General features: G+C 62.1%; 40 protein-coding genes. 14 read left to right on the plus strand and 26 right to left on the minus strand.

Features of this window, described 5'->3' with window-relative positions; all coding sequences use genetic code 11:
* Window positions 1-3: 3 nt before the first annotated feature.
* Window positions 4-855, minus strand: coding sequence for a glycine betaine ABC transporter substrate-binding protein (locus JV201_RS20810; RefSeq protein WP_008433997.1), 852 nt, complete (start codon window positions 853-855; stop codon window positions 4-6).
* Between the two features lie 330 nt (window positions 856-1,185).
* Here JV201_RS20810 and JV201_RS20815 point away from each other — a divergent pair, with 330 nt between their 5' ends.
* Window positions 1,186-2,739, plus strand: a complete 1,554-nt coding sequence (locus JV201_RS20815) for a glycosyl hydrolase family 17 protein (protein ID WP_219405996.1) — start codon at window positions 1,186-1,188, stop codon at window positions 2,737-2,739.
* 98 nt (window positions 2,740-2,837) lie between these two features.
* On the opposite strand, the gene JV201_RS20820 is transcribed toward JV201_RS20815, so the two are convergent.
* The gene (locus JV201_RS20820) at window positions 2,838-3,206 is read right to left on the minus strand and encodes a hypothetical protein (RefSeq protein WP_134327089.1); all 369 of its coding nucleotides are present in this window, start codon (window positions 3,204-3,206) and stop codon (window positions 2,838-2,840) included.
* Window positions 3,207-3,442: 236 nt separating this feature from the next.
* On the opposite strand from JV201_RS20820, the gene JV201_RS20825 reads away from it, so the two are divergent.
* Both JV201_RS20825 and JV201_RS20830 read left to right on the plus strand, forming a co-directional pair.
* Window positions 3,443-4,741 carry a hypothetical protein gene (locus JV201_RS20825; RefSeq protein WP_003210581.1) on the plus strand — a complete coding sequence of 433 codons (1,299 nt, stop codon included), beginning with the start codon at window positions 3,443-3,445 and terminating at the stop codon, window positions 4,739-4,741.
* Window positions 4,734-5,522, plus strand: coding sequence for a VacJ family lipoprotein (locus JV201_RS20830; RefSeq protein ID WP_003210582.1), 789 nt, complete (start codon window positions 4,734-4,736; stop codon window positions 5,520-5,522). Before JV201_RS20825 ends, JV201_RS20830 begins: the two co-directional genes overlap by 8 nt.
* A gap of 30 nt (window positions 5,523-5,552) precedes the next feature.
* Here the strand turns inward: JV201_RS20830 and JV201_RS20835 are convergent, their stop codons facing one another.
* The 7 genes from JV201_RS20835 to JV201_RS20865 form a co-directional block, all read right to left on the minus strand.
* Window positions 5,553-7,544 carry an FUSC family protein gene (locus tag JV201_RS20835; protein ID WP_219405997.1) on the minus strand — a complete coding sequence of 664 codons (1,992 nt, stop codon included), beginning with the start codon at window positions 7,542-7,544 and terminating at the stop codon, window positions 5,553-5,555.
* 71 nt (window positions 7,545-7,615) lie between these two features.
* Window positions 7,616-8,599, minus strand: a complete 984-nt coding sequence (locus JV201_RS20840; protein WP_134327091.1) for a GlxA family transcriptional regulator — start codon at window positions 8,597-8,599, stop codon at window positions 7,616-7,618.
* A gap of 34 nt (window positions 8,600-8,633) precedes the next feature.
* Complete coding sequence (locus tag JV201_RS20845) at window positions 8,634-9,539, minus strand: DUF808 domain-containing protein (RefSeq protein ID WP_177008362.1); 906 nt, start codon at window positions 9,537-9,539, stop codon at window positions 8,634-8,636.
* A 67-nt stretch (window positions 9,540-9,606) separates the two neighbouring features.
* On the minus strand, window positions 9,607-11,028 hold the full coding sequence (locus JV201_RS20850) for an efflux transporter outer membrane subunit (protein WP_134327093.1): 1,422 nt from the start codon (window positions 11,026-11,028) through the stop codon (window positions 9,607-9,609).
* Window positions 11,025-14,150 (minus strand): efflux RND transporter permease subunit, encoded by a 3,126-nt coding sequence (locus JV201_RS20855; protein WP_219407207.1) that lies wholly within the window; start codon window positions 14,148-14,150, stop codon window positions 11,025-11,027. Before JV201_RS20855 ends, JV201_RS20850 begins: the two co-directional genes overlap by 4 nt.
* Window positions 14,151-14,155: 5 nt before the next feature.
* Entirely contained in the window at window positions 14,156-17,218 is a 3,063-nt protein-coding gene (locus JV201_RS20860) for an efflux RND transporter permease subunit (RefSeq protein WP_134327094.1), read from the minus strand.
* A gap of 13 nt (window positions 17,219-17,231) precedes the next feature.
* Window positions 17,232-18,359 (minus strand): efflux RND transporter periplasmic adaptor subunit, encoded by a 1,128-nt coding sequence (locus tag JV201_RS20865; RefSeq protein ID WP_219405998.1) that lies wholly within the window; start codon window positions 18,357-18,359, stop codon window positions 17,232-17,234.
* Between the two features lie 241 nt (window positions 18,360-18,600).
* Here JV201_RS20865 and JV201_RS20870 point away from each other — a divergent pair, with 241 nt between their 5' ends.
* Window positions 18,601-19,206, plus strand: a complete 606-nt coding sequence (locus tag JV201_RS20870) for a TetR/AcrR family transcriptional regulator (RefSeq protein WP_003210590.1) — start codon at window positions 18,601-18,603, stop codon at window positions 19,204-19,206.
* A gap of 211 nt (window positions 19,207-19,417) precedes the next feature.
* A complete protein-coding gene (locus JV201_RS20875; RefSeq protein ID WP_177008365.1) occupies window positions 19,418-19,876 on the plus strand; it encodes a transposase in 459 nt (152 codons plus the stop codon).
* A 64-nt stretch (window positions 19,877-19,940) separates the two neighbouring features.
* Here JV201_RS20875 and JV201_RS20880 read toward each other — a convergent pair whose 3' ends face one another.
* A complete protein-coding gene (locus JV201_RS20880) occupies window positions 19,941-20,381 on the minus strand; it encodes a heme-binding protein (protein ID WP_003210592.1) in 441 nt (146 codons plus the stop codon).
* Between the two features lie 267 nt (window positions 20,382-20,648).
* Between JV201_RS20880 and gcl the strand changes: the two genes are divergently transcribed.
* The 8 genes from gcl to JV201_RS20920 all read left to right on the plus strand — a co-directional run bounded on the left by gcl (window position 20,649) and on the right by JV201_RS20920 (window position 30,136).
* Window positions 20,649-22,424: a glyoxylate carboligase gene (gene gcl, locus JV201_RS20885; protein WP_003210593.1), complete on the plus strand. Its 1,776-nt coding sequence runs from the start codon at window positions 20,649-20,651 to the stop codon at window positions 22,422-22,424.
* Between the two features lie 10 nt (window positions 22,425-22,434).
* Window positions 22,435-23,217: a hydroxypyruvate isomerase gene (hyi, locus tag JV201_RS20890; protein ID WP_003210594.1), complete on the plus strand. Its 783-nt coding sequence runs from the start codon at window positions 22,435-22,437 to the stop codon at window positions 23,215-23,217.
* 176 nt (window positions 23,218-23,393) lie between these two features.
* A complete protein-coding gene (locus JV201_RS20895) occupies window positions 23,394-24,284 on the plus strand; it encodes a 2-hydroxy-3-oxopropionate reductase (protein ID WP_003210595.1) in 891 nt (296 codons plus the stop codon).
* A 178-nt stretch (window positions 24,285-24,462) separates the two neighbouring features.
* Window positions 24,463-25,758, plus strand: a complete 1,296-nt coding sequence (locus tag JV201_RS20900) for a glycerate kinase (RefSeq protein WP_003210596.1) — start codon at window positions 24,463-24,465, stop codon at window positions 25,756-25,758.
* On the plus strand, window positions 25,748-27,163 hold the full coding sequence (pyk, locus tag JV201_RS20905; RefSeq protein WP_003210597.1) for a pyruvate kinase: 1,416 nt from the start codon (window positions 25,748-25,750) through the stop codon (window positions 27,161-27,163). The genes JV201_RS20900 and pyk overlap by 11 nt, the downstream gene beginning before the upstream one ends.
* 129 nt (window positions 27,164-27,292) lie before the next feature.
* Entirely contained in the window at window positions 27,293-28,168 is an 876-nt protein-coding gene (locus JV201_RS20910) for an urea transporter (protein ID WP_219405999.1), read from the plus strand.
* 31 nt (window positions 28,169-28,199) lie between these two features.
* Complete coding sequence (locus tag JV201_RS20915; RefSeq protein ID WP_008434745.1) at window positions 28,200-29,024, plus strand: ion transporter; 825 nt, start codon at window positions 28,200-28,202, stop codon at window positions 29,022-29,024.
* Between the two features lie 107 nt (window positions 29,025-29,131).
* A complete protein-coding gene (locus JV201_RS20920; RefSeq protein ID WP_003210600.1) occupies window positions 29,132-30,136 on the plus strand; it encodes a sulfate ABC transporter substrate-binding protein in 1,005 nt (334 codons plus the stop codon).
* Window positions 30,137-30,300: 164 nt separating this feature from the next.
* On the opposite strand, the gene JV201_RS20925 is transcribed toward JV201_RS20920, so the two are convergent.
* Entirely contained in the window at window positions 30,301-30,915 is a 615-nt protein-coding gene (locus JV201_RS20925; protein ID WP_008434747.1) for a DUF5666 domain-containing protein, read from the minus strand.
* A gap of 178 nt (window positions 30,916-31,093) precedes the next feature.
* On the opposite strand from JV201_RS20925, the gene JV201_RS20930 reads away from it, so the two are divergent.
* Window positions 31,094-32,290 (plus strand): MFS transporter, encoded by a 1,197-nt coding sequence (locus JV201_RS20930; protein WP_032899318.1) that lies wholly within the window; start codon window positions 31,094-31,096, stop codon window positions 32,288-32,290.
* A 157-nt stretch (window positions 32,291-32,447) separates the two neighbouring features.
* Here JV201_RS20930 and JV201_RS20935 read toward each other — a convergent pair whose 3' ends face one another.
* The 15 genes from JV201_RS20935 to phnC all read right to left on the minus strand — a co-directional run bounded on the left by JV201_RS20935 (window position 32,448) and on the right by phnC (window position 47,150).
* A complete protein-coding gene (locus JV201_RS20935) occupies window positions 32,448-34,475 on the minus strand; it encodes a M10 family metallopeptidase C-terminal domain-containing protein (RefSeq protein ID WP_219406000.1) in 2,028 nt (675 codons plus the stop codon).
* A gap of 389 nt (window positions 34,476-34,864) precedes the next feature.
* Entirely contained in the window at window positions 34,865-36,361 is a 1,497-nt protein-coding gene (locus JV201_RS20940) for a M10 family metallopeptidase C-terminal domain-containing protein (RefSeq protein WP_134327100.1), read from the minus strand.
* A 348-nt stretch (window positions 36,362-36,709) separates the two neighbouring features.
* A complete protein-coding gene (phnP, locus tag JV201_RS20945; RefSeq protein WP_003210610.1) occupies window positions 36,710-37,459 on the minus strand; it encodes a phosphonate metabolism protein PhnP in 750 nt (249 codons plus the stop codon).
* Entirely contained in the window at window positions 37,450-38,013 is a 564-nt protein-coding gene (gene phnN, locus JV201_RS20950; RefSeq protein WP_219406001.1) for a phosphonate metabolism protein/1,5-bisphosphokinase (PRPP-forming) PhnN, read from the minus strand. Before phnN ends, phnP begins: the two co-directional genes overlap by 10 nt.
* The gene (locus tag JV201_RS20955; protein WP_219406002.1) at window positions 38,013-39,158 is read right to left on the minus strand and encodes an alpha-D-ribose 1-methylphosphonate 5-triphosphate diphosphatase; all 1,146 of its coding nucleotides are present in this window, start codon (window positions 39,156-39,158) and stop codon (window positions 38,013-38,015) included. The genes phnN and JV201_RS20955 overlap by 1 nt, the downstream gene beginning before the upstream one ends.
* The gene (gene phnL / locus JV201_RS20960; protein WP_008434762.1) at window positions 39,148-39,867 is read right to left on the minus strand and encodes a phosphonate C-P lyase system protein PhnL; all 720 of its coding nucleotides are present in this window, start codon (window positions 39,865-39,867) and stop codon (window positions 39,148-39,150) included. Before phnL ends, JV201_RS20955 begins: the two co-directional genes overlap by 11 nt.
* On the minus strand, window positions 39,867-40,676 hold the full coding sequence (phnK, locus tag JV201_RS20965; protein ID WP_085984643.1) for a phosphonate C-P lyase system protein PhnK: 810 nt from the start codon (window positions 40,674-40,676) through the stop codon (window positions 39,867-39,869). Before phnK ends, phnL begins: the two co-directional genes overlap by 1 nt.
* Window positions 40,637-41,503: an alpha-D-ribose 1-methylphosphonate 5-phosphate C-P-lyase PhnJ gene (locus JV201_RS20970; protein WP_219406003.1), complete on the minus strand. Its 867-nt coding sequence runs from the start codon at window positions 41,501-41,503 to the stop codon at window positions 40,637-40,639. The genes phnK and JV201_RS20970 overlap by 40 nt, the downstream gene beginning before the upstream one ends.
* Window positions 41,496-42,572 (minus strand): carbon-phosphorus lyase complex subunit PhnI, encoded by a 1,077-nt coding sequence (locus JV201_RS20975; protein WP_003210616.1) that lies wholly within the window; start codon window positions 42,570-42,572, stop codon window positions 41,496-41,498. Before JV201_RS20975 ends, JV201_RS20970 begins: the two co-directional genes overlap by 8 nt.
* A complete protein-coding gene (gene phnH, locus JV201_RS20980) occupies window positions 42,572-43,162 on the minus strand; it encodes a phosphonate C-P lyase system protein PhnH (protein ID WP_063028147.1) in 591 nt (196 codons plus the stop codon). The genes JV201_RS20975 and phnH overlap by 1 nt, the downstream gene beginning before the upstream one ends.
* Entirely contained in the window at window positions 43,162-43,599 is a 438-nt protein-coding gene (phnG, locus tag JV201_RS20985; RefSeq protein ID WP_219406004.1) for a phosphonate C-P lyase system protein PhnG, read from the minus strand. The genes phnH and phnG overlap by 1 nt, the downstream gene beginning before the upstream one ends.
* 11 nt (window positions 43,600-43,610) lie before the next feature.
* Entirely contained in the window at window positions 43,611-44,315 is a 705-nt protein-coding gene (gene phnF, locus JV201_RS20990) for a phosphonate metabolism transcriptional regulator PhnF (protein WP_023659262.1), read from the minus strand.
* 36 nt (window positions 44,316-44,351) lie between these two features.
* On the minus strand, window positions 44,352-45,134 hold the full coding sequence (phnE, locus tag JV201_RS20995; protein ID WP_219406005.1) for a phosphonate ABC transporter, permease protein PhnE: 783 nt from the start codon (window positions 45,132-45,134) through the stop codon (window positions 44,352-44,354).
* A gap of 148 nt (window positions 45,135-45,282) precedes the next feature.
* Entirely contained in the window at window positions 45,283-46,284 is a 1,002-nt protein-coding gene (gene phnD / locus JV201_RS21000) for a phosphonate ABC transporter substrate-binding protein (RefSeq protein ID WP_003210622.1), read from the minus strand.
* Between the two features lie 32 nt (window positions 46,285-46,316).
* Window positions 46,317-47,150, minus strand: coding sequence for a phosphonate ABC transporter ATP-binding protein (gene phnC / locus JV201_RS21005; protein WP_003210623.1), 834 nt, complete (start codon window positions 47,148-47,150; stop codon window positions 46,317-46,319).
* Window positions 47,151-47,571: the final 421 nt, after the last annotated feature.

The raw sequence follows: 47,571 nt of genomic DNA on the forward strand, positions 1-47,571 counted from the left end.
GCCTTACTTAGCAGTCCACTCGGCGACGCGCTCAGGGTGCTTGGCCACCCAGTCCTTGGCCGCCGCTTCAGGCTTGGCGCCCTCCTGGATCGCCAGCATGACTTCGCCGATTTCATCCTTGGAGGCCCACTGGAATTTCTTCAGGAACGCCACGACTTCCGGGGCTTTCTTTTCCAGGCCTTTGCTGCCGATGCTGTTGACGGTCTCAGCAGCACCATAAATTCCTTTTGGGTCGTCCAGGAAACGCAGTTTCCACTTGGCGAACATCCAGTGTGGCACCCAGCCGGTGACCGCAATGGATTCCTGTTTGTCTTCGGCACGGGTCAACTCGGCGATCATCGCCGCGCCCGAGCTGGCTTGCAGCTTGTAGTCCAGGCCATAGGCCTTGATTGCTTCGTCGGTCTTGAGCATCACACCTGAACCGGCGTCGATACCCACGATCTTGTTCTTGAAGGTGGTGTCGGTCTTGAGGTCTTCGATGGATTTGGCTTTCACGTACTCAGGCACGATCAGGCCGATCTTGGCGTCCTTGAAGTTGGGGCCGTAGTCGACCACCTTGTCCTTGTTCTTGGCCCAGTATTCACCGTGGGTCACCGGCAACCAGGCGGAGAGCATGGCGTCGAGTTTGCCGGTGGCCACGCCTTGCCACATGATCCCGGTTGCGACCGCTTGCAGTTTCACGTCATAACCGAGCTTTTGCTTGATCACTTCTGCCGCCACGTGGGTGGTGGCGACACTGTCCGACCAGCCATCCACATAGCCGATGCTCAGGGTTTTGCTGTCGGCGCTGGCCAGTGTGGAGCTCATCGCAACTACCAGAGTGGCGGCTGCGCCCAAGAGTCGTCGCATCTTCATAGTGCTTCCCCGAAAGTGCTGCGCCCGGCGGATGCCGAGCGACGTCAACCTGTTGTTATGTGGTGCACCGCGCCCCCTTCACGCGCATCGATCACGTGGGTGCCTCATCAGTGGAGGGCTGACACTTCGATCATCAACCTGCTGCCACAAGCGACCTGCTCTGACTGCGACCTCAGGTAAGCAAGAAACGACATCACATCGCCAGCAGGATGATTTGTAGGACATTCACCGACGATCCCGCCCGAACTTTGCATGTCAAAATTATGCGGCCCCACTGGGACGGCTCAAATCCGGGTAAGATGCGCGCCTTTGCCCCCAGACGGCCTGATCATGCCCGCGACTGCACGTTTCCCGCTCCTGCCCTATTTATTTGCCCTGATCCTTGGTGTGCTGGCCCTCGGCGGCTATTGGTACGGCCTTGGCCAACCGGTGGTGCTGCCGGACGTGGCCAGCGCCAGCCACAAGCTGCAATGTGCGTCCTACACGCCCTTCGACAAAGACCAGTCGCCGTTCGACCAGCCGTTCAAACTGCGCCCCGAGCGCATGGATGCCGACCTGGCGTTGCTGGCCACCCGTTTCGAATGCATTCGCACCTACTCCCAGACCGGCCTTGAAGACTTGCCGGCACTGGCACGCAAACACGGCCTGAAGCTGATGAGCGGCGCATGGGTCAGCAGTGATCCGGTGGCCACCGCCAAGGAAGTCGAGGCACTGATCGCTTCGGCCAATGCCAACCCCGACGTCGTCACCTCGGTGATCGTCGGCAACGAAACCCTGCTGCGCAAGGAAGTCACTGCCGCGCAGCTGGTCAAGTTGATCCATCACGTCAAGGACCATATCAAGCAACCGGTCACCTATGCCGATGTGTGGGAGTTCTGGCTGCAACACCCGGAAATCGCCCCGGCCGTGGACTTCCTGACCATCCACCTGCTGCCGTACTGGGAAGATGACCCCTCGGGCATCGACCAGGCGCTCAAGCACGTGGGCGATGTGCGCCAGACCTTCGGCAACAAGTTCGCCCCCAAGGACGTGATGATCGGCGAGACCGGCTGGCCGAGCGAAGGCCGCCAGCGGGAAACGGCGGTGCCGAGCCGGGTCAACGAAGCGAAATTCATGCGCGGGTTCGTGGCCATGGCCGAAGCCAATGGCTGGCACTACAACCTGATCGAAGCCTTTGACCAGCCGTGGAAACGTGCCAGTGAAGGGGCGGTGGGGGGTTACTGGGGCCTGTTTGATGCGGACCGCCAGGACAAGGGCGTGCTCGCCGGCCCGGTGACCAATGTGCCGTACTGGCCGCTGTGGCTGGGGGTTGGCGGGATCATCCTGCTGGGCACGCTGCTGCTGGGTGGCCGCGTGCGCACGACCCGGGCTGCGTTGTTGTTGCCATTGCTGGGCGCCGTGGCGGCCTGCTCGATCGGCACCTGGGCCGAGTTGAACCGGGTCACCGCGCGCTTCACGGATGAGTGGGTGTGGGCTGGATTGCTGGTGGCCTTGAACCTTGCGGTACTGGCTCACGCGGCCCTGGCGTTGAGTGCGCGAGAAGGTTGGCGCGAACGCGCCTTCAACTGGCTGGAGCAGCGCGCTGGCTGGCTGGTGGCAATCGCCGGGTTTGCCGGTGCGGTCATGATGCTGGCGCTGGTATTTGACCCGCGTTACCGCAGCTTCCCGAGTGCCGCGCTGGTGCTGCCGGCGCTGGTGTACCTGGTGCGTCCGGTGAGCGGGCTGCGGCGGGAGATTGCGTTGCTGGCGTTCATCATCGGTGCCGGTATTGCGCCGCAGTTGTTCCGTGAAGGGGTGATGAACCAGCAGGCGTGGGGTTGGGCGGTGGTGAGCCTGTTCATGGTCGTAGCCTTGTGGCGTTGCTTGCGGGTGCGCAAGGCTTAAGACCGCTTTCGCGAGCAAGCCCGCTCCCACACTCGACCGCATTCCAAGGGATGTACTCGGTCAAATGTGGGAGCGGGCTTGCTCGCGAAGAGGCCCCATCAGGCGACGCGAGACTTACGGACCAACCGCAACCCCGCAATCACCACCGCAAACACCGCAAAGGTCGTGTTGTACAACGCCAACGCCGGAAACCCGAACACCAGCGCCAACACCGCCAAACCCCACCCGGCCCGGCCCGGCACGAAAAACGCCAGCACCGCCGTGACCAGCGCCGCCCAGCCCAGCACCTTGAAGTGAATCATCAACCCCAGGTTGGAACGCACCTGGCATTCCCAGCGGCTGGCTTCGTCGGCGCAAATGCCCACCCAACGGCCATCCTCCATGAATCCGTAACGCGCGCCATAACTGGCGGCCAGCCAAAGCGGCAGGGCAATAAGCAACAGGATCAGCGGAAAACGGCGGGACATGGGGCACTCCGATAGGCGAAAACGGCGCCCAGCTTAATCCCCCGGTGGCCGTTGGCAAGTTTTGCAAACAGATAAGTGTTCATTAAGGCGTGCCAAAGTGTATCGTCTCGCTACTATTACCCCGATTCCGACGTTTTTTCCGACTTTTAGTGCCGAAGGCTGGCACTTCGGCAGCAACGCGGTGGTCATAGCCTGCGAACTCCACTTCAGCACGTTTTCCTCTTAGGGATTTAGTCATGCTCCGTTCCTTGCGCTGTGCGGCCCTGTTGGGCAGCCTTTTTCTGAGTGCGTCAGCACTGGCGGTCGATATCGACCAGGCCAGCTATGGCTACCCTTTGACCAACCCGTTTGAAGCGACCATCGCCACCACCCCGCCGAACCTGCGGCCGGAACTGCCATCGGACGATCAAATCAATCAGTCCGACTACACCCTGACGATGCGTCCCGAGCGCGAGTTCAGCCTGCCTGACAACTTCTGGGCGGTGAAGAAACTCACCTACCGCATCGCCAAGCAGGACCGTGCCGCACCGCTGATCTTCCTGATCGCCGGCACTGGCGCACGCTTTGACAGCACCATCAACGAATACCTGAAAAAGCTCTACTACAAGGCCGGTTACCACGTCGTCCAGCTGTCGTCCCCCACCAGCTTCGACTTCATCGCCGCCGCCTCGCGCTTCGCCACTCCCGGCATCAGCCAGGAAGACGCCGAAGACATGTACCGCGTGATGCAGGCCGTACGCGCGCAAAACCCGACGCTGCCCGTGACCGACTTCTACCTCACCGGCTACAGCCTCGGCGCCCTCGACGCAGCCTTTGTCAGCAAGCTGGATGAAACCCGTCGCAGCTTCAACTTCAAGAAAGTCCTGCTGCTGAACCCGCCGGTCAACCTCTATACCTCGATCACCAACCTCGACAAGCTGGTGCAGACCGAGGTGAAGGGCATCAACAACAGCACCACCTTCTATGAGCTGGTGTTGAACAAGCTGACCCGCTACTTCCAGCAAAAGGGCTACATCGACCTCAACGATGCCCTGCTCTACGACTTCCAGAACTCCAAGGAACACCTGACCAACGAACAGATGGCGATGCTGATCGGCACTTCGTTCCGCTTCTCGGCGGCCGACATTGCCTTCACCTCGGACCTGATCAACCGTCGCGGCCTGATCATCCCGCCCAAGTACCCGATCAGCGAAGGCACCAGCCTCACGCCGTTCCTCAAGCGTGCGCTGCAGTGCGACTTCGACTGCTACCTCACCGAACAGGTGATCCCGATGTGGCGCGCCCGTTCCGACGGCGGCAGCCTGCTGCAACTGGTTGACCAGGTCAGCCTGTATGCCCTCAAGGACTACCTGCACGACAGCCCGAAAATCGCCGTCATGCACAACGCCGACGACGTGATCCTGGGCCCGGGCGACCTTGGCTTCCTGCGTAAAACCTTCGGCGATCGCTTGACCGTCTACCCCCTGGGCGGCCATTGCGGCAACCTCAACTACCGCGTCAACGCCGACGCCATGCTGGAGTTCTTCCGTGGCTAAATATCTTCTGCTGCTCGCCGCCCTGATGTGCGCGGGCGTGGCCAATGCCGACAACAGCAAGGCCCACACGCCAACCGTAGTGGACTCCGACGGCTTCAAGGAGCCCCTGAGCCACCTCAAGTTCAACCCTGGCCTGGACCAGCGTGAGTTCGAGCGCTCGTCGGTCAACGCCCTGAATGTCTACGACCCGCTGGAGTCGTGGAACCGCCGGGTCTACCACTTCAACTACCGCTTCGACCAGTGGGTGTTCCTGCCCGTGGTGGACGGTTACCGCTATGTCACCCCGAGCTTCCTGCGTACCGGCGTCAGCAACTTCTTCAACAACCTCGGGGATGTACCCAACCTGCTGAACAGCCTGCTGCAGCTCAAGGGCCATCGTTCCCTGGAAACCACCGGGCGCCTGCTGCTCAACACCACCATCGGCATCGCCGGTCTGTGGGACCCGGCCACCGCCATGGGCCTGCCGCGCCAGAGCGAAGACTTCGGCCAGACCCTGGGCTTCTACGGTGTACCGGGCGGCGCCTACCTGGTGCTGCCGCTGTTTGGTCCGTCGAACCTGCGGGATACCACCGGCCTGCTGGTGGACTACGGCGCCGAGACCGAGATCAACTTCCTGAACGTGTCCAAGGTCAGCGAAAACCACCCGGAAATCTGGGCCCTGCGCGCCGTCGACAAGCGCTACCAGACCAGCTTCCGCTACGGCCAGATGAACTCGCCGTTCGAGTATGAAAAGGTGCGCTACGTGTACACCGAGGCGCGCAAGTTGCAGATCGCCGAGTAATGCCCCGTGTAGGCGCTGGCTTGCCAGCGCCTACATCCCCCGCCGACACCACTTACGCCACGTAAACCGCAGTTGCAGCACCGCCGCCCTGGCCATTTCCCGATCCTGCTCCGCCAATCCCGAAGGCTGTTCAAGCGCTTCAAGCATCGCAACGCTGGCCGCATCCATCAGCGACTCATTCGCCACGCTCGGCCCCCCCTCCTCCAACACCGACTCCAATGCCCGCAAATAGCGATCGCGCTCAATCGCCAACGTACCCCGGCTGTCCGCCAGGCAGGCGCGCAACTCCAGCAACTCATCCCCCAGGTCCAGCCCCAGCAATCCGTTATCCCAGTGGACACGGCGATCGGCAGGCAAGGTTTCGCTGTAGCGCGACAGGCGAATCAGCCGGTCCGCCATACGCCCGCCAAACCAGCTTTCAGCCTGCTCCAGGGGACGGGAAGTCAATTGCGCCAGGTCGAACAGCGACGCCTTGAACATCCGCCGATAGTGATGCTCGCCGGGATTGAGCTGGATCAGCCGAAACACCACCACGGCAATCCCGACACCCACCAACGTCGCGATGGCCTTGTTGAGGAAGGCGGCAAAGTCATAGGTCATCACATTGCTGGGCCCGACGTTGTTGACGAAAAAGATGCAGAACGCCGAGGCCGTGGCCGCCAGCTTGAGGCGGCTCATGCACAACGAGGCGAAAAACAGCGGCACTCCCAACGCCAGGCATAACAAGGGAAAGCCATCGAAGCCGGGCAACAGTACGAAGCACACAACACCGGCCACCGGGATCGACAGCGCAATGCCCTTGAGGAAGTTCAGGCTGGAGGCCGAAGGGTTTTCCCGCGCTGCAAACAGGCTCAACACCACGCCACAAATCGATACCGCGCCCAAACCCGAAGGCCACGCCGTAAAGATCCAGAACGCCGCGACCGCCAGAAAGGCCAACGCACTGCGCAGCCCACCTAGCACCCCCTGCTCGATATCCCGGTGCCAGGACATCGCCCCCGGTGCGCCGGGCGGCACCCTGCCCTGCTCGACCGCCGACAGCGTCAATGCACCCCGCTCAATCAAGCGCAACACCTGCGCCAGTTGCACCAGGCAAAAGTGCGCCTCCTGGCCAAGCTGCGGATCCTGCAACGCCAGGCCAAGCCGTTGTGACAACTCGGGCAGTTCATCAAGACGCTCCTGCTGCAACGCCGAAGCCACCGCTTCAATCAGTGGCCCGACCGCCGCCGTTTCATCGAGCATCATCCGCTGGCGCGCCACGCCCCGCGCCGCCCGCAGCAGGCTAAGCAGATCACGGCTGAGCACCCGCAAGGCCTGGGAGCGGCGCCGGCCCTTGGGCCCTTCAAACCAGGCATGGTCGCGCTGACTGTCCACCGCCACGAGGCGGCTCAACGCTTCGAGCAACCCCTTACGCTGATCATTACCCAACAGCTCCGAAGCCGCGGCGCGCACCCCGGCCTGCCACGCGGCCCGCGCTTGAACCGCCAGCACCTGCTCGACCCGGCGCGGCCACAGAATCGTACTGGCGATGGAGGCACAAAGAATCCCCAGGCTGATCTCCTGGCAGCGTGCCACCGCCTCATCGAACACTCCCAGCGGTGCCGCCGTAGCGGGTAGCGCAATAATCGCCGTGGTGTAACCCGCCAGCACAAACCCATAGGACGCATGATTGCGCAGCAAGGATGCCCCCGTGGTGCAGAACGCCAGCCACAGCGCCATGCACAGCAGGAACAGCAGAGGCGCCTGGCCAAACACGCCGATCATCGCAATGGAAACCATGGCCCCGACAAACGTACCCACCAGCCGATAGGCGCCTTTGGCCAGGACCATGCCGCTGGTGGACTGGCCCACGATAAATACGGTGGTCAGGGCCCATTGCGGTTGCTGCAAGTCAAAACAGAAGGCCAGGTACAACGCGACCCCGCCGGCGATCATGTTGCGCAAGGCAAACAGCAGATCGCTACGGGACGGGGTCAACGTCGCCTGCCAGAAATCAGGGAGCTGGAAGGTGGAGGATTTCATTAAACCTACATATAGATAGCAAGCTAATGATTAGCATCGTATCTATATTTGTGGCGAATGCCAATCTCAGGCTATTTGACCAGGCGCTTTTCCTTGGATGGCCTGTAGCCAAAGTAGGCGCTGTAGCACTTGCTGAAATGGCTCGGCGAGACAAACCCGCAAGCCACCAGCACATCCACCTGGGACAGCTCGGTGTGTTGCAGCAGCCGACGGGCCTCGGTGATGCGCAGTTCCAGGTAATAACGCTGGGGCGTGGTGCCAAGCTGCTCCTTGAACAAACGCTCCAACTGGCGTCGGGAACGGCCCGCATAAACGGCCAGTTGCTCAAGCTCCAGAGGCTCTTCGAGGTTGGCGTCCATCAGGTTGACCACCTCGCGCAGAGGCGCGCTCAAGCACACGTTTTCCGTGGGTTTCACCCGCCGGTAGCGCGACTCCTCAAACGCCAGGATGTCCTCGATCCCCTCCACCAACGCTTTGCCGTACAGCCCCTTGATCCAGTCCAGCGCCATATGAAACGCACCGGAAGGGCTCGATGCCGTCAGCCGGTCGCGATCAATCACATAGGGTTCGCTGCTGACCTGCGTCGCCTTGCAGAAATCAGCGAGGGCCGGGCGATGTTCCGGGTGCACGGCGCAGCGGTAGCCGCCCAGCAATCCCGCACGCCCCAGGAACCACGCACCATTCCACAAACCGGCCAGGCTCACACCCTGCTCCGAGGCGCTTTTCAGCAGGTGGATAAACTCCTCCGCAGCCTTCAGTTCAGTGCGATAGCCACCGCATATCACCAACAGGTCCAACTCTTTAAGCACCGAAGACTCAAGCCGCGCATCGGGCCGGATCACCAGCCCCAGGTCACTGATCACCTCGCCTTCCCGCAAGCCGAAGGTCGAGGTAGAAAAAGAAGCGGGCCGCAGCAGGTTGGCGGTGATCAGCGTATCCAGCGCCTGGGTAAACGCCGGCAGCGAGAAATGTTCGAGCAACACAAATCCCGCACGCACCGTCTGACGGGCCTCGCCGGGATTTTCATTCAGATAACGGAGGTTCTTGCCTTTCATGCCTCCGCTGAATTGCCGTCGCTCGATCAAATGCCTATGCCCTCACACGCTTCCAGAGGTTACCCACCACGCTGACCACCGCCAACACCACGGCCCCGGCAATGATCCCCGCCACTGCATTGAGCAACGTCGGCATCAACCACGCCAGGCCGCCAGTACTCTGGCTCACGGTCTCGATCCAGTGATGCACCACCGGCACACCATGGGTCAGGATGCCACCGCCGACCATGAACATCGCCGCCGTACCGATCACCGACAGGCTTTTCATCATGTACGGCGCCGCCCGCAGGATCGCCCCGCCAATGCTGCGCGCCGCCTGGCCGGGCTTCTGGGTGAGCCACAGGCCCAGGTCATCGAGTTTGACGATACCGGCCACCAAGCCGTAGACGCCGATGGTCATGACGATGGCGATACCCGACAACACGATCACTTGCTGCATCAGCGGTGCATCGGCCACGGTACCGAGGGTGATGGCGATGATTTCGGCAGAGAGGATGAAGTCGGTACGGATCGCGCCCTTGATCTTGTCCTTCTCGAAGGCCACCAGGTCCGTGGCCGGATCCGCCACGGCTTCCACCAGGTGCGCCTGCTCTTCGGTGCGTTTGTGGAAGAAGCTATGGGCGAGTTTTTCGAAACCTTCAAAACACAGGTAAGCGCCGCCCAGCATCAACAACGGCGTGACCGCCCACGGCGCAAACGCGCTGATCAGCAGCGCAGCCGGCACCAAAATCAGCTTGTTGACGAACGATCCCTTGGCCACCGCCCACACCACCGGGATTTCCCGCTCGGCGCGCACCCCGGAGACTTGCTGGGCATTCAACGCCAGGTCATCCCCCAACACGCCGGCGGTTTTCTTCGCGGCCATCTTGGTCATCAACGCCACATCATCGAGCACCGCGGCGATGTCGTCGATCAATACCAGCAAACTGCTTCCTGCCATGGCTCAGGCTTCCCGTGATTCAAAGTGCGCCGAGAATAACGCGGCGCACCCCGGGTTAGCGAGCCGTTCAGCGCGCAGGCGTTTGCCAGCCCCCGCCAAGGCTCTGGATCAGCGCCACACTGCCCTGGCTGAGCTGGCCCTGGGTGTCGCGAAGATTCTGCTCGGCTTGCAGCAACACCAGTTGCTGGGTCAGCACGGCCTCCTGGCTCACGGTGCCGGCGCGCAACTGTGCTTCCTGGCTGCCGAACAGTTGCTGATTACGCTGGTACACCTGCTGGAACGCATCGGCCTGGGTTTGCAGGTGGTTGATTGCCGACAGGTTGTCTTCAACGTTCTGCAAGGCGCTGAGCACGGTGCCCTTGTAGGTCGCGGCGATCTGGTCATAGCTGGCCTCGGCCTGCTTGACCGCCGCTTCGCGGGCGCCGCCGTCAAACAGGGTTTCCGCCAGCGCCGGGCCCAACGTCCAGATGCGATTGGGCAGGGAGAACAACCCGCCCAACGCACTGCCGCGGTAACCGGCCTCGGCAGTAAGATCCAGGGTTGGGAAGAATGCGGCTTCAGCCACGCCGATTTTCGCGTTGGCCGCCGCTGCCGAGCGCTCCGCCGCCACCACATCGGGACGCCGTTGCAGCAGGGTAGACGGCAAGGTCAACGGTGGCCGCGGGACCACGAAGCTGTAGTCATTGCGCACCGCCACGCTGAATTCACTCGGCGCCACGCCCACCAGCACGGCCAGCGCGTGTTCGTATTGCTCGCGGTCGCGCAGGGAGGTCTGCAAGTCGGCAATCGAGGTGGTCAACTGGTCCTGAGCCACCAGCAACTGGTCGTTGGTGGCGACGCCCTGGGTGAACTGCACCTGGATCATGTCCAGCAGTTGCTGGTTGATCTTCTGTTGTTGCTGCAACAGGCGCACATCGATGTCCATCTGCCGCAGGGCGAGGTAGTTACTCGCCACGCTGGAACTGATGGACAGCCGCACCCCGGCCAGCAACGCATCCGATTGCTGGGCCGTCGCCTGGCTGGACTCTATCCCGCGCCGCACCAGGCCCCACAGGTCCGGCTCCCAACTGGCGGTCAAGGTTGCGCTGACGCTGTTCGCGACGCCGCCCGTCGTGGTGCCGGTAGTCGACGTACCGCTGCCGCTGCCCGCCGTTCCCCGCGAACCCGACAACCCCACGCCCACCGTCGGCCACAAACCGGCCCGGCTGGACGCCACCTGCGCCTGAGCCAAACGGTACGCGGCCTCCGCCGCGATGATCGATTGGTTGGCCTTGGCCGAGCGCGCCACCAGGTCGTTCAGCACCGGGTCCTGATAGGCCAGCCACCACTGGCTGTCCATCGCCCCTTGGGGGTTAGCCGCCGCGCGCTGCCACTGCGCGCCTTCCTTGAACGACTGCGGCAGCTCCATGGCGGGCTTCTGGTAATCGGGCCCGACCATGCAGCCGCCGAGCAGCAGGCTGATGCAAAGCACGCTGTATTTCACGTTCATAACCTTGCTTCCTTACGCCGACCCAGGCGCTGTGACGCCCGGTCGAGCCACAGGTAGATCACCGGGGTGGTGTACAGCGTCAGCACCTGGCTGAACAGCAGGCCACCAATAATCGAAATCCCCAACGGCCGGCGCAACTCAGAGCCATAACCGGTGCCGAGCACCAGCGGCAGCGCGCCAAGGATCGCCGCCAGGGTGGTCATCATGATCGGCCGGAAACGGATCAGGCACGCCCGGCGAATCGCTTCCTTGGCCGTGAGGCCGAACTCCCGCCGCTCGGTGATCGCGAAGTCGATCATCATGATCGCGTTTTTCTTCACGATACCAATCAACAGAATCACCCCCACCAGCGCAATGATCGACAGCTCGGTGCCGGTCAGCAGCAAGGCGATCAACGCACCGACGCCGGCCGAGGGCAGGGTCGACAGAATGGTCAGCGGGTGCGTCAGGTTTTCGTAGAGGATGCCCAGCACGATATACACGCACAGCAACGCAGCGACGATCAGCAGCGGCTCACTGGCCACCGACGACTGGAACACCTGGGCCGTACCGGCAAACTGGCCGACCACACTGGCGGGCATGCGCAGCTGCTTCACCGCATCGTCCACCATCGCCGTGGCCTGGCCGATGGACGTGCCGGGCGCCAGGTTGAACGAGACTGTCACCGCCGGGAACGTGCCCTGGTGACTGATGGAAATCGCGGTGCGCGCCACCGTGTTATCCGCCAGTGCCGAGAGTGGCACCAGGGTCTGCCCGGTGGTCAGGTTGGGCGCCGCCGTGGTGCCCTTGGTGGTCGTGGCCTGGGTGCCCGTCGGCACATAAATGCCCTTGAGCGCGGAAGGGTCGGTCCAGTATTCCGGAGCGATTTCCATCACCACGTGGTACTGGTTGGCCGCGCGATACAGGGTCGCGACCTGGCGCTGGCCAAAGGCGTCGTACAGCGTCTGGTCGACCGCCGAGACACTCACCCCGAGGCGCGCCGCCGTGTCCCGGTTGATTTGCACATTGGCCAGCAAGCTGTTGTCTTGCTGGTCGGTATTGAGGTCGGTGAGTTGCGGCAATTTGCGCAGCACCGCCACCACCTTGGGCACCCATTCGTCCAGCGACTCCTGGTCATCGGCGGTCAGGGTGTATTGGTATTGCGCGCCACTTTGCCGGCCACCCACGGTGATGTCCTGGGCCGACTGCAAATACAGCTTGGTGCCCGGCAAGTCGCCGAGGCTGCGGCGGATCTGGCCGATGATTTCGGTGGCGTTGTCCTTGCGCTCGCCCAGGGGCTTGAGCAATACAAACATCTGCGCGCTGTTGACCGCCCCGCCGCCCCCTCCGCCACCGCCGACAAACCCGGCGACGGTTTCGATGTTCGAGTTTTTCATCACCTTGCGGTTGATCTCGGTGAAGTCCTTCTGCATCGCACCATAGGAAATGCTCTGGTTCGCCAGGATGCTGCCCTGCAAGCGCCCGGTGTCTTCCTGGGGGAAAAAACCCTTGGGCACCAGCACGTACAACACGCCGGCGAGCACGATCACCAACACCGTCACAAAACCCATCAGCACCGTATGGTCGATCACCCAACCGAGGGTGCGATCGTAGAAGCGGTGAAAGCGCGAGTCCGGGTGTTCATTGCCTTCATGAATCGCTTTCGGCGCGCGCAGCAGCACGCTGGCGAGCATCGGTGTAACCGTCAGCGAGATCAGCATCGAGATCACAATGGCCACCGACAACGACACCGAAAACTCGCGGAACAGGCGCCCGACAATCCCGCCCATCAGCAGCAGCGGAATAAACACCGCCACCAGCGACACGCTGATGGTCAGTACCGTGAAGCCGACTTCCTGGGCACCGGCCAGCGCCGCTTCCACCCGGGTCTTGCCGCGCTCCAGGTGGCGCATGATGTTTTCCACCACCACAATCGCATCGTCCACCACAAAGCCGGTGGAAATCGTCAGCGCCATGAGTGACAGGTTGTTCAGGCTGTAGCCGAGGAAGTACATCGCGCCGAAGGTGCCGAGCAGCGACAGCGGCACCACAATCGCCGGCACCAGGGTGCTGCGCCAGTCGCGGAAGAAGCCGAAGGTCACCAGGGTCACCAGCAGGATCGACACCAGCAACGTGATCTCGACGTCATGCAACGAGGCGCGAATGGTGGTGGTGCGGTCCATCAGCAGGTTGAGCTTGATCGTCGCCGGAATCGAGCTTTGCAGGAACGGCAGCGAGGCTTTCACCGCGTCCACCGTTTCGATCACGTTGGCGCCCGGCTGCTTGAACACCACCAGCAATACTGCCGGCTTGCCGTTGGACAGGCCGAAGTTGCGCAGGTCCTGCACGTCTTCGCGCACGTAGCCCAGGTCGGCGATATGGATCAGGTCGCCGTTGTGGGCCTTGACCACCAGCGGCCCGTAGTCCTTTTCATCGAGCAACTGGTCATTCGCCGCAATGCCGTAGTTACGGTCGCCGATGGCCACGTTGCCCTTGGGCAAGTTGACGTTGGAGGCGTTGATCACCTGGCGCACCTGCTCCAGGCTGACGCCGTACTGGTTGAGCCGATCGGGGTTCAATTCCACCCGCACCGCCGGCAGCGCGCCGCCGCCCACCGTCACGTCACCGACCCCGGTGGTCTGCAACAACTTCTGCTCCAGCAGGGTCGAGGCCACGTCATACATCTGCCCCGGCGTGGCGCTGTCGGAGGTCAGGCTGATGATCAGAATCGGCGAATCCGCCGGGTTGACCTTGCGGTACGTCGGGTTGCCGGACAGGTCGCTGGGCAGGTTGCTGCGGGCGGCATTGATCGCCGCCTGCACATCCCGCGCGGCGCCGTCGATGTCGCGATTCAGGTCGAACTGCAAAATGATCCGCGCCGAGCCCAAGCTGCTGGATGAGGTCATCTGCGTGACCCCGGCGATCTGCCCGAACTGGCGCTCCAGGGGCGTGGCCACTGAACTGGCGACGGTGGTCGGATCGGCGCCGGGCAACGAGGCGCTGACGCTGATGGTCGGGAAATCCACCTCCGGCAACGGCGCCACCGGCAACAGCATGAAGGCCAGCGCGCCAAACAGCGCGAGGCCGGCCGCCATCAAGGTGGTTGCAATCGGGCGGCGAACAAACGGCGCGCTGAGGTTCATTGCCATCAGACCGCTTCAGCCGGGCGGCGGCTGAAGCGCTGCCCCAGGCCGTGCATGGCGAGGAAGATCACCGGCGTGGAAAACAGCGTCAGCAACTGACTGAGCAACAACCCGCCGATAATCGCGATGCCCAGCGGGTGACGCAGCTCCGAACCAATCCCCGTACCGAGCGCCAGCGGCACCGCGCCGAACAGCGACGCCATGCTGGTCATCAGGATCGGCCGGAACCGCAACTCTGCCGCCTGGCGGATCGCGGCCGTGGGGCTCAGGCCGCCCTCGCGTAACAACTCCAGGGCAAAGTCGACCATCATGATGCCGTTTTTCATCACGATACCGATCAGCAACACAATGCCGATCAGGCCGATGATGTCGAACTGCGTGCCCGTCACCAGCAGCGCCAGCAAGGCCCCGAGCGCTGCCGAGAGCAGCGTCGAAAGGATCGTCACCGGGTGCACGAAGCTCTCGTACAGAATCCCCAGCATCAGGTACACCACCACAATCGCCGCCACCACCAGGAACACCTGGTTGGACAGCGACTGTTCGAACGTCGCCGCCGCGCCTTCCAGGTTGGCCTGCACCGACAGCGGCAAGCCGACCTTGGCCTCGATGTCCTTGAGCCGCGTCACAGCCGTGCCAAGGGTCTGGCCCGGAGCAAGGTTGAACGACACGTCGGCATACGGAAACTGACCCAGGCGGTTGATGGTCACGGGCGTACGCACCACCTGCATGGTCGCCATGCTCGACAGCGGCGCCACACCGCCACCGGGAATGTCCACGTACAACCCGGTGAGCAGGTCCGGCAAGTTGCGCGGCGGATGGTCGGTGGCGATCACCACGTGGTACTGGTTGAGCTGGGTGTAGATCGTCGAGACCTGGCGCTGGCCGAAGGCGTCATACAGCACGTCGTCAATCGCCTGGGGCGTGATACCCAGGCGCGAGGCGGTGGCGCGGTCAAAGGTCAGCTGGATCTGATTGCCGAATTGCATCGCCTGGCTTTGCACGTCGGTGAACATCGGGTCTTGCTTGATCGCCGCCAGCAGCTTGTTGGTCCACTGCTCCAACTCGTCCGGGTCGGTGGCTTGCAGGCCCAGCCGGTAGCTGGTGGTGGACACCGTGGCGTCGAGGGTCAGGTCCTGTACCGAGTGCAGGTACAGGCGGATCCCGGCGTCGTCGGCGTTGGCATCGGAGAGCCGGCGGATCACCTCGGTGGCACTGTCGCGCTCGCCGCGGGGCTTGAGGTTGATCAGCAGGTTGCCCTGGTTGATGGTCGGGTTGGTCTGGTCGATCCCGACGAAGGACGACAGGCTTTGCACCGCCGGGTCCTTGAGGATTCGCGCGGCCAGGCGCTGTTGTTCGGTCTGCATCTGCTGGAATGAAACCGTCGGCGCCGCCTGGGAAATACCCTGGATCAGCCCGGTGTCCTGGTCGGGGAAAAAGCCCTTGGGCATGATCACCAGAATCATCAGGGTCAGCGCGGCGGTGAGCGCTATCGAGATCAGGGTCAAGGTGCGGTGCGCCAACACCCAGTCAAGGCCACGCACGTAGTGGGTGTTGATGCGGTCGAAGAAATCCGCGCGGCGTTCCTGGTGCTTATTCTTGAGCATCCGCGCGCACATCATCGGCGTGAGGGTCAGGGAGATGAACGCCGAGATAACGATGGTCACGGCCACGGTCATGGCGAATTCGCGGAACAGCCGGCCGACTACATCGCCCATGAACAGCAGCGGGATCATCACTGCAATCAGCGCAATCGACAGCGAAATAATCGTGAAGCCGATTTGCTCCGACCCCTTGAGCGCCGCCTCCAGCGGCGAGTCGCCCGCCTCGATATAGCGTGTGATGTTTTCGATCATCACGATGGCGTCGTCCACCACGAATCCGATGGCGATAGTCAGCGCCATCAGTGTCAGGTTGTTCAGGGAAAAGCCCAGCGCATAAGCCACCGCCAGGGTGCCCACCAGCGTCAGCGGCACGGTGACTGCCGGAATAACCGTCGCCGCAACGTCGCGCAGGAAAATGAAAATCACGATCACCACCAGCAGCACCGCCACCGCCAGTTCGTACTGCACATCGGTGACCGAGGCGCGGATGGTTTGCGTGCGGTCGGTCAGCACATCGACCTTCAAGGTACCCGGCAAACTGGCCCGCAGCTTGGGCAGCAATTGCTGCACGCGGTCGACCACCTGGATCACGTTGGCGCCTGGCTGGCGCTGGATGTTCAGCACAATCGACGGCGTGCTGTTGGTCCACGCAGCCTGACGCGGGTTCTCCGGGCCCTGGGTGGAACTGGCGATCTGCGACAGGCGAATCGGCGCGCCATTTTTATAGGCGATCACCAGGTCGCGGTATTCCTCGGCCGATTGCAGCTGGTCGTTGGCACCAATCGAATACGCCTGGAACTTGCCGTCGATATTGCCCTTGGCCTGGTTGACGTTGGCCGTGCCGAGGGAGGTGCGCAGGTCATCAATGGACAGGCCGAGGCTATTGAGCGCCGAGGTATTCGCCTCGACCCGCACCGCCGGGCGTTGGCCGCCGCTGATGGTCACCAGGCCGACGCCGGTGATCTGCGAGATCTTCTGCGCCAGCCGTGTATCCGCCAGGTCCTCGACCTTGGTCAGCGGCAACACATCGGAGGTCAGGGACAGGGTCAGCACCGGCGCATCCGCCGGATTGACCTTGCTGTACACCGGCGGGTACGGCAGGTTGGCCGGCAGGAAGGTGCCGGCGGCGTTGATCGCGGCCTGCACTTCCTGCTCTGCCACGTCCAGGGACAGCGACAGGTCGAATTGCAGGGTCACCACCGAAGCGCCGTCGGAGCTGGTGGAGTTCATCGACTTGAGGCCCGGCATCTCGCCGAGCTGGCGCTCCAGCGGCGCGGTGATCGAGGAGCTGACCACGTCCGGGCTGGCGCCGGGGTATTGGGTGAAGACCTGGATGGTCGGGTAATCGACTTCGGGCAACGCCGACACCGACAACAGGTGATACCCCAACATCCCCAGCAACAGCACCGCGACCATCATCAAGGTGGTGGCGACGGGACGTTCGATAAAGGGCCGCGAAATGTTCATGCTCGGCAGCTCCTCACTGGGCGACGACCTTCACCGCCGAACCGTCATCCAGTTTGTCGGCGCCTTCGGTGATCACCTGCTCGCCTGGCTTGACGCCGTTCTCGAGCACCGCCGACACATCGCCCATCGATGGGCCGGTCTTGATGTTGCGCAGGCTGGCCTTGTCGCCATTCACCACGAACACAAAATCGCCCTTGCTGCCATGCTGGATCGCCCGGGTGGGCACCACGGCAACCTGGGCCAGGGTGTCGGCCTTCAGGCGCGCATTGACGAACTGGTTGGGGAACAGCGCACTGCCCGAATCATCGAACTGCGCCTTGACCTTGATGGTGCCGGTGGAGGTGTCTACCTGGTTGTCCAGGGCCAACAGGCTGCCGGTGGCCAGCAGGGCTTTCTTGTTGCGGTCGTAGGCCAGCACCGTCACGACGCCACGGCCCAGGGCCTGGTTGATTGCACCCAGGTCGTCCTCGGGGACCGCGAACACCACGGTGGCCGGGTTCATCTGGGTAATCACCACGATGCCGGTGGTGCTGGTGGTGGTGACGTAATTGCCGGGGTCGACCAGGCGCAGGCCCACCACACCGTCGACCGGCGAAGTGATGGTGCAGTAGCCGACCTGCACTTCAAGGTTCTGCACATTGCCCTGGTCGGCAGCCACGGTGCCCAGTTGTTGCTGGACCAACGAGGCCTGAGTGTCGACGGTTTGCTGGCTGGTAGAACCGGCCTTGACCAGTTCGCGGTAGCGCACCAGATCGCGCTGAGCATTGCTCAACACAGCCTGGTCGTGGGCCAGGGTACCCTTGGCCACGGCCAGTTGGGCCTTGAGGGCGCGGTCATCGATCCGCGCAATCACCTGGCCCTTGCTGACGTGCTGGCCTTCCTTGAATTCCACGCTGCTGAGGATGCCATCGACCTGGGTGACCACGGTCACACTGCGGGTGGGGGTGACGGTGCCGAGGGCATCGATATACACCGGCACGTCCTGCAACACCACCGGCACCACGGCCACCGGTTCGCCGGTGGCGGGAGGCCGGCCTTTGTGCCCGCCTGCAAAGAAGTGCAAACCCAGGGCAATCAACAACGCTACCAGTAACGACGTGCCAACGGCCCAGGCGAACGTACGTCGTCTGCTTTTCTCCACGGGTTTCTCTCTCGAACGCCGAAAACAGGAAGCGGTGGCCAGGCTAAATGGCCGCTCGCTGCCTGAACTCTAGCAGCGCGCTGGAGCTGTGCCTGTACGACCGTGAATGCGTTCAGCATCAAGACAGACAAAGTCAGCTGGGCGCCCCGCCATGCAAGGGCTGCGGCGGGATTCTTGAGCCCTGCGCAAAGCCGGTGCTACCATGCCAGACCGCCTGTCTTGGCAAGGAACCTCCTGGTCTATGAGCACCATTCGCGAGCGCAACAAAGAACTGATCCTGCGGGCTGCCAGTGAGGAGTTTGCCGACAAGGGCTTCGCCGCGACCAAAACCAGCGACATCGCCGCCAAGGCCGGGCTGCCCAAGCCCAACGTCTACTACTACTTCAAGTCCAAGGACAACCTCTATCGCGAGGTGCTCGAAAGCATTATCGAGCCGATCCTGGCGGCCTCCACACCGTTCAATCCTGATGGCGACCCTTCGGCCGTGCTGAGCGGGTACATCCGCTCGAAGATCTGCATCTCCCGGGATTTGCCGTTTGCCTCGAAAGTGTTTGCCAGTGAGATCATGCACGGCGCCCCGCATTTAAGCCCCGAGCAGGTGGAACAGCTGAATGCCCAGGCCAAGCACAACATCGACTGCATCCAGAGCTGGGTGGACCGTGGGCTGATTGCGCCGATTGATCCGCATCACCTGATGTTCAGCATTTGGGCGGCGACGCAGACGTATGCGGATTTTGACTGGCAGATTTCGGCGGTGACCGGGAAGGCGAAGTTGGATGAAGCGGATTATGAGGCGGCGGCGCAGACGATTATTCGGTTGGTGTTGAAGGGGTGTGAGCGGGACTGATAGACCGCAGCGTCTTCAAGATTCGCGAGCAAGCCCGCTCCCACATTTGAATTTGTGCCAGACATAAATTGTTTAAACGCCGCAGATCCAATGTGGGAGCGGGCTTGCTCGCGAAAGCGCCCTCCCAGACACATCCTGCACAAAGCCAAACCATCATCTCCAGATTCCCCGATCTAGCCTCTCAGAACCCCACCTGAAGAGAGGCAAAGGAATGCCTGATCCAGCTGCTTCACATCGCCTGCGAATCGGGCGATTCAGCGAGTCCAACCGCATCTACCTGATCACCACCAACACCCACGAACGCGCGCCGATATTCAGTGATTTTTATCTCGGCCGCCTGGTGGTCTGGCAATTCCGGCTCGCCCAGTATCAAGGGCTGGCGAACTCCCTGGCCTGGGTGGTCATGCCCGACCACTTTCACTGGTTGATTGAGCTGCAAAAAGGCTCATTGGGAGACCTGATGTGCCAGGTGAAGTCCAAAAGCACTCGAACCGTTAATGGCGCTACGGGCCGCAAAGGGCGGCTATGGCAAACCAGCTTTCATGATCGTGCGCTGCGCAAGGACGATGACTTGGTGAAGATGGCTCGGTATGTCGTGGCCAACCCATTAAGAGCAGGGTTGGTGGAGCGGATTGGCGACTATCCGCTGTGGGATGCGGTTTGGGTTTAGGTCCGGGACCGAGTCGCCCCTTTCGCGAGCAAGCCCGCGAAGAGGCCCGCCCAGTCACCTCACATCAAGCAGTAACCCCCGCATCCGCCAACAACCCCAACCCCTCGATCGCACTGATCGCACACTGCTCGTCAATATCCGACGTATCCCCGCTGATCCCGATCGCTCCCAGCACCACACCCGCCTGATCCCGGATCAACACCCCGCCCGGCGCCGGCACCACGCTGCCCTGCCCCAGGCTGTTCAGCGCGGCAATAAACGCCGGCCGTTGCTGTGCGTCCAGCGCCAGCAAGCGCGAGCCCTTGCCCAGGGCTATCGCACCCCAGGCCTTGCCAATCGCGATCTGCGGGCGCAGCAGGCTCGCGCCATCCTCGCGCTGCAACGTTATCAAATGCCCGCCGCTGTCGAGTACCGCAACGGTCAGCGGTGCCGCCGAAATGGTGCGGCCTGCCGCGATGGCGTGGCTGGCCAGGTTGACTGCGACTTTCAAGGTTAAAGCGCTCATGGGTGCCGTCCTTATCTTGTTATGGGAAAGCCGTGGGGCTCTGTCTGATCAGAAGCTCGATCAAACAAATAGAACACAATAGATTTATTTTTTGTATACAATATTTCAAAACATACGCACCACACGTCGAAATATACCCGTCCATAAGCCTTCCGACGAACGTAAAGGCCACCCAAGAAAATGGATTGACCTGCCCCGCTCGCCGTGAATACACTTCGGACCAACACCACTTGTATACAATTACAAAACGCAAGAGGCACCAAAACCATGAGCAAAATGAGAGCAATCGAAGCCGCTGTCCTGGTGATGCGCCGTGAAGGGGTCGACACCGCCTTCGGTATCCCGGGCGCCGCGATCAACCCGCTGTATTCGGCCTTGCAGAAGGTCGGTGGCATCGATCACGTCCTTGCTCGCCACGTTGAAGGCGCCTCGCACATGGCCGAGGGCTACACCCGCACCAAGGCCGGCAATATCGGCGTGTGCATCGGCACCTCGGGCCCGGCGGGCACCGACATGGTCACCGGCCTGTACAGCGCCTCGGCGGACTCGATCCCGATCCTGTGCATCACCGGCCAGGCGCCACGGGCACGCATGCACAAGGAAGACTTCCAGGCCGTCGACATCACCAGCATCGTCAAGCCGGTGACCAAGTGGGCAACCACCGTCCTGGAACCCGGCCAGGTGCCGTATGCCTTCCAGAAGGCCTTCTATGAAATGCGTTCCGGGCGCCCGGGCCCGGTGCTGATCGACCTGCCATTCGACGTACAAATGGCCGAGATCGAATTCGATATCGACGCCTACCAACCACTGCCCCTGGCCAAGCCTTTGGCGACCCGTATCCAGGTGGAAAAAGCCCTGGCCCTGCTGGACCAGGCCGAGCGCCCATTGCTGGTGAGCGGTGGTGGCGTGATCAACGCCGACGCCAGCGAACTGCTGGTGGAATTCGCCGAGTTGACCGGCATCCCGGTGATCCCGACCCTGATGGGCTGGGGCACGATCCCGGACGATCACCCGCAGATGGTGGGCATGGTCGGCCTGCAAACGTCCCACCGTTATGGCAACGCCACGATGTTGAAATCGGACGTGGTGCTGGGCATCGGTAACCGCTGGGCCAACCGTCACACCGGTTCGGTGGAGGTGTACACCGAGGGCCGCAAATTCATTCACGTGGACATCGAGCCGACGCAAATCGGCCGCGTGTTCACCCCGGACCTGGGCATCGTTTCCGACGCCGGCTCTGCATTGACCATGTTCATTGAAGTGGCCCGCGAGTGGAAAGCCGCCGGCAAGCTCAAGGACCGCAGCGCCTGGCTCCACGATTGCCAGCAGCGCAAGGCCACCCTGCACCGCAAGACCCACTTCGACAACGTGCCGGTCAAGCCGCAACGGGTGTACGAAGAGATGAACCAGGTGTTCGGCAAAGACACCTGCTACGTCAGCACCATCGGCCTGTCGCAGATTGCCGGCGCGCAGTTCCTGCACGTCTACAAACCACGCCACTGGATCAACTGCGGCCAGGCCGGCCCGCTCGGCTGGACCATTCCGGCGGCACTGGGTGTGGTCAAGGCGGACCCGACCCGCAACGTCGTGGCACTGTCCGGTGACTATGACTTCCAGTTCATGATCGAAGAGCTGGCCGTGGGCGCACAGTTCAAGCTGCCGTACATCCACGTGGTGGTGAACAACTCCTACCTGGGGCTGATCCGCCAGGCCCAGCGCGGGTTTGAAATGGACTACTGCGTGCAGCTGTCCTTCGACAACCTCAACGCACCGGAACTCAACGGTTACGGCGTCGACCACGTGGCCGTCGCCGAAGGCCTGGGTTGCAAGGCCCTGCGGGTGTTCGAGCCGGGCCAGATCCAGCCGGCACTGCGCAAGGCCCAGGAAATGATCGAAGAATTCAAGGTTCCGGTGATCGTTGAGATTATTCTGGAACGGGTGACCAATATTTCCATGGGCACCGAGATCAACGCCGTCAACGAATTCGAAGATCTGGCACTGGTGGGCAACGACGCGCCGACTGCCATTTCACTGCTCGATTAAGGAGAACCCCATGCCGCGTTTTGCCGCCAACCTGTCCATGCTGTTTACCGAACAGGACTTTCTTGCCCGTTTCAAAGCCGCCGCCGATGCGGGGTTCAGTGGTGTGGAATACCTGTTTCCCTATGAATTCAGCTCAGCTGAAATCAAGGCGCAACTCGATGCCCACGGCCTGACCCAAGTGCTGTTCAACCTGCCGGCCGGTGACTGGGCCAAGGGCGAACGCGGCCTGGCCTGCCACCCGGACCGGGTCGAGGAGTTCCGTGCCGGGGTCAACCTGGCCATCGCCTACGCCCAGGTACTGGGCAATACCCAGGTCAACTGCCTGGCGGGGATTCGCCCGGCCGGCGTGGATGACGCGACGCTTGAAAAAACCTTCGTCGCCAACCTCAAGTACGCCGCCGACAAGCTGCAGGCGGTGGGCATCAAGCTTGTGATGGAGATGATCAATACCCGCGACATCCCGGGCTTCTACCTGAACAACACGGCGCAGGCCCTGTCGATTCGCGAGCAGGTGGGCAGTGCCAACCTGTTCCTGCAATACGACATCTATCACATGCAAATCATGGAAGGCGACCTGGCCCGCACCATGGCTGCGCACCTGGGTGAGATCAACCACATCCAGCTGGCGGACAACCCGGGGCGCAACGAGCCGGGCACCGGTGAGATCAACTACCGCTTCCTGTTCGAACATTTGGACCGCATTGGTTATCAGGGTTGGGTCGGCTGTGAGTACAAGCCGTTGACCACCACCGAAGCGGGTTTGGGTTGGCTCAAAAGCCACAACGCGATCTAACTGAACAAACACAGCACCCAATGTGGGAGCGGGCTTGCTCGCGAAAGCGGTGGATCAGTCGACATCAATGCTGAATGTCGGCCCCCATTCGCGAGCAAGCCCGCTCCCACAGTGGATCTCCTGTGTTTAGCAGGCCGCGCCAGGCCTGCACACCTAACAATAAGAGGATTTTCGTCATGGCTAAAATCGGATTTATCGGCACCGGCATCATGGGCCAACCCATGGCTGCCAACCTGCAAAAGGCCGGTCACCAACTGTTTCTTTCCGAGCATCACGGCAAGGCGCCGGCTGAACTGATCAGCGCTGGTGCGGTGGCCCTGGCCAACCCGCAGCAAGTGGCCCAGGAAGCCGAATTCATCATCGTCATGGTGCCCGACACCCCGCAGGTCGACGATGTGCTGTTCCGCGCCGACGGCGTCGCCGCAGGCCTTGGGCCGAACAAAGTGGTGATCGACATGAGTTCGATCTCGCCCACCGCCACCAAGGCCTTCGCCGCAAAGATCAACGAGACCGGCGCACGTTACCTCGACGCCCCGGTGTCCGGTGGTGAAGTCGGTGCCAAGGCCGGCACCCTGAGCATCATGATCGGCGGCGACCCGCACACCTTCGAACGCGCCCTGCCGCTGTTCCAGGCCATGGGCAAGAACATCACCCTGGTGGGCGGCAATGGCGATGGCCAGACCGCCAAGGTGGCCAACCAGATCATCGTTGCGCTGAACATCCAGGCGGTGGCGGAAGCGCTGCTGTTCGCCTCGAAGAACGGCGCCGACCCGGCCAAGGTGCGTGAAGCACTGATGGGGGGTTTTGCTTCGTCGAAAATCCTCGAAGTGCATGGCGAGCGCATGATCAAGGGCACCTTCGATCCGGGCTTCCGCATCAACCTGCACCAGAAGGATCTGAACCTGGCCCTGGCCGGTGCCAAGGAGCTGGGGATCAACCTGCCGAACACCGCCGGCACGCAGCAGGTGTTCAGCACCTGCACCGCCATCGGTGGCGGCAACTGGGACCACTCGGCGCTGATCAAGGGCCTGGAACATATGGCGAATTTTTCGATTCGCGATAAATAACCCCCGTTGAAATGCGATCGAATGTGGGAGCGGGCTTGCTCGCGAAAGCGGTGTATCAGTCAGCATGGATGTCGAATGGTAGACCGCTTTCGCGAGCAAGCCCGCTCCCACATTTTTGACCGCATTTCACATCGAATTTGATGCACCCCTAATAACAAGAATCCCCGGGAGCCCGCTTATGTCGGTCGATCCGCAACACCTGCTTCGCGAGCTGTTTGCCACAGCCATCGACGCCGCCCACCCCCGGCAAGTCCTCGAACCCTATCTGCCCGCCGACCGCAGCGGCCGTGTCATCGTGATCGGCGCCGGCAAAGCCGCCGCCGCCATGGCGCTGGTGGTGGAAAACTGCTGGCAAGGCGAAGTCTCGGGCCTGGTGGTCACCCGCTACGGCCACGGCGCACCCTGCAAGAAAATCGAGGTGGTCGAAGCCGCGCACCCGGTGCCGGACGCCGCAGGCCAGGCCGTGGCCAAGCGTGTGCTGGAGCTGATCAGCAACCTGGGCGAAGACGACCGCGTGATCTTCCTGCTCTCCGGCGGCGGCTCTGCACTGCTCGCCCTTCCGGCCGCCGGCATCACCCTGGCGGACAAGCAAGCGATCAACAAGGCCCTGCTCAAATCCGGCGCCACCATCGGCGAGATGAACTGCGTGCGCAAGCACCTCTCGGCGATCAAGGGCGGGCGCCTGGCCAAGGCAAGCTGGCCTGCCACCGTCTACACCTACGCGATTTCCGATGTGCCGGGCGACCAGGCCACGGTCATCGCTTCCGGCCCCACTGTTGGCGACCCCAGTACCTCGCAACAGGCGCTGGCGATTCTCAAGCGCTACCAGATTGAAATCCCGGCGTCGGTGCGCACCTGGCTGCAAAGCCCGGAGTCGGAAACCGTCAAGCCCGGGGACCCGGTGCTCGCCCGTAGCCATTTCCAACTGATCGCCCGTCCGCAGCAATCTCTCGAAGCGGTGGCGGTGAAAGTCCGCCAGGCCGGTTTCAGCCCGCTGATCCTCGGCGACCTGGAAGGCGAAGCGCGGGACGTGGCCAAGGTGCACGCCGGTATCGCCCGGCAAATCATCCAGCACGGCCAACCCCTGGCGGCGCCTTGCGTGATCCTCTCCGGCGGCGAAACCACCGTCACCGTACGCGGCAATGGCCGTGGCGGACGCAACGCCGAATTCCTGCTGAGCCTCACCGACAGCCTCAAGGGCCTGCCCGGCGTCTACGCCCTGGCGGGTGACACCGACGGCATCGACGGCTCGGAAGACAATGCCGGCGCGATCATGACGCCCACCAGCTACGCCCGCGCCGAAGCCCTGGGCTTGAGCGCCAGTGACGAGCTGGACAACAACAATGGCTACGGTTACTTCGCGGCCCTCGACGGCTTGATCATCACCGAGCCGACCCGCACCAACGTCAACGATTTCCGCGCCATTCTGATTCTTGAAAGCCCTGAAAGAGAGTCCCCTGAACATGACGCCTGATAAGAAGGTCAAGATCCTCGCCACGCTGGGCCCGGCCACCGACAGCATCGACGACATCCGCGAGCTGGTGGAAGCCGGGGTGAATATCTTTCGCCTGAACTTCAGCCATGGCGATCATGCCGACCACGCCCAACGCTACCAGTGGATTCGCCAGGTGGAGCGCCAGCTCAATTATCCCCTCGGCATCCTGATGGACCTGCAAGGGCCGAAGCTGCGGGTGGGGCGTTTTGCCGAAGGAAAAGTGCAACTGATTCGCGGCCAGGCCCTGCGCCTGGACCTCGACCCGACACCCGGTGATCAGCGGCGAGTCAACCTGCCCCACCCGGAAATCATCGCGGCCCTGCAGCCCGGCATGGACCTGCTGCTGGACGACGGCAAGCTGCGCCTGCGGGTGATCACCAAGCACGCCGATGCCATCGACACCACCGTGCTCAATGGCGGCGAACTGTCGGACCGTAAAGGCGTGAACGTACCCCAGGCGTTGCTGGAGCTCAGCCCGCTGACCGCCAAGGACCGCCGCGACCTGAGCTTCGGCCTGGAACTGGGAGTGGACTGGGTGGCGCTGTCGTTTGTGCAACGCCCGGAAGACATCCGCGAAGCCCGCGAGTTGATCGGCGACAAAGCGTTCCTGATGGCCAAGATCGAGAAGCCCTCGGCGGTGCAGCGCCTGCAGGAAATCGCCGAGTTGAGCGACGCGATCATGGTCGCCAGAGGTGACCTGGGGGTGGAAGTGCCGGCGGAAAGCGTGCCGCAAATCCAGAAGGACATCATTGGTGTGTGCCGCCAGTTGGGTAAACCGGTGGTGGTGGCCACGCAGATGCTTGAATCCATGCGCTTCTCCCCGGCGCCGACCCGTGCCGAAGTCACCGACGTGGCCAACGCAGTGGCGGAAGGGGCGGATGCGGTGATGCTGTCGGCGGAAACCGCTTCCGGTGAATACCCGTTGGAGGCCGTGCTGATGATGAGCAAGATCATTCGCCAGGTGGAAAATGGCCCGGATTACCAGACCCAGCTGGACGTCAGCCGGCCCAAGGCGGATGCCACGGTGTCGGACGCCATCAGCTGTGCGATCCGCCGTATCAGCAGCATCCTGCCGGTGGCAGTGCTGGTGAACTACAGCGAGTCGGGCAGCTCCACCTTGCGGGCGGCGCGGGAACGGCCGGCGGTGCCGATTCTGAACCTGACACCGAACCTGTCGACGGCGCGACGCTTGAGCGTGGCGTGGGGCGTGCATTCGGTGGTGAACGATCGGCTGCGGCAGGTGGATGAGGTGTGTTCCACGGCGTTGGAGATTGCCCAGGCACAGGGTATGGCGGAGCGTGGGGATACGTTGGTGATTACTGCTGGGGTGCCATTCGGGCAGCCAGGGTCGACCAATTCGTTGCGGATCGAGACATTGATCTAATCCCCTGTGGCGAGGGAGCTTGCTCCCGCTGGACTGCGCAGCAGGCCCATCTTTTGGGGCCGCTGCGCGCCCCAGCGGGAGCAAGCTCCCTCGCCACAAGATTCGGTGCTTTCCTGCAGATTATTGATCATGCCCAACCAACCCTGCCCCGACTGGGCCGAAGCCCTGCTCAACGGCTTCAGCCAGATATTCCTGCAGCGCCACCCGCTGTGTGGCCTGCTCTGCCTGCTGGCGATCCTGATCGGCGCCCCGGCCCTGCTCGGCGGCGCGCTGCTGGGCGGTGTCGCCGGCTTGCTGACCGCCCAACGCCGCGGCTATCCCAAGGCCGAACGCCAGGCCGGTCTCTATAGCTACAACGGCGTGCTGCTCGGCTTGCTGATCAGCCAGCACTTCAGCTGGTCGGCACTGCTGCCGCCGTTGATTCTCGCCTGCGGTGGCCTCAGCGCAATCCTCACCCGCCAGTGGCTCAAACGCGCCGCCAACCCCGATGACCTGCCCGCCTACACCGCACCGTTTGTGGTACTCGGCTGGCTGCTGCTGGGCACCACCGCGCCCGCCGCATTTGCCGCCAGCGAACCCCGCACCTGGGCGCTACTCTGCGCGCCGTTCACAGGTCTGGCCCAAGTCATCCTGATGGACCACCCCCTCGCCGGCCTGCTGATCGCCCTCGGTCTTGTAATAGCCAGCCGCCGCGCGGCCTTGTGGGCGCTGACCGGCGCGAGCCTCGGCGTGTTGATCGCCCTGTTGATGGACGAGCCCGCCGGCGCCCTGCTCGGCCTGCACAGCTATAACCCGGCGCTGGCCGCCCTGGCCCTCAGCCAGTATCGTCGCCAACCCTGGCTGCCGCTGATCGGCATCCTGCTGGCGATCATCCTCACGCCCGGCTTCACCGGCCTGAACCTGCCCGCGCTGACCGCGCCGTTTATCCTCGCCACCTGGCTGGTGCGCGCCAGTCAGCGGGTGATGCAGAAAACCTGCATGGACAGCCCCTTCGAATCCCCCTAGGCTTCGCTGATCTTCGATTCAGGCGACTTCCATGGACAGCAACAAGCACTGGCGTGAGCGTCTCTACGTCATGGTTTTCCAAAGTGACACCCCGGCCGGCCGACGCTTCGACAGCACCCTGTTGCTGATCATTCTGGCCAGCCTGGTGATCGTGATCCTCGACAGCATCCAGGCAGTCCACGACAACTACGCCAACGTGCTGGCCTATATCGAGTGGGGCTTCACCATCATCTTCGCCATCGAATACGGCCTGCGGCTGTATTGCTCGCCCAAGCCGTTGCGCTATGCCTTCAGCTTTTATGGGCTGGTGGATTTGCTGGCGATCGTGCCCGGGATCCTCGCGCTGTACTACAGCGACGCGCAGTACCTGCTGATTATCCGAATCATCCGGATGCTGCGGATTTTCCGCGTGCTCAAGCTCGGCCCGTACCTCAAGCAGGCCAACTACCTGATGTCGGCGCTGCGGGGCAGCAAGCAGAAGATCGTGGTGTTCCTGGTCAGCGTCTGCACCCTGGTCACGGTGTTCGGCACCTTGATGTACGTGATCGAAGGCCCGGAGCACGGGTTTACCAGCATTCCCAAGGGCATCTATTGGGCGATCGTCACCCTGACCACCGTGGGCTTTGGCGATATCGTGCCGAAGACCCCGCTGGGCCAGGTGATTTCGTCGCTGGTGATGATCACCGGTTATTCGATCATCGCGGTGCCCACCGGGATCTTCACCGCCGAACTGGCCAACGCCATGCGCGGTGAGCAATTGCAAACGGATTGCCCGGTGTGCAAGAAAAACAGCCATGAGCCCAATGCAGCGTTTTGCTCACGGTGTGGCAGCGCGCTTTTCAAGAAACTGGAATAAGCAAAGTTCTTTTTAATCTTTAAGCGACTATGCGCCCCCCCGTTATAGTCGCTGGCATATTGCCCCCATGCGTTTCAAAAACCTTCTCGAACAACAAGGAATGAGCAGTGAAAAAACTCGTTAGTGCCTCTCTCCTGGCCGCCGGCCTCGCACTGGCTGGCGTCGTCCAGGCCGCCCCGGTCACCCTGCTCAACGTCTCCTATGACGTGATGCGTGACTTCTACAAGGACTACAACGCCGCCTTCCAGAAGCACTGGGCCGCCGAGCATCCAAACGACAAGCTGACCCTGCAGATGTCCTTCGGTGGTTCGAGCAAACAAGCGCGCTCGGTGATCGACGGCCTGCCGGCTGACGTGATCACAATGAACATGGCCACCGACATCAACGCCCTGGCGGACAACGGCAAACTGGTGCCGGACAACTGGGTTACCCGCCTGCCGAACAACAGTGCGCCGTTCACTTCGGCCACGGTGTTCATCGTGCGCAAAGGCAACCCGAAAGCCCTGAAAGACTGGCCGGACCTGCTCAAGGATGGCGTGCAAGTCATCGTGCCGAACCCGAAGACCTCCGGTAACGGCCGCTACACCTACCTCTCGGCCTGGGGTTATGTGCTGAAAAACGGTGGCGACGAAGAGAAGGCCAAGAAGTTTGTCGGTGACCTGTTCAAGCACGCGCCCGTGCTGGACACCGGTGGCCGTGCCGCTACCACCACGTTCATGACCAACCAGATCGGCGACGTGCTGGTGACCTTTGAGAACGAAGCAGAAATGATCGCCCGTGAATTCGGCCGTGATCAGTTCGAAGTGATCTACCCGAGCGTTTCCGCAGAAGCTGAGCCGCCAGTGTCGATCGTCGACAAAGTGGTCGAGAAGAAAGGCACCAAAGTGGCTGCCGAGGAATACCTGAAGTACCTGTGGTCGCCGGAAGGCCAGGAAATTGCCGCCAACAATTACCTGCGTCCACGTGACCCGAAAGTGCTGGCCAAGTACACCGACCGTTTCCCGAAAGTCGACTTCCTGTCGGTAGAGAAGACCTTTGGCGACTGGCGCACCGTGCAGAAGACCCACTTCAATGATGGCGGGGTTTTTGACCAGATCTACTCCGGGCAGTAATCCGCACCCTGATCGCTGATCGTTCCCACGCTCCGCGTGGGAATGCATCACAGGACGCTCCGCGTCCAAGCCGCGCCGCAAGACCTGGACCGTGCGCAATGGGGACGCAGAGCGTCACTGGATGTATTCCCACGCGGAGCGTGGGAACGATCTATCTACAGCCGTTACATCGGCGGTGTCACGCCATCCTTACCCGCAGAAATCGCCTGGGCCGTCACGCTCCCGTCCGCGCCCTTCGCCGCAAACATCACCACCTTCACCCCAGGCTTCAGCAAGCTGCGATCACCCGGCTCCAGGTTGACGATCGGCACATCATCCGGCACCACGATCTTCTGCTCGCCGCCCTTGTACTTGACGGTCAACGTGCGGCCATTGCTCACCACCAGGTCACCCACGGTGCCGTTGGTCATGCTGCTGCCTTCCTTCAGGTCGAACGCACGGTGCCCATCGCCTGTACCGGCCATCGCCGGTGGGAATACATGCACTTCCAGCGCCGTCAGGGTGCCATCCGCGTTGGGCATGGCCGCCGAACCGATGTAACTGCCGGGCTTGATGTCTTCGATTTTTGCCAGGGTGACCGCACGCACCTGCGTGTCCTTGGTCAGGTGCACGGTGACGTCTTCACCGCTGTTGACCTTGACGTGCATCGCGTCGCCGTCCATCGCGGTAATCGCACCCCGCACGCCGACACGCGGGGCATCTGCGGCCTGGGCAACGCCCACGGTCATCAGCGCGGCCAGGCTGGAGGCCAGGAGCATCTTGTTGAATGTCGTCTTCATGGCAGTCGATTTCCTGTTTATGCAGTTGTGACTGAATGTATCATCGACCTTCAGCGCGAAAGTTAACGTTTCAGTCATTAATTCCCGGCATGAGTGTTATCACCACAGACAGGCTACTCCCGCCCGGGGCCAGTCTTTATCCTCGCTCGCCACAATCCTTCGCTTTTATGAGAACGCCATGAACGCCACGCCCCCCGCTACAAGCACGATGACCCGAGGCATGGTGATGCTGTTTGCGTTCTGTTGCGGCGCCATCGTCGCCAACATCTACTACGCGCAACCGATCATCGAGCTGATCGCCCCGGACATCGGCCTCACGCCGGCCATGGCCAGCCTGATCGTGTCCCTGACCCAGATCGGCTATGCCCTGGGCCTGTTCTTCCTGGTGCCGTTGGGCGACCTGCTGGAAAACCGCCGGCTGATGATCATCACCACCGTGGTGGCCATCGCCAGCCTGCTGGGTGCGGCGTTCACCGAACAGCCGAACCTGTTCCTGCTGGTGTCGCTGCTGATCGGCTTCAGTTCGGTGTCGGTACAGATCCTGATTCCGCTGGCGGCGCACCTGGCGCCGGCTGAATCCCGTGGCCGGGTGGTCGGCAGCATCATGGGCGGCTTGCTGCTGGGTATCCTGCTGGCGCGGCCAGTGTCCAGCGTGGTGGCTGACCATTTCGGCTGGCGCGCCATGTTCATGGCCGCTGCGGCACTGATGGCGTTTATCAGCGTGGTGCTGATGCTGACCATCCCCAAGCGCCAACCGGATCACGCGGCCAGCTATGGCCAGTTGCTCGCCTCGCTGGGCACCTTGCTGCGCCGCCAGCCGGTGCTGCGCCAGCGCGCGTTTTACCAGGGCTGCATGTTCGCCACCTTCAGTCTGTTCTGGACCGCCGCCCCGCTGGAACTGTCCCGCAACCACGGCCTGAGCCAAAGCCAGATCGCCCTGTTTGCCCTGGTCGGTGCCCTGGGCGCCATCGCCGCACCTATCGCCGGGCGCCTGGCGGACGCCGGCCACACCCACCGCGCTTCGCTGCTGGCGATGCTGTTCGCCGCACTGAGCTTCCTGCCGGCCTTCGTGCACCCGCTGTACAGCGTGATCGGCCTGGCGGTGACCGGCGTGGTCCTGGACTTCTGCGTGCAGATGAACATGGTCCTTGGCCAGCGCGCCATCTACGCCCTCGACGCCAACAGCCGTAGCCGACTGAACGCGCTGTACATGACCAGCATCTTCATCGGCGGCGCCTTCGGCTCGGCGATTGCCAGCAGCGTGTACGAACACGGCGGCTGGCTGGGGGTGATGCTGGTGGGCAGCGCATTCCCGCTGGTGGCGTTGCTGCGCTTCTTGAGCGCCTCGCGGCAAGGGGCGGTGGCGACTGCCTGACCCACCTTACAACCGCATCAACGGCTCCAACGCCGCATCCGCCAGAAATGACGAGTGACGAGGTCAAGGGCTTGCTGACTGATTGGGAATTACCGCCCAGGGATTTATGGGCGGTATCCCCTCCAGGAGGATGGCGAGCGCCCTGGCACGTTGCTTTTCAGCGCAGGTGAGTAGACAGACCGATCACGTCCTCTGGCCGGATCAAGCGTGTGCTTTTAAGCAGGAAGTTTGTCTGACGCCGTCCCAGTAAGTCGATGCCCACAAAGTAACGCCCGCTCTGCTGGTTGTATTTGACGACGGTATCTCCAATACGGCCCGTGTAGCTATCCACCAGCCGCAAGGGCGTTCCGACTTCTGTCATTAAACCCGTCAGATCAATTGTGTCTTGGCCACTGGTGAAATCCATGATCAGGTCAGCGTCGTCATAGGCCGAGTCGCTGGCCTTCTCATACCTGAACGTGTTTCTACCGCCCACACCCCAGAGCGTATCTCCACCTGCCCCGCCGGTGAGAACGTTATCCACCGTATTGCCTATGAGCGTGTCACGGCCTGAGCCGCCAATCGCATTCTCCACGGTGACACCTTTGGCTATACCAACGTTATTGCGCAAGCCGCCTACGCTGGAGGCTGCGCCCTCGCGCAAGTCGATGGTCTGGTTCTGCCGGAAGCCCGAAAAGTCCAGGGTGTCATCGCCACCTTTGTCCCTCACCAGGAACCTGGGAGCGCCACTCTGGGAATGCAGGCTAAGGAAGGGATCACCGGTGTTGGAGTTGAAGCCATAGACAGTATCGTGCGGAGCAGGAAAAGGGTCCGGTTGAGGTTCTGGCTTGGGCTCTGGTTGGGGCTCCGGCTTGGAAACTCCAGGTTCGTATGCCCCGCCAGTGACTATGTCACTGGCCTGAATGCCACCCACGCTCTTAATCAGAAAATCCGCTTTGCCCCTGCCAGTGGTGTCAAGACCCAGACTACCGTTTCCGCTGCGCGGGTCATGGCTCAGGACAATCTCGCCAGCACGCCCCGTAAACCGCTCAACAATGTTGAAATGCTTGATTGAGGTATTTTTCAATAAGCCCGAAAGGTCGATCTTGTCTGTGCCGCTGGTGAAATCCAGGATTTCGTCAGGCCTGGTGAGTGTCGAGTCACTCGCTCTATCGTAAGCAAACACGTCCGCGCCTGCGCCGCCTGTCAACCTGTCTGAACCCGCTCCACCCTTGAGCCGGTTGCCGGCCTCATTCCCTATGAGCTCATCGTCACCTGAGCCACCTGTGGCATTTTCAATGACAACGCCCTTGGCGATAGACACATTACCCTTCAAGCCACCCACATTGGAAAACGACTCCGCATTCAGGTTGATCTTCTGGTTCTGGGAAAATAGCGAAAAGTTCAGCGTGTCATTCCCGCCCCCGTCCCATACCGAAAATATCGGGGCGTCCTTCGAGGATTCAAGGCTGAAGTGGTCACGGTCAGTATTGGATTCAAAGCCATAAGTAGTATCGGTATTCCGAATATTGAGATTGGCCCCGTAGAGTTTCTGTACGGCAGCAATATCATCTTTCATTGGCGTTGAAGGTTCGCGCGATTTGAAGTCATGGCCCGTATGATTGGTTTCTCGCCAGTAACTCATCACGCTGTGGGCTCTGGTGTCCTGCGTGTATAGGGCATCTGCATAAGAGTGCACACTTTCACCATAGTCCCCAGGGTGGCCAAGCCCCAGGGCATGTCCCAACTCATGTATGGCCGTTGATAAAAAAACATCGCCATGCCGTGGGGCATCAGAAGCGCCTTTCGTTCCAACCGTAGTGCTCATATCACCGTACCAGCGATTAGGCAGCCCCGACACCCCGCCATTGTCTTCGGGATTGGCCTTGATGGTTATTGAACCATCCGGACCTGGCGCCCCCTCCTTGAAGACAATATTTGTCACGTCCTGCCAAGACGTCAGGGCTTTGCGCAAGGACGCTTTCTGTTGCACAGAGAATTGATCGTCAAGGGTGAAGGAAAGCTCGATTTTGTTATCGCCATTACGATCGTAATGCCTCGAACCCTCTCGCAGGATTTGCTTTGCAGCATCATCCGTGGTGAAGGTTTTTTTTGAGGTTGCGCCATCACTGGTAGTGGCCGCATTCAACGTAGATAGCTCATGACTTGATACAGGCGGACTAACGAAAGAAGCAGTGACTCTCATACAAACAACATCCTTTTAGTTGAGACTTTGATTCATCAGGAAACAGACTTTCAACGCGACTGTTTCACTTAACAGCCGCCTTAAAATCTCACATGAAAAAACCGAATGTCACCCCTATGAACGTTTCAATTTAAATATCCAAACAGCCAGAAACACATCACCAATTTTTTAAGCGCACTATATTTATATTCAGAAGTTTCAGATCAGGCCAGTTCTGCATTCAATATGCGATACGAAGAAAACCGGAGACATATAAACCTACAATTACCCATCGCCCTAACCAGGGCATGAAAACAATCTGCTACACATCCGGCTGCTGCACCACGTGGTGCTGATGGCTGAGAGCCAGGCACTGGAAACAGGGCCAGACTCTGCCTTCACTCTGGCGGTTACCCAGGGGCGCCCGGCTGTTGAAGCAGACCTTTCAATAGCTGCAGCAACGTCGACAATGTCTTGGCGATCATCTCGTTCAACACTGCAAGTGTGGTCGTTTTCGAATCAGGCGCAGGGGGCGGCGCCGGGGACGGTACTACATTTGGCATGGGTAATGGCACCGGCTTGAACCCAGGCGTCGCCCCCGCCCACTGCACATCCGTCGACTTGATCTGGCCAACACTGTTGATCAACAACTCGGCTTTGCCACTGCCGTTCAGGTCAACTTCAAGGCTTGACCGGCCCGTGGCGGCGTCGTACTTGAGCAAGGCCTCGCCAGCGCGCCCCGTGAATCGGTCCGTGAACACCAGGGTGCCCACGCCGGCTTCTTTCAATGCGCCCGACAGGTCGATCTTGTCGGTACCGCTGGTAAAGTCCTCGATCAAGTCAGGATCCTGGGGCGTGGAATCACTGGCCTTGTCGTAGATAAACATGTCCGCTCCGCCGCCACCGCGCAACGTATCAGCCCCTGCTCCACCTTTGAGTCGATTGCCCGCCTCGTTACCGATCAGGGTGTCGCGACCGGCCCCACCTGTTGCGTTTTCAATTGTGCACCCCTTGGCAATCGAGACATTGCCCTTCAAGCCGCCCACGTCAGAGAACGACTCGGCATTGAGGTTGATCTTCTGGTTCTGTGAGAACCCTGAAAAGTCCAACGTATCGTCACCGCCGCCGTCCCATACGCAAAAAACGGGTTTGTCCGTGGCGCTCTTGAGCGTCATCGCCTCCCGCTCGGTGTTGGAGTTGAAACCATACGTGGTGTCGGTATTGCGGGTTTGGTGATTGGCCCCATACAACCGCTGCGCTGCCGCGATGTCGTCCATCATTGGCGCGGATGGATTCGAAGACTGAAAGTCGTGGCCGGCCTGGTTTTTCTCCGACCAGTAGCTCATGACGCTGCGCGCCTTGGTATCCCCGGCATAGACCGCGCCACTGTTGTAGGCAGAGCCGCCACCATTGTAGTTGCCTGGATGCTGCAGGCCGATGGCGTGCCCGATTTCATGTACCGCGGTCACCGAAAAGTGGCTGCCCAGGCCAGGTCTGCTCCCTGCTTTCAGCGTGCCTATCGTCGCGGTCGTGCTGGTGTTGGAGCGTGTAGGTGATGTGGCAACACCACGGTCACCGCGAGGGTTGTTTTTAATGTTTACCGTGCCGTCTGCCCCATCTGCCTGCTCCTTGAGATTAATGTTGGCAACATCCTGCCAGGACTGCACCGCTTGACGAACGCGTTGTTGCTGCTGCGCGGTGAAACTGGGGTCGACGGTGTAGGACAGATCAACTTTCATGTCGCCGTTACGATCGTGAAACCGCAGGTTGTCCCGCGAGATCTGCTTGCCGGCCTGATCCGTGGTGTAGGTCGGCTTGGCTTTCGCGCCGAAGCCAGTCGGACCGGGGTCAGACTCCGGCAAGTTTTGAAGCATGGGCCTGATGGAGATCGCGTCAAAAACGTTCATGAGAAAGAGCACTCTTTATTAATTAATAGACGAGCCGGAACAATCGGCATCAGCCATTAAGCTCCCATGCATGGAAAGCACGGGACAGCGCTTATTTAGTTCTCATCGAAACACTTAAAAGCGATGAAACACCCGCTAAGAAACTCAATAAATTACTTGCAATTTCAACAACTGAACACACACCAGCCGTTGCGGCAGCGCCTTGGTTTATCAGAAAAAAAACCAAAATCTACACAATGCCGCCAATATGAATACTCCAAACCGGCATCAACAAAGATACATCCACTCAAACTTTTCATCCAAATCCACCGGCGATCAGGACCTCACCGCTTGACATAACTTCCCACGCTAAATCACCCGCCCATCCCAGCCCACCGTCACATGCCGCGGCAACTCTCGCCGATGCTGCAACAACCACGCATCCAGCGTATGCCCCACATGGGTCAGCACCCCCAACTGCGCACCCACCTCTTCAATACATTGCAACGCCAGCGTCAGGTCATTGTGATTGCGCGGTGCCTGCGGTTGCGGCGGCATGGAGCAATCGAGTACCAGCACATCCAGCGGCTCGCGTTGCAGCCAATCGCGGGTGGCGGGTGGCAGGCCGACGGTGTCGGTAAGGTAGGCAATGCGCCGCCCTTCACCTTCCAGCAGATACCCCAGGGTGGGCTTGGAATGCAGCAGCGGTAACGCGGTGACGCTCAGTTCACCCAACCGGCGGGTTTCAAACTCGGCAAACGGCTGGCTGAAATCGAGGATGCCGGGGTGCTTGTACAGGTCGGACAACCCTTCCGGATCCACCGGCCCATGCACCGGAATCACCAGCCCCTGGCCCCAGCGCAGATGCAGCAGACCCTGGGCATGATCGGCATGGTAATGGGTCTGGAGAATCCCGTTGAAGCTGCGCGGCGGGAAGCGCTCGGTGAGGTCGGGCAACCCGCTGTCGATCAACCAGCGCTGGTCGCCACACTCGATCAATGCGCTGCATGGGCGGCGGCGCAGGCTCTGGTCATGGCGGGCCAGGCCACAGGCGGCGCACTCGCAGCCATACACCGGGACTTGCCGCGCATCGCCGGTGCCCAGCAGTGTCAGGCGCATGCGGGTTGCCCGTCGAGGCAGCCCAGCAAGCGCTCGACCGTGTGTTCCAGGTGGCCGGAATTGTCGAGCAGGAACACATCTGCAGCAGCGCTCAAACCCTCGGCGAATCGCGCATTGCGCGCCAGGCGCAGATCAATATCCGCCAGGGATTCGCGACCCCGCGCCAACAAGCGCTGGCGCAACACCCCTTGGTCTACCGTCAGCAGCACCACCAGCAGGTTCGGGTAACGCAGCCGGGTTTGCGCCAGGTGACCGCGGGAGCCGTTGACCAGCACATCGTGCCCCGCCGCCAGCCACTCATCGATTTCCCGCGGGATGCCATAGGACAACCCGTTGGCGTGCCAGCTGAGGGCAAATGCGCCCTCGGCCTCCATTGCGGCAAACTGCTCCGGGCTCACACCCTGCGCCGCTTCGCCCACCGCTTCCGCCGAGCGGGTGATGACCCGCCGCACAATGCGGCAGCCACGCTCGGCCAGACGCGGTCGTGCGGCATCCAGCAGGCTGTCCTTGCCCGAACCCGATGGTCCGATGAGATAGATCAACCTGCCTGCCATCAAAACACCCTCTTCGCTTGTCGCCACACTTGTTGGACCACTGGCAGTCCGTCGCGGCTCCTGGCTTGCACCAGGTCGGCCCGCAGACCGATAGCGATTTCGCCGCGATCACTCAGGCCCGCCGCGTGCGCGGGCGCCAGGCTGATCATCCTGACCGCCCGAGAAAGGTCGCCGCCGTCCTGTTGATTGGCCAGCACGAACGCCGCCTGCAACAGGCTGGCCGGGTAGTAGTCACTGGAAAGTATATCCAGCAATCCTTCGGCGGCCAGGCCGGCGGCGGCCACATTACCCGAGTGGGACCCGCCACGCACCACGTTCGGCGCGCCCATCAGAACTTTCATGTTCAGTTGCCGGCAGCCACGCGCCGCTTCCAGGGTGGTGGGGAATTCGGCGATGGTCATGCCATAGCGCGCCGACTCCTCCACATGCGCCAACGTCGCATCGTCATGGCTGGCCACCGACAGGCCGCGTTCCAGGCAATGCTCGACGATCGCGGCGCGGTAGCGGTCGCTGTACTCCCTGGAGTTGGCCATTTGCAGCTTGATGAACGCGTCCATGGTCTCGTCGTTCAGGTGGTACTTGCCCATGTAGTACTCACGGTACTTGGATTCAAGCACGAACTGGCGCTGGCCCGGCGAGTGGTCCATCACTGACACCAACTGCACCAACGGGTTTTCCACCAGGTCGCGGAACACGCTCAGGGTGTCGGGGTGGCACAGCTCGCAGCGCAGGTGCAGGTGGTGTTCGGCGCGGGTCAGGCCGGCGCTTTCTGCTGCCGCGATGGCATTGAGCATCGCCGGCAGTTTCTGCATGCGGTTGCCCTTGGGGTTCACGTCGCCGATGGACACCGCGTCGAACACCGTGGTGATGCCGGCCGCGATGATCTGCGCATCATGGCTGAGCACCGCCGAGGTCGACGGCCAGTCCACGCCGGGGCGCGGGGTCATGTGTTTTTCCAGGTTGTCGGTGTGCAGTTCCACCAGGCCCGGCAACAGGAAATCCCCGTCAAGGTCCTGGGCCTGGGGCAGTTGGCTGCGGCCTTCGGCGATGTCGACGATCAGCCCGTCACGCAGCACGATGCTGCCAAGGAACATACGGTCAGCCGTCACCAGCCGGGCATTACTGAGGATCTGTTCAGCGGGCATGGGCGTATTCCTCTTGGGCAACAGGCGCTGGGGTCATGTCGAAATGGCGGTCGGCGACCGCTTCACGGGCGGCGCGGTCGTGGAAGATGCCGATCAAGGCCGCGCCGGCAGCCTTGGCTTCGTTCATCAGTTCCAGCACCACCTGGCGGTTGCTGTCGTCGAGGGACGCGGTGGGTTCGTCCAGCAGCATCACCGGCCAATCCACCATGAAGCCGCGGGCGATGTTGACCCGCTGTTGCTCGCCGCCGGAGAACGTACCGGGTGCCAGCTGCCACAGGCGTTGCGGGATATTCAGGCGGGTCAGCAGATGCTCGGCGCGCGACTGTGCATTGGCCTTCGACCAGCCACGGGCCAGGGCGGGCTCCATCACCACATCCAGGCAGGCCACCCGCGGGATCACCCGCAGAAACTGGCTGACGTAGCCCAGGGTCTGCTGGCGCACCTGCAACACCTCACGCGGCTCGGCACCAACCAGCTCCAGCCATTCGCCAAGGTGCTGTACCCGGATGCTGCCGCCCGCCGGCAGATAGTTACCGTACAGGGTGCGCAGCAACGTGCTTTTACCGGCGCCGGACTGGCCATGCAGCACCAGGCACTCACCGCCTTTCACGCTGAACTCCACCCCGCGCAGCACGTTCAGCACCACGCCGTTCTGCTGGTGCAAGGTGAAGGTTTTCGAGAGGTCACGGACCTCGATCAAGGCATTCATCATGGCTGCAATACCGAAGACACCAGCAGTTGAGAGTAAGGGTGCTGTGGATCGTCGAGGATCTGGTCCGTCAGCCCGGTTTCCACCACGCGGGAACGGCGCATCACCATCAGGCGGTCGGCCAGCAGGCGCGCCACGGCGAGGTCGTGGGTGACGATCACCACCGCCAGATCCAGCTCGCGAACGAGGCCGCGCAGCAGGTCGAGCAAGCGCGCCTGTACCGACACGTCCAGGCCGCCGGTGGGTTCGTCCATAAACACAAGGCGCGGGCTGGAGACCAGGTTGCGGGCGATTTGCAGGCGTTGTTGCATGCCGCCGGAGAAGGTCCGGGGCAAGTCGTCGATACGCTGCGGGTCGATTTCCACCTGGCCCAGCCAGTCGAGGCCGGCGCCACGCAGTTGCTCATAGTTGCGCACGCCCTGGGCCATCAGGCGCTCGCCGATATTGGCGCCGGCAGAGACCCCCATGCGCAAACCGTCTCGTGGGTTTTGCTCGACAAAGCCCCATTCGGTGCGCAGCAAGGTGCGGCGTTCGGCTTCGCTGGCGCTGTACAGATCCAGCCATTCACCGTCCTTGCCGCGATAGCCGATGTGGCCGGCCTGCGGTGGCAGACGCCCGCTGAGCAGCGAGAGCAAGGTGGACTTGCCTGAGCCCGACTCACCAACAATCCCCAACACTTCACCGGGGTACAAATCGAAGCTGACGTCCTGGCAGCCCTTCTCTTCCCCGTACAACAACGACAGGTCACGCACTTGCAAAAGAGGCTGGCTCACTGGTTGTTCTCCTTGACCCGTTGGGCGCAGTACCAGGTGTCGGAACACACAAAACTCTGGGTACCGGCGTCGTCGAGAATCAGCTCATCGAGGAACGATTCATGGCTGCCGCAGATCGCGCAGGTGTGTTCCCACTTCTGCACTTCGAACGGATGGTCTTCAAAGTCGAGGCTGGTGACCTGGGTGTACGGCGGCACCGCGTACAGGCGCTTTTCGCGACCGGCACCGAACAGCATCAGCGCCGGGCTCATGTCGAGTTTCGGGTTGTCGAATTTCGGGATTGGCGAGGGGTCCATCACGTAGCGCTCATCCACCATCACCGGGTAGGCGTAGCTGGTGGCGATATGGCCGAAGGTGGCGATGTCCTCGTAGAGCTTTACGTGCATCACCCCGTAGTCATTCAGGGCGTGCATGGTGCGGGTCTCGGTTTCCGACGGTTCGATAAAACGCAGCGGCTCCGGGATCGGCACCTGGTAGACCATGATCTGGTCGGCCTGCAACGGGGTTTCCGGGATGCGGTGGCGGGTCTGGATCACCGTGGCGTCCGGGGTACTTTCGGTGGTGGCGACGCCCGCCGTACGGGCGAAGAAGCGGCGGATCGACACGGCGTTGGTGGTGTCGTCGGCGCCCTGGTCGATTACCTTGAGCACGTCGTCAGCTCCCAGGATCGCGGCGGTCAGTTGCATGCCGCCGGTGCCCCAACCGTAAGGCAGCGGCATCTCGCGGCCACCGAACGGCACCTGGTAACCGGGGATCGCCACGGCCTTGAGCAAGGCGCGGCGGATCATGCGTTTGGTCTGCTCGTCGAGGTAGGCGAAGTTGTACGCCGGGTCACGCGCAGCCGCTTGAGTCAGGTCATTCATGGCGGGTGCCCTCGGCCGGTTGGCGCAGTTTGCGGATCAGTTCCAGCTCGGACTGGAAGTCCACGTAGTGAGGCAATTTGAGGTGGGAAACGAAGCCCGCCGCCTCGACGTTGTCGCAGTGGGACAGCACGAATTCTTCCTGCTGGGCCGGCGAGACGATCTCTTCGTTGAACTCATTGGCCCGCAGCGAGCGGTCCACCAGGGCCATGCCCATCGCCTTGCGTTCGGCATGCCCGAATGCCAGGCCGTAGCCCCGGGTGAACTGCGCCAGCTCGGTGGCCGAGCCGACGAATTGGTTGACCATCTCGCACTCGGTGACTTCGATGCTGCCCAGGCAGACCGGGAAACCCAGCTCTTCCGGGTCGATCCACACCTCGACGTCGCCGATGCGAATCTCACCGGCAAACGGGTGGTTGCGACCGTAGCCGCGCTGGGTCGAGTAACCCAGTGCCAGCAGGAAACCTTCATCGCCACGGGCCAGGGCTTGCAGGCGCTGGGCGCGGTTGGCCGGGTATTCCAGCGGGTCGCGGGTGATGTCGGCGACGCTGCCGGTGTCGTCGGATTCGTTCTTGATCAGCCCTTCCTTGGCCAGCAGGCCGAGTACCCGAGGGCACGCTTCCAGAGTGGCATCCGGCGTGGTTTGCGGGCCCGGGTATTCACCTTCGGCCAGCAGCGCAAAGTCCAGCAGGCGGTGGGTGTAATCGAAGGTCGGGCCCAGCAGTTGCCCGCCCGGCACGTCCTTGAAAGTCGCCGACAAACGCCGGCTCAGTGACATCTGCACGGTATCGATCGGCAGGCTCGGGCTGAAGCGCGGCAACGTGGTGCGGTAGGCCCGCAGCAGGAAGATCGCTTCCACCAGATCCCCCGCCGCTTGCTTGATCGCCAGTGCAGCCAACTCCGTGTCGTACAGCGAGCCTTCGCTCATCACTCGCGCGACCGCCAGCGGCAGTTGCTCGCGGATCTGCTCCACGCTCAATTCCGCAATGGAAGTATCACCCCGGCGTTTTTTCGCCAGCAGGCGGTGGGCATTGTCGATGGCCTGTTCGCCACCCTTGACGGCTACGTACATCAGGCATGCTCCTGTGCAATTCGGGTGCTGCGTGGCAGGCCGATCAGGTGATGGCCGGCGGCGAACAACACGTCCAGGCCACGGGGAAACGTCTCGCGGCGTTGACGTTCCAGCCAGAATGCTTGAGGCACCGGCAGGTTGACCTGACGCTGGGTCTTGATCCCCGGACCGCGCCAGTTCAAGGCGCGACCGGCTTCCAGGTCGGTCAACTGGACCAGCAAGGTGCAGGACTGATCCGGGTAGCGGTCATTGCCGTGGTCGAAGCCGCTGAGGTCGAGCAAGTCCTGTTCACCGAGCAAGGCGAACGCGGCCTCTTCCCGGTTGGCGGTCAGCGGGCAGCCGCAGTGGAAGGCCAGGTTGGCGCGGATCAGCGGCGTGTCGAAGCACGGCGCCAGCCAGAGCGGTGTGTCCATATCCAGCAGCGCCAGGCACAGCGCATAGGTAGCGGGCGCCAGGCCTTCAAGGCTGGGGGCCGCGGGCAAGGACTGGATCAGGCCGGGCTCGGCGAGGGCCTTGAGGGCCCCGCGAAAACCGCGCTGGGCGTCCAGCACCGGGTCTACAAAGGCCGGTTGCAAGCGTTGGGCATTCATCAGTTTTCTCCTCGAACCAGGGTGAAGAACTCGACCTTGGTCGCGGCGGTGTCGGCCTCTTTTTGCGCCCGGCGCTCGGCCTGGGCGTTGGCCAGTGCGCCGATCAGGTCGCTGAGCCAGGGGCTCGGGTGTGCACCCTGCAAATGCGCATCCGCCAGGGCCGCCAGTTCGGCGTGGACCTTGTCGCGCCCGGCCAGGTAGCTGTAGCCGGTGCGCCCGTCTGCCAGGAGCACCACGCAGCGGGTCACGCTCATTTCGCCGAGGTTGAACGGCGCGCCATTGCCGCCCATGCGGCCACGCACCAGGGTCATGCCGATTTCCGGGGCGCGGATCAGTTGGTAATCCACGTCGCGCAGGGCGTCTTCATGGGGCAGCAATTCACTGCGAAAGGCGCGGGCGAGCACGCCGATCCAGTGTTGACGCGGGGACAGGTTCATCGGGGTCTCCATCAGGTCACCACTTGGTACTGGAAGCGATCCGAACGGCTGGTGGACTGCGCCAGCTCCACCGGGCGGCCGTCGCGATCGCGGGAAAGGGTGAATACGGTGAGCGCCGGCAAGTGCCGGGGCATCATCAGCAGTGCGGCTTCGTCGCGGTTGGGCAAACGCGCGCCGATCAGGCTTTGGGTACGGGTCAACGGCATGTCGCGCTCACGCAGGTAGTGGCGCAGCGAGCCGCCGTTGTAGTCCGCCAGCAGCGGCGCATGGCTGGCGCAGTAACGGTGGCGGATCAGGCTGACCGGCTGGTGGTCGAGCTTGCGCAGGGTTTGCAGCTCGATCATCGGCGCCATCTCGGCGATGCCCAGTTGCTGGGCCTCTTCGCGGCTGGCAAAGCAGTAGCGGCGCTTGAGCAGCATCGCTTCCACGCCCACGCCTTGGGCCGACAAGGACTGGCTGTAGGAGGTCTCGGCGCCCATCGGGTAAATCAGCGGGCGGTCCAGCACCTGGGTGCCCTTGCCCTGGCGGCGCAACAGGCTGCCTTCGAACACCAGCTCGTCGATGGCGCGGCGCAGGGTGTGGCGGTTGACGCCGAAGCGTTCAGCCAGTTGCACCTCGCCCGGCAGGAATTCACCGGCCTGGTAGCTGCTCAGTTCGCGGCGCAGGATGTCAGCGAGTTCGCGGTACACCGGCTCATCTTGTCTAGACAACTGCATGCTTAAAAAAAAGCGCCCTGGGGCACCCCTCCGACGTCAGATGAACTGCTTGCGCAGGCGTTGGGACAGCACGTCGATACAGCTCACCACCACGATGATCACCAGCAGCACCGCGCAGGTCTGCACGAACTGGAACGCGCGGATGTTCTCCCAGAGGATCACGCCGATCCCGCCGGCACCGACCATCCCCACCACCGTCGCCGAACGCACGTTGGCCTCGAAGCGGTAGAGCGCGTAGGACACCCACAGCGGCATCACTTGCGGGATCACGCCGTAGATCACTTCCTGCAAGGCACTGGCACCGGTGGCTCGCACACCTTCAACGGGGCCCGGGTCGATGGCTTCGACGGCTTCGGCAAACAGCTTGGCGAGGACCCCGGTGGTGCTGATCCACAAGGCCAGGACACCGGCAAAAGGACCGAGGCCGACGGCGACCACGAACAACATCGCGAACACCATTTCGTTGATCGAACGGAAGGCGTCCATCACCCGGCGCAGCGGCTGGTGAATCCACCATGGGGTGATGTTGTCGGCGCACAGGATGCCCAGGGGCACCGAGCAGACGATCGCCAGCACCGTGCCCCAGAGGGCGATTTGCACGGTGACGATCATCTCCTTGAGGTAGGAGCGCCATTCGTGGAAGTCCGGCGGGAAGAAGTCGGCGGCGAAGGTCGCCATGTTTCCGGAATCGCGGTACAGCGCCAGCGGGTTCATCTCGGCGCCGTGCCAGGCCCAGGCCAGCAGGATCAGGAACAGGCCCCAGCCCAGGTATTGCGGCCAAGTCCTTTTGCCCACTGCTTCAGCATGCAAGATAGTCATGGGTCACTCTCGGTGTAGGGTTGGAACTGGGCTTAATGTGGGAGCGGGCTTGCTCGCGAATGCGGTGACTCAGTCGCCGGATGCGTTGAATGACACACCGTATTCGCGAGCAAGCCCGCTCCCACATGAACCCGATTCCTACAGGGGGTTAGCCGTTGGCTGCGGTCTTCTTGTCCAGTTCGGTGATGCGCTCTTGCAGCTTGGCCAGGTCGGCGTCGATGTCGGCGAGCTTCCTGGCCTTGTCAGCCGCTTCCAGCTTGTCGTCGGCGCTGATGGTGGTGCGCTGCTTGAACAGTTCCAGTTGGCGGATCGGCAACAACTGGTCGTCGCTGGACTTGAGGAACTTGCCCAGTTGCATGTTCTTCAGCACGGCCTTCTCTTCGTCGGTGTCACCGTAGTTGGCGAAGAAGTCGCGGATCTTGGTCTTCTCGCTGTCGCTCAGGGCCTTGCTCCACACCATCGGGTCGGCCGGGATCAGCGGCGACTTCCAGATCACCTTGAGCATGGCGGCCTTGTCCGGCTGGGTGACTTCCAGGCGGTCCCAGCTTTCGGTGTTGAAGGTGGCGACGTCCAACTGCCCCTTGGCCACGCTCAATGCGTTGACTTCATGGCTGGAGTTGAGGGTGCGCTTGAAGGCGGTGGCGGCGTCGACGTGGTTCTTGGCGAACACGTAGTAGCCGGGTACCAGGTAGCCCGAAGTGGAGTTCGGGTCACCGTTGCCGAAGGTCAGGTTCTTGGCGTTCTTGAGCATGTCATCGACGTTGTTGATCGGGCTGTCCTTGCGCACGATCAGCACGCTCCAGTAACCGGCAGCCCCGTTGGCGGCGGCGGTCTGGGCGAAGATTTCGCCGTTGGAACGGTCCACCGCTTCCATCGCGGCCTTGTTGCCCAGCCAGGCCACGTCGACTTTGTTGAAGCGCATGCCCTGGATCAGGCCGGCGTAGTCGGAAGCGAAGGTGGCGTTGATGGTGAGGCCGGTCTTCTTGTGCATGTCATCCAGGAAGGGCTGCCAGATGCTCTTGAGGTTCTGCGAAGACTCGGTGGACATGATGCCGAAATTGATCGCCTTGTCGGCGGCCTGGGCAGTGCCCATGGCCACGCTGGCAAGCAGCACGGCAGACAGAAACACATGACCGATACGGTTCAACATGGAGAGGATTCCTGTGGGTCGTTAGTAAGGTTTCAAGCGCGGGCCAGGGCCAACCGTGCGGGGACGACGGGTGTGCGGGTCTGGTCGGAAAACATCAGGCTGGTGTCGACATCGGCACCGTACAAATCGTTGAGGAACTGGCTGCTCAGCTCGCTGGCCTGGCCATCGAAGTGAATCCGCCCGCCCTTGAGCGCCACGGCTCGCGGGCAATAACGCATGGCGTAATCGACCTGGTGCAGGGTGACCACCACGGTCTTGCCGTCGCGGCCATTGATGTCGGCGAGGATCTCCATGACCTTGCGCGCCGACTCCGGGTCCAGGGAGGCGATGGGTTCATCCGCCAGGATCACTTCGGCGCGTTGCGTCAAAGCGCGGGCGATTGCCACGCGTTGCTGCTGGCCGCCGGACAAGGTGGAGGCGCGCTGGCTGGCCAGGTCTGCCAGGCCGACGCGGGCCAGGGATTCCATGGCGAACTGTTTTTCCTCGGCATTGAACAAACCGAGGTTGCCGCGCCAGCGCGGCATGCGGCCCAGGCAACCGAGCAGTACGTTGTCGAGCACGCTCAGGCGGTTGACCAGGTTGAACTGCTGGAAGATGTAGCCGATGTCGGCGCGCAGGCGCCGCACCTTGCCATTCAACCGCCCGCTGGCCTGCACTTCCCGGCCCAGCACCTTGACGCTGCCGCCGTTGCTCTTGTCGCAACAGGCCAGGCCCGCGAGGTGGCGCAGCAAGGTGGACTTGCCGGAGCCGGAAGCGCCAATCAGCGCGACCATCTCACCGGTGGCAACGGTGAGTTCGAGGTCGACCAGCGCGGATTTCTTCGCAAAGGTCTTGTTCAGATGATCGACATGGATAGCTGGAGTCATGGGCTTCTCTGTCTGGTTGAACAGCCATCCGTGGCTGCGTTTGAGTTCAAACGACAGTAGGCGCGGGCTGTGTCAGCCCTATGACTTGCACATGACTGGAGTAAAACCGTTTGATGAAGGTTTGATGAAAGGTTGGAAGTAGCTGTAGGACGTTGATCGTTCCCACGCTCTGCGTGGGAATGCCGCCTCGGACGCTCTGCGTCCATTGAAGTCTTGCGCAGTGRTGACGCGGAGCGTCACGGGATGCATTCCCACGCAGAGCGTGGGAACGATCCATACCTAACCTGTGGCGAGGGAGCTTGCTCCCGCTGGGCTGCGCAGCGGCCCCAAGCCTGGGTGACACGGTCTGTCAGATGTACTGAAGTGGCTGACTTGGGCCTGCTTCGCAGTCCAGCGGGAGCAAGCTCCCTCGCCACAAGGT

Origin of the sequence: Pseudomonas sp. Colony2 (genome assembly GCF_019382755.1) — a bacterium.
Classification (GTDB): Bacteria; Pseudomonadota; Gammaproteobacteria; order Pseudomonadales; family Pseudomonadaceae; genus Aquipseudomonas.

Excerpts from the sequence above, each read along its gene's own strand:
- JV201_RS20955 (WP_219406002.1), bottom strand. The coding sequence starts at position 39,158 with ATGCCCGCTGAACAGATCCTCAGTAATGCCCGGCTGGTGACGGCTGAC.
- JV201_RS20825 (WP_003210581.1), top strand. The coding sequence starts at position 3,443 with ATGCTCCGTTCCTTGCGCTGTGCGGCCCTGTTGGGCAGCCTTTTTCTG.
- JV201_RS20975 (WP_003210616.1), bottom strand. The coding sequence starts at position 42,572 with ATGTACGTAGCCGTCAAGGGTGGCGAACAGGCCATCGACAATGCCCAC.
- phnP (WP_003210610.1), bottom strand. The coding sequence starts at position 37,459 with ATGCGCCTGACACTGCTGGGCACCGGCGATGCGCGGCAAGTCCCGGTG.
- phnF (WP_023659262.1), bottom strand. The coding sequence starts at position 44,315 with ATGCAGTTGTCTAGACAAGATGAGCCGGTGTACCGCGAACTCGCTGAC.
- JV201_RS20815 (WP_219405996.1), top strand. The coding sequence starts at position 1,186 with ATGCCCGCGACTGCACGTTTCCCGCTCCTGCCCTATTTATTTGCCCTG.
- JV201_RS20900 (WP_003210596.1), top strand. The coding sequence starts at position 24,463 with ATGTCGGTCGATCCGCAACACCTGCTTCGCGAGCTGTTTGCCACAGCC.
- JV201_RS20915 (WP_008434745.1), top strand. The coding sequence starts at position 28,200 with ATGGACAGCAACAAGCACTGGCGTGAGCGTCTCTACGTCATGGTTTTC.
- JV201_RS20820 (WP_134327089.1), bottom strand. The coding sequence starts at position 3,206 with ATGTCCCGCCGTTTTCCGCTGATCCTGTTGCTTATTGCCCTGCCGCTT.
- phnC (WP_003210623.1), bottom strand. The coding sequence starts at position 47,150 with ATGACTCCAGCTATCCATGTCGATCATCTGAACAAGACCTTTGCGAAG.
- JV201_RS20970 (WP_219406003.1), bottom strand. The coding sequence starts at position 41,503 with ATGAATGACCTGACTCAAGCGGCTGCGCGTGACCCGGCGTACAACTTC.
- pyk (WP_003210597.1), top strand. The coding sequence starts at position 25,748 with ATGACGCCTGATAAGAAGGTCAAGATCCTCGCCACGCTGGGCCCGGCC.
- JV201_RS20910 (WP_219405999.1), top strand. The coding sequence starts at position 27,293 with ATGCCCAACCAACCCTGCCCCGACTGGGCCGAAGCCCTGCTCAACGGC.
- phnD (WP_003210622.1), bottom strand. The coding sequence starts at position 46,284 with ATGTTGAACCGTATCGGTCATGTGTTTCTGTCTGCCGTGCTGCTTGCC.
- phnH (WP_063028147.1), bottom strand. The coding sequence starts at position 43,162 with ATGAATGCCCAACGCTTGCAACCGGCCTTTGTAGACCCGGTGCTGGAC.
- JV201_RS20855 (WP_219407207.1), bottom strand. The coding sequence starts at position 14,150 with ATGAACCTCAGCGCGCCGTTTGTTCGCCGCCCGATTGCAACCACCTTG.
- JV201_RS20835 (WP_219405997.1), bottom strand. The coding sequence starts at position 7,544 with ATGAAATCCTCCACCTTCCAGCTCCCTGATTTCTGGCAGGCGACGTTG.
- JV201_RS20895 (WP_003210595.1), top strand. The coding sequence starts at position 23,394 with ATGGCTAAAATCGGATTTATCGGCACCGGCATCATGGGCCAACCCATG.
- JV201_RS20940 (WP_134327100.1), bottom strand. The coding sequence starts at position 36,361 with ATGAACGTTTTTGACGCGATCTCCATCAGGCCCATGCTTCAAAACTTG.
- phnL (WP_008434762.1), bottom strand. The coding sequence starts at position 39,867 with ATGAATGCCTTGATCGAGGTCCGTGACCTCTCGAAAACCTTCACCTTG.
- JV201_RS20930 (WP_032899318.1), top strand. The coding sequence starts at position 31,094 with ATGAACGCCACGCCCCCCGCTACAAGCACGATGACCCGAGGCATGGTG.
- JV201_RS20845 (WP_177008362.1), bottom strand. The coding sequence starts at position 9,539 with ATGGCAGGAAGCAGTTTGCTGGTATTGATCGACGACATCGCCGCGGTG.
- JV201_RS20870 (WP_003210590.1), top strand. The coding sequence starts at position 18,601 with ATGAGCACCATTCGCGAGCGCAACAAAGAACTGATCCTGCGGGCTGCC.
- JV201_RS20860 (WP_134327094.1), bottom strand. The coding sequence starts at position 17,218 with ATGAACATTTCGCGGCCCTTTATCGAACGTCCCGTCGCCACCACCTTG.
- hyi (WP_003210594.1), top strand. The coding sequence starts at position 22,435 with ATGCCGCGTTTTGCCGCCAACCTGTCCATGCTGTTTACCGAACAGGAC.
- phnE (WP_219406005.1), bottom strand. The coding sequence starts at position 45,134 with ATGACTATCTTGCATGCTGAAGCAGTGGGCAAAAGGACTTGGCCGCAA.
- JV201_RS20935 (WP_219406000.1), bottom strand. The coding sequence starts at position 34,475 with ATGAGAGTCACTGCTTCTTTCGTTAGTCCGCCTGTATCAAGTCATGAG.
- JV201_RS20925 (WP_008434747.1), bottom strand. The coding sequence starts at position 30,915 with ATGAAGACGACATTCAACAAGATGCTCCTGGCCTCCAGCCTGGCCGCG.
- JV201_RS20880 (WP_003210592.1), bottom strand. The coding sequence starts at position 20,381 with ATGAGCGCTTTAACCTTGAAAGTCGCAGTCAACCTGGCCAGCCACGCC.
- phnN (WP_219406001.1), bottom strand. The coding sequence starts at position 38,013 with ATGGCAGGCAGGTTGATCTATCTCATCGGACCATCGGGTTCGGGCAAG.
- JV201_RS20810 (WP_008433997.1), bottom strand. The coding sequence starts at position 855 with ATGAAGATGCGACGACTCTTGGGCGCAGCCGCCACTCTGGTAGTTGCG.
- gcl (WP_003210593.1), top strand. The coding sequence starts at position 20,649 with ATGAGCAAAATGAGAGCAATCGAAGCCGCTGTCCTGGTGATGCGCCGT.
- JV201_RS20840 (WP_134327091.1), bottom strand. The coding sequence starts at position 8,599 with ATGAAAGGCAAGAACCTCCGTTATCTGAATGAAAATCCCGGCGAGGCC.
- JV201_RS20850 (WP_134327093.1), bottom strand. The coding sequence starts at position 11,028 with ATGAACGTGAAATACAGCGTGCTTTGCATCAGCCTGCTGCTCGGCGGC.
- JV201_RS20875 (WP_177008365.1), top strand. The coding sequence starts at position 19,418 with ATGCCTGATCCAGCTGCTTCACATCGCCTGCGAATCGGGCGATTCAGC.
- phnG (WP_219406004.1), bottom strand. The coding sequence starts at position 43,599 with ATGAACCTGTCCCCGCGTCAACACTGGATCGGCGTGCTCGCCCGCGCC.